Annotated in this window: 53 protein-coding genes and 1 pseudogene; 12 read left to right on the top strand and 42 right to left on the bottom strand. The window is 34.8% G+C overall.

Annotation, left to right across the window (positions count from 1 at the left end):
• Positions 1-480: 480 nt before the first annotated feature.
• The gene (locus AC1VAQ_RS11660) at positions 481-1,836 is read right to left on the bottom strand and encodes a putrescine aminotransferase (RefSeq protein ID WP_479903940.1); all 1,356 of its coding nucleotides are present in this window, start codon (positions 1,834-1,836) and stop codon (positions 481-483) included.
• A 444-nt stretch (positions 1,837-2,280) separates the two neighbouring features.
• On the opposite strand from AC1VAQ_RS11660, the gene AC1VAQ_RS11655 reads away from it, so the two are divergent.
• On the top strand, positions 2,281-3,036 hold the full coding sequence (locus AC1VAQ_RS11655) for a response regulator transcription factor (RefSeq protein ID WP_302600157.1): 756 nt from the start codon (positions 2,281-2,283) through the stop codon (positions 3,034-3,036).
• Positions 3,037-3,171: 135 nt separating this feature from the next.
• On the opposite strand, the gene AC1VAQ_RS11650 is transcribed toward AC1VAQ_RS11655, so the two are convergent.
• The 6 genes from AC1VAQ_RS11650 to AC1VAQ_RS11625 form a co-directional block, all read right to left on the bottom strand.
• A complete protein-coding gene (locus AC1VAQ_RS11650) occupies positions 3,172-4,650 on the bottom strand; it encodes an aldehyde dehydrogenase family protein (RefSeq protein ID WP_302600156.1) in 1,479 nt (492 codons plus the stop codon).
• A gap of 68 nt (positions 4,651-4,718) precedes the next feature.
• A complete protein-coding gene (locus AC1VAQ_RS11645; protein WP_302600155.1) occupies positions 4,719-5,525 on the bottom strand; it encodes an ABC transporter permease in 807 nt (268 codons plus the stop codon).
• Between the two features lie 12 nt (positions 5,526-5,537).
• Complete coding sequence (locus AC1VAQ_RS11640; protein ID WP_302600154.1) at positions 5,538-6,392, bottom strand: ABC transporter permease; 855 nt, start codon at positions 6,390-6,392, stop codon at positions 5,538-5,540.
• Between the two features lie 12 nt (positions 6,393-6,404).
• Positions 6,405-7,538, bottom strand: a complete 1,134-nt coding sequence (locus AC1VAQ_RS11635) for an ABC transporter ATP-binding protein (protein WP_302600153.1) — start codon at positions 7,536-7,538, stop codon at positions 6,405-6,407.
• A gap of 64 nt (positions 7,539-7,602) precedes the next feature.
• Positions 7,603-8,661 (bottom strand): ABC transporter substrate-binding protein, encoded by a 1,059-nt coding sequence (locus tag AC1VAQ_RS11630; RefSeq protein ID WP_303244168.1) that lies wholly within the window; start codon positions 8,659-8,661, stop codon positions 7,603-7,605.
• Positions 8,662-8,761: 100 nt separating this feature from the next.
• The gene (locus AC1VAQ_RS11625; RefSeq protein WP_302598146.1) at positions 8,762-9,109 is read right to left on the bottom strand and encodes a P-II family nitrogen regulator; all 348 of its coding nucleotides are present in this window, start codon (positions 9,107-9,109) and stop codon (positions 8,762-8,764) included.
• Positions 9,110-9,675: 566 nt separating this feature from the next.
• Here AC1VAQ_RS11625 and AC1VAQ_RS11620 point away from each other — a divergent pair.
• The 4 genes from AC1VAQ_RS11620 (at position 9,676) to AC1VAQ_RS11605 (ending at position 12,545) form a co-directional block, all read left to right on the top strand.
• A complete protein-coding gene (locus AC1VAQ_RS11620; RefSeq protein ID WP_479903939.1) occupies positions 9,676-10,350 on the top strand; it encodes a DUF969 domain-containing protein in 675 nt (224 codons plus the stop codon).
• Positions 10,350-11,267 carry a DUF979 domain-containing protein gene (locus AC1VAQ_RS11615; RefSeq protein ID WP_302598144.1) on the top strand — a complete coding sequence of 306 codons (918 nt, stop codon included), beginning with the start codon at positions 10,350-10,352 and terminating at the stop codon, positions 11,265-11,267. The genes AC1VAQ_RS11620 and AC1VAQ_RS11615 overlap by 1 nt, the downstream gene beginning before the upstream one ends.
• Positions 11,268-11,404: 137 nt before the next feature.
• Positions 11,405-12,046, top strand: a complete 642-nt coding sequence (gene pcp / locus AC1VAQ_RS11610; protein ID WP_302598143.1) for a pyroglutamyl-peptidase I — start codon at positions 11,405-11,407, stop codon at positions 12,044-12,046.
• An 82-nt stretch (positions 12,047-12,128) separates the two neighbouring features.
• Complete coding sequence (locus AC1VAQ_RS11605; RefSeq protein ID WP_302598142.1) at positions 12,129-12,545, top strand: gamma-glutamylcyclotransferase family protein; 417 nt, start codon at positions 12,129-12,131, stop codon at positions 12,543-12,545.
• A gap of 159 nt (positions 12,546-12,704) precedes the next feature.
• Here AC1VAQ_RS11605 and AC1VAQ_RS11600 read toward each other — a convergent pair whose 3' ends face one another.
• From AC1VAQ_RS11600 to asd, 18 genes are all read right to left on the bottom strand, one after another.
• Positions 12,705-14,477, bottom strand: a complete 1,773-nt coding sequence (locus tag AC1VAQ_RS11600) for a 1-deoxy-D-xylulose-5-phosphate synthase (RefSeq protein ID WP_303244167.1) — start codon at positions 14,475-14,477, stop codon at positions 12,705-12,707.
• 270 nt (positions 14,478-14,747) lie between these two features.
• Positions 14,748-15,581: a carbon-nitrogen hydrolase family protein gene (locus AC1VAQ_RS11595; protein WP_303244166.1), complete on the bottom strand. Its 834-nt coding sequence runs from the start codon at positions 15,579-15,581 to the stop codon at positions 14,748-14,750.
• 21 nt (positions 15,582-15,602) lie between these two features.
• Positions 15,603-16,235 carry an HAD family hydrolase gene (locus AC1VAQ_RS11590; RefSeq protein ID WP_479903938.1) on the bottom strand — a complete coding sequence of 211 codons (633 nt, stop codon included), beginning with the start codon at positions 16,233-16,235 and terminating at the stop codon, positions 15,603-15,605.
• A gap of 71 nt (positions 16,236-16,306) precedes the next feature.
• Positions 16,307-16,711, bottom strand: coding sequence for a hypothetical protein (locus AC1VAQ_RS11585; protein WP_302598139.1), 405 nt, complete (start codon positions 16,709-16,711; stop codon positions 16,307-16,309).
• Positions 16,712-16,906: 195 nt separating this feature from the next.
• Positions 16,907-17,389: an NUDIX hydrolase gene (locus AC1VAQ_RS11580; protein WP_302598138.1), complete on the bottom strand. Its 483-nt coding sequence runs from the start codon at positions 17,387-17,389 to the stop codon at positions 16,907-16,909.
• Between the two features lie 216 nt (positions 17,390-17,605).
• Entirely contained in the window at positions 17,606-18,139 is a 534-nt protein-coding gene (locus AC1VAQ_RS11575) for a GNAT family N-acetyltransferase (protein WP_303244164.1), read from the bottom strand.
• Between the two features lie 37 nt (positions 18,140-18,176).
• Positions 18,177-18,398, bottom strand: coding sequence for a hypothetical protein (locus tag AC1VAQ_RS11570; RefSeq protein ID WP_302598136.1), 222 nt, complete (start codon positions 18,396-18,398; stop codon positions 18,177-18,179).
• Positions 18,389-18,529: a hypothetical protein gene (locus tag AC1VAQ_RS11565; protein ID WP_479903937.1), complete on the bottom strand. Its 141-nt coding sequence runs from the start codon at positions 18,527-18,529 to the stop codon at positions 18,389-18,391. The genes AC1VAQ_RS11570 and AC1VAQ_RS11565 overlap by 10 nt, the downstream gene beginning before the upstream one ends.
• A gap of 47 nt (positions 18,530-18,576) precedes the next feature.
• Positions 18,577-19,002 carry a GNAT family N-acetyltransferase gene (locus AC1VAQ_RS11560; protein ID WP_479903942.1) on the bottom strand — a complete coding sequence of 142 codons (426 nt, stop codon included), beginning with the start codon at positions 19,000-19,002 and terminating at the stop codon, positions 18,577-18,579.
• Positions 18,989-19,144 (bottom strand): hypothetical protein, encoded by a 156-nt coding sequence (locus AC1VAQ_RS11555; protein ID WP_302598134.1) that lies wholly within the window; start codon positions 19,142-19,144, stop codon positions 18,989-18,991. The genes AC1VAQ_RS11560 and AC1VAQ_RS11555 overlap by 14 nt, the downstream gene beginning before the upstream one ends.
• 233 nt (positions 19,145-19,377) lie before the next feature.
• Positions 19,378-20,151: a class I SAM-dependent methyltransferase gene (locus AC1VAQ_RS11550; RefSeq protein ID WP_479903936.1), complete on the bottom strand. Its 774-nt coding sequence runs from the start codon at positions 20,149-20,151 to the stop codon at positions 19,378-19,380.
• Positions 20,152-20,301: 150 nt separating this feature from the next.
• Positions 20,302-20,748: a hypothetical protein gene (locus AC1VAQ_RS11545; protein ID WP_302598132.1), complete on the bottom strand. Its 447-nt coding sequence runs from the start codon at positions 20,746-20,748 to the stop codon at positions 20,302-20,304.
• 65 nt (positions 20,749-20,813) lie between these two features.
• Positions 20,814-20,984 carry a hypothetical protein gene (locus AC1VAQ_RS11540; protein WP_479903935.1) on the bottom strand — a complete coding sequence of 57 codons (171 nt, stop codon included), beginning with the start codon at positions 20,982-20,984 and terminating at the stop codon, positions 20,814-20,816.
• A 69-nt stretch (positions 20,985-21,053) separates the two neighbouring features.
• The gene (locus tag AC1VAQ_RS11535; protein WP_302598130.1) at positions 21,054-21,188 is read right to left on the bottom strand and encodes a hypothetical protein; all 135 of its coding nucleotides are present in this window, start codon (positions 21,186-21,188) and stop codon (positions 21,054-21,056) included.
• Positions 21,189-21,209: 21 nt separating this feature from the next.
• On the bottom strand, positions 21,210-21,587 hold the full coding sequence (locus AC1VAQ_RS11530) for a cytidine deaminase family protein (RefSeq protein WP_302598129.1): 378 nt from the start codon (positions 21,585-21,587) through the stop codon (positions 21,210-21,212).
• Between the two features lie 200 nt (positions 21,588-21,787).
• Positions 21,788-22,228, bottom strand: coding sequence for a GNAT family N-acetyltransferase (locus AC1VAQ_RS11525; RefSeq protein ID WP_479903934.1), 441 nt, complete (start codon positions 22,226-22,228; stop codon positions 21,788-21,790).
• A 66-nt stretch (positions 22,229-22,294) separates the two neighbouring features.
• Positions 22,295-22,900: an HAD family hydrolase gene (locus tag AC1VAQ_RS11520; protein WP_302598127.1), complete on the bottom strand. Its 606-nt coding sequence runs from the start codon at positions 22,898-22,900 to the stop codon at positions 22,295-22,297.
• A gap of 207 nt (positions 22,901-23,107) precedes the next feature.
• Positions 23,108-24,205, bottom strand: a complete 1,098-nt coding sequence (gene asd, locus AC1VAQ_RS11515; protein WP_479903933.1) for an aspartate-semialdehyde dehydrogenase — start codon at positions 24,203-24,205, stop codon at positions 23,108-23,110.
• 120 nt (positions 24,206-24,325) lie between these two features.
• On the opposite strand from asd, the gene AC1VAQ_RS11510 reads away from it, so the two are divergent.
• On the top strand, positions 24,326-25,219 hold the full coding sequence (locus tag AC1VAQ_RS11510) for a LysR family transcriptional regulator (protein WP_479903932.1): 894 nt from the start codon (positions 24,326-24,328) through the stop codon (positions 25,217-25,219).
• Here the strand turns inward: AC1VAQ_RS11510 and AC1VAQ_RS11505 are convergent.
• The gene (locus AC1VAQ_RS11505) at positions 25,206-28,790 is read right to left on the bottom strand and encodes a glycoside hydrolase family 2 TIM barrel-domain containing protein (protein ID WP_479903931.1); all 3,585 of its coding nucleotides are present in this window, start codon (positions 28,788-28,790) and stop codon (positions 25,206-25,208) included. The genes AC1VAQ_RS11510 and AC1VAQ_RS11505 overlap by 14 nt on opposite strands.
• Positions 28,791-28,999: 209 nt before the next feature.
• Here AC1VAQ_RS11505 and AC1VAQ_RS11500 point away from each other — a divergent pair, with 209 nt between their 5' ends.
• Both AC1VAQ_RS11500 and AC1VAQ_RS11495 read left to right on the top strand, forming a co-directional pair.
• On the top strand, positions 29,000-29,395 hold the full coding sequence (locus AC1VAQ_RS11500) for a hypothetical protein (protein ID WP_479903930.1): 396 nt from the start codon (positions 29,000-29,002) through the stop codon (positions 29,393-29,395).
• Between the two features lie 175 nt (positions 29,396-29,570).
• Complete coding sequence (locus AC1VAQ_RS11495) at positions 29,571-30,800, top strand: IS256 family transposase (RefSeq protein ID WP_479903929.1); 1,230 nt, start codon at positions 29,571-29,573, stop codon at positions 30,798-30,800.
• A gap of 307 nt (positions 30,801-31,107) precedes the next feature.
• On the opposite strand, the gene AC1VAQ_RS11490 is transcribed toward AC1VAQ_RS11495, so the two are convergent.
• From AC1VAQ_RS11490 to AC1VAQ_RS11470, 5 genes are all read right to left on the bottom strand, one after another.
• Positions 31,108-31,377 (bottom strand): RNA polymerase sigma factor, encoded by a 270-nt coding sequence (locus AC1VAQ_RS11490; RefSeq protein WP_479903928.1) that lies wholly within the window; start codon positions 31,375-31,377, stop codon positions 31,108-31,110.
• A gap of 340 nt (positions 31,378-31,717) precedes the next feature.
• On the bottom strand, positions 31,718-32,245 hold the full coding sequence (locus AC1VAQ_RS11485; RefSeq protein ID WP_479903927.1) for a hypothetical protein: 528 nt from the start codon (positions 32,243-32,245) through the stop codon (positions 31,718-31,720).
• Complete coding sequence (locus AC1VAQ_RS11480) at positions 32,245-32,604, bottom strand: hypothetical protein (protein ID WP_479903926.1); 360 nt, start codon at positions 32,602-32,604, stop codon at positions 32,245-32,247. The genes AC1VAQ_RS11485 and AC1VAQ_RS11480 overlap by 1 nt, the downstream gene beginning before the upstream one ends.
• Before the next feature lie 24 nt (positions 32,605-32,628).
• Positions 32,629-33,681 carry a hypothetical protein gene (locus tag AC1VAQ_RS11475; RefSeq protein WP_479903925.1) on the bottom strand — a complete coding sequence of 351 codons (1,053 nt, stop codon included), beginning with the start codon at positions 33,679-33,681 and terminating at the stop codon, positions 32,629-32,631.
• Between the two features lie 93 nt (positions 33,682-33,774).
• Positions 33,775-34,341 (bottom strand): recombinase family protein, encoded by a 567-nt coding sequence (locus tag AC1VAQ_RS11470; RefSeq protein WP_479903924.1) that lies wholly within the window; start codon positions 34,339-34,341, stop codon positions 33,775-33,777.
• A 461-nt stretch (positions 34,342-34,802) separates the two neighbouring features.
• Between AC1VAQ_RS11470 and AC1VAQ_RS11465 the strand changes: the two genes are divergently transcribed.
• From AC1VAQ_RS11465 to AC1VAQ_RS11450, 4 genes and pseudogenes are all read left to right on the top strand, one after another.
• Positions 34,803-35,309, top strand: coding sequence for a hypothetical protein (locus AC1VAQ_RS11465; protein WP_479903923.1), 507 nt, complete (start codon positions 34,803-34,805; stop codon positions 35,307-35,309).
• Between the two features lie 5 nt (positions 35,310-35,314).
• The gene (locus tag AC1VAQ_RS11460; RefSeq protein WP_479903922.1) at positions 35,315-36,244 is read left to right on the top strand and encodes a hypothetical protein; all 930 of its coding nucleotides are present in this window, start codon (positions 35,315-35,317) and stop codon (positions 36,242-36,244) included.
• 187 nt (positions 36,245-36,431) lie between these two features.
• Positions 36,432-36,638: pseudogene (locus tag AC1VAQ_RS11455) on the top strand (transposase); the annotation flags it as partial.
• A gap of 668 nt (positions 36,639-37,306) precedes the next feature.
• On the top strand, positions 37,307-37,765 hold the full coding sequence (locus AC1VAQ_RS11450; protein ID WP_479903921.1) for a hypothetical protein: 459 nt from the start codon (positions 37,307-37,309) through the stop codon (positions 37,763-37,765).
• An 84-nt stretch (positions 37,766-37,849) separates the two neighbouring features.
• On the opposite strand, the gene AC1VAQ_RS11445 is transcribed toward AC1VAQ_RS11450, so the two are convergent.
• The 11 genes from AC1VAQ_RS11445 to AC1VAQ_RS11395 form a co-directional block, all read right to left on the bottom strand.
• Entirely contained in the window at positions 37,850-39,379 is a 1,530-nt protein-coding gene (locus tag AC1VAQ_RS11445) for a mannitol dehydrogenase family protein (RefSeq protein WP_479903941.1), read from the bottom strand.
• A gap of 121 nt (positions 39,380-39,500) precedes the next feature.
• Entirely contained in the window at positions 39,501-40,571 is a 1,071-nt protein-coding gene (gene uxuA / locus AC1VAQ_RS11440; RefSeq protein WP_479903920.1) for a mannonate dehydratase, read from the bottom strand.
• A 118-nt stretch (positions 40,572-40,689) separates the two neighbouring features.
• A complete protein-coding gene (locus AC1VAQ_RS11435; protein WP_479903919.1) occupies positions 40,690-42,708 on the bottom strand; it encodes a sialate O-acetylesterase in 2,019 nt (672 codons plus the stop codon).
• Positions 42,709-42,780: 72 nt separating this feature from the next.
• On the bottom strand, positions 42,781-43,902 hold the full coding sequence (locus AC1VAQ_RS11430; RefSeq protein WP_303244068.1) for a family 8 glycosyl hydrolase: 1,122 nt from the start codon (positions 43,900-43,902) through the stop codon (positions 42,781-42,783).
• A gap of 54 nt (positions 43,903-43,956) precedes the next feature.
• Complete coding sequence (locus AC1VAQ_RS11425; protein ID WP_479903918.1) at positions 43,957-45,507, bottom strand: glycoside hydrolase family 43 protein; 1,551 nt, start codon at positions 45,505-45,507, stop codon at positions 43,957-43,959.
• A gap of 102 nt (positions 45,508-45,609) precedes the next feature.
• Complete coding sequence (locus AC1VAQ_RS11420) at positions 45,610-47,769, bottom strand: glycoside hydrolase family 3 C-terminal domain-containing protein (protein ID WP_479903917.1); 2,160 nt, start codon at positions 47,767-47,769, stop codon at positions 45,610-45,612.
• 122 nt (positions 47,770-47,891) lie between these two features.
• Positions 47,892-48,788, bottom strand: coding sequence for a carbohydrate ABC transporter permease (locus AC1VAQ_RS11415; RefSeq protein WP_302598110.1), 897 nt, complete (start codon positions 48,786-48,788; stop codon positions 47,892-47,894).
• 12 nt (positions 48,789-48,800) lie between these two features.
• Positions 48,801-49,787 (bottom strand): ABC transporter permease, encoded by a 987-nt coding sequence (locus tag AC1VAQ_RS11410; RefSeq protein WP_330697567.1) that lies wholly within the window; start codon positions 49,785-49,787, stop codon positions 48,801-48,803.
• Between the two features lie 112 nt (positions 49,788-49,899).
• The gene (locus AC1VAQ_RS11405; protein WP_302599162.1) at positions 49,900-51,606 is read right to left on the bottom strand and encodes a type 2 periplasmic-binding domain-containing protein; all 1,707 of its coding nucleotides are present in this window, start codon (positions 51,604-51,606) and stop codon (positions 49,900-49,902) included.
• 366 nt (positions 51,607-51,972) lie between these two features.
• On the bottom strand, positions 51,973-53,565 hold the full coding sequence (locus AC1VAQ_RS11400) for a response regulator transcription factor (protein WP_303244066.1): 1,593 nt from the start codon (positions 53,563-53,565) through the stop codon (positions 51,973-51,975).
• 24 nt (positions 53,566-53,589) lie between these two features.
• On the bottom strand, positions 53,590-55,350 hold the full coding sequence (locus AC1VAQ_RS11395) for a sensor histidine kinase (protein ID WP_302599164.1): 1,761 nt from the start codon (positions 55,348-55,350) through the stop codon (positions 53,590-53,592).
• Between the last annotated feature and the right edge of the window lie 344 nt (positions 55,351-55,694).

Genomic DNA, 55,694 nt, shown 5'->3' with positions numbered 1-55,694 from the left:
GAGAAACCTATTTACGTACATGTATATTTCAAGGTTTTAGTTGGTTTCTCTATATATAGATTTTACATTTATAAAACTTAGTTATTCATAGTTTTTAGAATGTGAAATCATGGGGAGAAACTAATTTACTTACATGTATATTTTAAGTTTTTAGCTAGCGTCTCTATATCTTATATATTTTATATTGATATCATGCTCACTTTCTTCTATTTCATTCACTGTATTTCTTCTTTAAGAGAAACCTATTTACCTACATGTATATTTCAAGGTTTTAGTTTGTTTCTCTATAAGCCTTAAAAATCGTAAATATTAAACGGCATTATCTATTTACTTTAATTTATGAAATCAACTTTTAAGAGAGTGTTACAAAACTAGTCAAATAGTTTTGTAACACTCCCTTTGTATTTTCAAAGTAACTTATTAACTTTTCTTTTTCTATCACTTAAGTTTCTATTACTTAAGTAGACTTTTACACTTCTTTTATAAATCAAATTCCTTTTTTGTATCACTCAGCGCCTCGTCCATACGGCTAATTACTTGATCGATATCTTCTTTTGTAATAACTGCTGCAGGCTCAAAGCGAATACATTTTGCGTTAACTAATGTTCCTGCTGTCATGACTCTTCTTGCAAAAAGACCTTTAGCCACTGAGTAACCTACTTCACATTTAACAAATTCTACTGCTAACATTAATCCTACACCTCTTACATCCTCAATAAGTGTTGGATATTTTTCAGCAAGTTTTTGTAAGCCTGCTTTTAAGTAATCCCCTTTTTCTTTGCATTGTCCTGGGATATCATTTTCAAGCATATATTTAATGGTTGCAATAGCTGCTGAACAACAAACCGGGTTACCACCAAAGGTAGGAGAACCTAATAGCCATGGATTATCAATAAGTTCCTGTGTCCACATTGGTGGTGTACAGATAATTCCTGTAATCGGCATAATACCACCTCCAAACGCTTTTCCAAAAGTCATAATGTCTGGTGTGACACCTTCTGCTTCACATCGCCACATTGTCCCTGTGCGACCCATGCCACATTGAATTTCATCAAAGATAAGGGCTACACCATATTCATCGCAAATTGCACGTACTTCTTTTAAATACCCTTCTGGTGGTACGATAACTCCAGCTTCACCTTGAATAGGCTCTAAGATTACAGCCGCTACCTTTTCGCCAACTGCTATCAAATTACGAATTGCCTTCCTCATATCTTCTGCATTGCCATATTCTACATGTTGAACTTGTTGAACCATTGGTGTATAAGGTGTACGATATGTGCTTTTTCCTCCCATAGAGATTGCACCCATTGATTTGCCATGAAATGCACCTACTGTTGAGATATACCATCTTCCACCTGTTGCAATTCTAGCAAGTTTTAATGCCATTTCTACTGCTTCTGCACCACCATTTGTAAAGAAACAGTGTCTTAAATCACCTGGCGTAATATCTGCCACTGCTTTTGCTAAGTAGCCACGGAGTGGATCTAATAATTCCTGTGAATGAAGAGCCTGATGGTCTAGCTGTGCTTTAACAGTATCTAATATTTCTTCATTTCTATGGCCACAAGTATAAATACCGAATCCACCTAAACAGTCAATGAATTTCTCTCCATATAACCCTTCACAATAGCTTCCCTCATCCGTCCATTCTACAACGGCTGCATTAGTAGAAACTGATTTTCTATATTTAAGCCAACCTGGACTTACATATTCATCAAAATATTCTACTGTTTGTTGTGTGATTATTTCTTTATCTGTATCTGATAATGTATCACTTTTAATATAACCGATTACTTTCTCTAACTCTGATATAACGTTTTCCTTATTTGACATATAACTCATCCTTTCTAAAATACAAAAAGGCGCATCTCTTTTTAATGAGATACGCCTTTGTATACTTAATCATTTATTTGTTTAATTTGTTATCTTTATTATAGAAGTTTTAAATGCCGCTTACAATTACCTAAGCAGAGTGTTCTTTCACCTCTTTAGGAGTATTTCTACTCCTTTTAAAGTAGAATGTGCCATGAAAATATGTTAAAATTCTAATTAAATAGAATATACCCAAAACTACTCAAGACTTATAGAGAAACCAGTCATAACTCTAAATGATATATCTCATAAGTAGGTCTTTCACACAGCTATAACATAATGATTAACTCAATTTTATAAATGTGAAATCTATATATACTAATTTTAATCTATATATACTAGCTTTAATCTATATATACTAGCTTTAATCTATATATACTAACTTTAAATAGAAGGAGCACTGTCATGCAAAAAAATGAATTTCTTCTTATTAATAATATAATTTATCAAATACACAGCCAAAATGACTTTTATGTTATGAAAACTAACTTTCTTTCATTACTCTCACATCTTATTCCTAATACATATGCCAGTATCCTTATGGCTAACCTTGAAGAATCAAATAACCTACTTTGTGATCCCCTTTGTGTCCCTACATCTTTCACAGATGTAGAGAAACTTTATCTTGGTTTGGAGGAAGATGATAGTACCCGCTGGATGATGCTTTCAAAACAAAGTATGATTGTAAGAGAAAGTGACTTAATCCCTGAGTCAATCCGCGTAGAAACAAATATTTATAAAAAATGCTATGCCCCTTTTGGCCTTCATTACTCTCTTCAGCTTCATCTCGTTTATAAAGATACTTTTTTAGGTGTTATTAGCCTTTATCGTACGAAAGAACAAGGGGATTTTTCGGATGATGAAATGTTTCTCCTTAATGCCTTTGAACCGCATCTTAGCCTACGCTTTTATAATGAACTCTTTAAAGATACAAAAAGCGAAAATACCACCTCTCAAAATATATTAGACCTTATTCAGCAGTATCATTTAACACCTAGAGAAAGTGAAGTACTTGAGCTTGTTTTCAATGAACTTGATAATACTCAAATTGCGGCGCAGTTATGTATTAGTCATTTCACTTTAAAGAAACACATTCAAAATTTATACAATAAATTAGGTGTCTCCTCTCGTTGGGACTTATTAAAATTTCGTAAAAACTAAAAAAGGTAATGCCACGAAATTTATTTCAGGGCATCACCTTTATTTTTTAACTTATTTAACTTGCTTATTTGTTTACTTACTTGTTTACTTATTTGTTTACTTATTTGTTTACTTATTTAACTTACTTACTTGCTTTTAGTGTTCATACCAACCTACAGTGCCCGGTGTGAGATTTATATTGATTTGTTTAACTTCTTGATATTCTTCTAAACCATGTATTCCTAATTCACGGCCTATGCCACTCATTTTATAGCCACCCCAAGGGGCTTCATTGAATGTTGGATTGTAACAGTTAATCCAGGTAATACCGGCACGGATTTCTTTGATGACGCGCATAGCTCTAGTGACATCTGAAGTGAAAACCGCACCTGCCAAACCATAATCCGTATCATTTGCCATAGCAATAGCTTGTTCTTCTGTCTCAAAGGTTTGAATAGTTACAACAGGGCCAAATATTTCTTCGCGAACAATTTTCATATCTGGTGTGCAGTTATCAAAGACTGTCGGTTTGATAAAGTAACCATTTTTGCATTCTCCTTCTATATAACGCTCACCACCACACCTTAAGGTTGCGCCTTCGTCTAGGCCGCTTTGAATATAGGCAAGTACTCTATTCATGTGATCTTCTGTGATCACTGGACCTAAGTCAGGATTTTCAAGAGGATTGCCAATAGTCATTGCGTTCGCACGTTCTACAAGGCGATTTACAAATGCTTCTTTAATAGAAGCTTCTATAATAATGCGAGAACCAGCTGAACATACTTCACCTTGGTTAAAGAATATCCCAATCATTGCCCATTCTACTGCTCCTTCTAAATCTGCATCTGCAAAAATGACATTAGGTGATTTACCCCCTAATTCCAAACCTATTTTTTTAACATTTGTAGCAGCTGCTTTCATAAGGCTTTGGCCTACTTTTGTGCTACCAGTGAAAGTAATCATATCTACATCTTTATTGCATCCCATTTCACTTCCCACTTCTGCATCGCCTTGTACAAGATTAACGCAGCCCTTTGGAAGTCCTACCTCTTCAAAAATCTCAAATAATTTAATAGTAGAAAGGGGGGCTTTGGGACTTGGTTTAAAGACAATACTATTACCTGCTGCCAGAGCTGGTGCCAGTTTCCAAACAGACATTAAAAATGGATAGTTCCAGGGTGTAATCTGTGCACATACGCCTACTGGTTCATGTACCGTGTATGAATGCATGCTCCCAAAGTTGCCATTTACATCATACACGCCGCCATAAGGCGCTTTAATAAGTCCTGCATAATAACGGAAAGTATGAATTCCATCGTCTATATCACCTTCCGCTTCACGAAGCGGTTTGCCATTATCTATACAATCTAGTCTGGCGAGTTCATCTTTATATTTCTCAATCGTATCTGCAATTGCTAATAACACATCTCCTCTAGCTTGTGAGTCCATATCTCGCCACTTACGTGTCACATAAAAAGATTCTTTAGCAGCTGCAATCGCTGCTTTTGTATCCGCCACACTACTTTCCGAAACGTAGGCAATAATCTCCCCTGTTGCTGGATTAATTACATTAATTACTTTGCCTGATGTCCCCTCTACCCATTCACCATTGATATAATTTTTCTTAATCTCCATTTTTTCATCCTCCAATCCACATTTTTAATTTCCTGCCTTACTTTTCCTATCTTATTTCATGCTACCGTCTAAACTTCTAATGCCTTAAGTCTTTTAACTTGCCTACTTGTATTAATGCAAATTACAACAATGGTTACAAACATAATAATCGTAGAAAGCGCATTAACTTCTGGTGTTACCCCTGTCTTAACCATAGACATAATCTTAATCGGAAAAGTTGTGCTATCTGGGCCACAGGTAAAGAAACTAATAACTACATCATCAATTGATAAGGCAAAAGCTAATGTCGCACCTGAAACTACTCCAGGCATTAAGATTGGCAAAGTAATTGTAAAAAATGTCTTTAGTCTGCTAGCACCTAAGTCCATAGCGGCTTCTTCTAAAGAATGATCAAGCCCTGCAAGTCTTGCTCTAACCGTTATAACTACAAACGGAATACTAAATGTAATATGTGCTAATGTAATACTCAATAAGCCTAATGGCACATTTAATATAGAAAAAACAGAAAGCAATGAAACACCTAAGATAATCTCTGGAATAACAATCGGAATATAAAGCAACTTATCAATGATTGCCTTTCCCTTGAAATCATATTTATAAAGCCCAATTGCACCCAATGTACCTATTACTGTAGAAACAATAGTACTAGAAACTGCAATAATCAATGTATTCCACAAAGATTCCATAAGGGGTGTATTCTGAAAGAAAGTACCATACCAACTTAAAGTAAATCCTTCCCAAACGATATTCATCTTTGAGGTGTTAAAAGAAAAGATGATTACCATTAATATAGGAATATATAAAAATGCAAATACTAGACCGATATAAAAATTTTTTAAGCCATTTCCTATTTTTTTCTTAGTTTGTCTTTTCATCTTCACCCCTCCTTATACACCCAGTTCATCCATATCGCCACCGGATTTTTGATAAAGCCATACCATAACCAATGTAATTAAAACTAAGAATATGGCAAGTGCTGCACCCATTGGCCAGTTTCTAGCTGTAATAAATTCATTTTTAATAATGTTTCCTACGAGTTGTGTTTTACTACCCCCTAATAAATCAGTGACATAATATAAACCTAATGCGGGAATAAATACTAAAATAGACCCTGCAAAAATTCCTGGCATCGTTAGTGGTAATGTCACCTTCATAAAAGTCGTAACTGGTTTTGCACCTAAATCACTACTTGCTTCCAAATAAGATCTGTTGAGCTTATCAATAGAGCTATATAAAGGTAAAATCATAAAAGGCAACAAAATATAAATAAGACCAATGATTGCACCGACTTCGTTATAAACTAATTGAAGCGGTTCTTTAATAATGCCTAAATTTATTAGGAAACTATTGATAATTCCATTCTTCCTTAATAAGTTAGTCCAGCTAAATAAGCGAATCAAAGAAGGAACTAGGAAAGGTACTGTCACCATTGCCATAAATACCGTCTTCTTAATTGTTGTTTTTTGAGCTATGAAATACGTAAAGGGATAGGCAATAAGGACGCAAATCACTGTGACCACTGCTGCTATAATGAACGATTCCCCAAATACCTTCATGTATAATGGATTAAATACCCCTTTATAATTCTCTAAAGTGAAACTTAATGTGACACCGCCATAAGTCCCCTTTTCTAAAAAACTAATTCCAAAAACATATATAAAAGGAATGGCTACTAAAAGAATCATCCATAATGAAACAGGTAATGTCATAATCAGCTTTTCTAAGCTTTTTTTCTTCTTCATAGAAATCCCTCCTTACATATTTGGAATAATAACATTGTTAGAAAAGTCAGGGTGTTCAATGGCATTAAAGATTGTTTGACTCTTAGACTTAATAACAACTGCATCTTCTAAATCCCAATATAAAAATACTTGACTGCCTACTTCTGGCACAAATTCCTTAGGTCTTGTATTCATCTTTAACTCAAAGCCTTCCTGCAACGTAATAATTGTTTTATTAACATTTCCAATATAAATATGCTCTTTGACCTCTCCCACTAACGTAAAACCATCTACTGGTGTACGTGAAATCTTGAGATTTTCTGGTCTTACTGATACAAATATAATCTCATCTTTTTTAAAGTCCCCACCGCTTACAATGGCATTTCCATTTTCTAATACGACAGTTGCCACCTCAGGTTTACTGCTACCAATCATGCCATAGAAAATATTAGATTCTCCAATGAAATCTGCTACAAACTTAGAAGCAGGTTGCTCATAAATTTCCTTAGGCGTCCCAATTTGCTCTAAATCACCTTTTGACATAATCGCAATGCGATCGCTCATGGTCAGAGCCTCTTCTTGGTCATGTGTAACATAAACAAAGGTAATTCCTAATTTCTTTTGTAAACGCTTTAACTCAAATTGCATTTGCTTTCTCAGCTTAAGGTCTAATGCTCCTAACGGTTCATCTAGCAATAGCACTTTAGGCCTATTAATTAAAGCTCTAGCAATAGCTACCCTTTGTTTTTGTCCACCAGATAACTGGTCCGGCTTTCTATTTTCATATCCTGTAAGCTGTACAAGGTCTAACATATGAAGAACACGTTCTTTAATTTCTGCCTTTGGTACCTTTTTGATTTTTAGACCATAGGCGATATTCTCGAAAATCGTCATATGTGGAAACAAAGCATAGCTTTGAAAAACTGTATTTACTTCCCTATCATAAGGTTCTGCATTTTGTACCTCTACACCTTCCACAAAAATATTACCTGATGTAGGAATTTCAAAACCTGCTATCATTCTGAGCGTTGTCGTCTTCCCACATCCTGAAGGGCCTAGTAAAGTAAGAAACTCTCCTTTTTGAATATCTAAATTTAAACATTTAACAACTTCATTATCCCCATAGGTTTTATTTACATTTTCTATTTTTACAATGGTCTCACCCATATATCATTCCTCCTTAAGTTCTCACTTCTAGAACTATACCTTCTTATAACTACCTTATTTCTTTCTACCCTTTGAACTTAGTCCATAAGTCTACAATTTTGCTTAGGTCATCACCTAAATCTGTAGTTGCTTTGCCTTTTACAATTTCTTCTTCAGGCATATTTTTCACATTATTGCTAAGGTAAGCTTCATCAAGATAGGCTTTCGCCCCTTCATTTGGCGTTACATATGGGAAGGCCTTTGCAATTTCTGCACCTACCTCAGCATCACAAAGGTAATTAATGAAGGTTTCTACATCATCTGGATTTTTTGCGTCCTTTGTTTTCATCATCATATCTGTTTCAAAATAGGTACCTTCCTCTGGGTAAATTCCTACAATAGATGGATTTTCATCCATTGCTAGGGCACATTCACCACCATAAATCAAACCAATTGCACATTCTTCATTTAACATTAATGTCTTAGGGCTATCCCCATTGAAAGCATGAATATTAGGCTTTAGTGCATTTAAGTATTCTTCTGCCGCAGCTAATGCTTCATCACTCGTATCATTAGGGTAATAACCTTTCGCTAAAAGTGCTATAGAAACCACTGTTCTTGAATCTTCAATAACAACCATGGAATCCTCATATTTAGAATCCAATAAATCCTCATAACTCTTAATATCATCTTGAACAAGATCTTTATTAACAGCTATAACGACTGTAGTATATAAATAAGGAATAGAATATTTGTTATCTGGGTCATTTAGTGTGCTTGTAAAAATAGGATTGATATTACTGTAGTTAGGAATCTTTGAATAATCCAGCTCTGCTAATAAGCCTTGTGAAGATAAAATGGCCGTATTAACACTTGTTCCAATAATCATGTCATAAGTACCCTTCGCACTGGATTGTACTTTAGCTAACATCTCATCTGATGCTGAGTAGGTCGTTACATTGACTTTAATACCTGTTTCTTTTTCAAAACCGTTTAATACTTCTTGTGGCAAATACTCCGACCAGCAGATAAGGTTGATTTCACGCTTGGGTGTACTGTTTCCACAACCATATAATCCCAAAGAAGATATACTTACTAAAAGCATACTTCCTATTACTTTTCTTAATTTTGTTCTATTTAACATAATGTTTCCCTCCTCTTTGCACTTAACATAATTCTTCTATCTAGGTAAAAAGAGACATAGACGATCTGATCTATGCCCCTTTGCATAATTTGTAACTTTTCTATAAAGCCTTCTTACCTCTCTCACCAGTACGAAGCCTCATGGCATCATCGATGCTACGAACAAAGATTTTACCATCACCAACATTGCCAGTACTTACTTTGTCTTTAATTGCCAACATAATGCTATCTACATCTTTGTCATCTACAACTGCTTCTACCTTAATTTTAGGAATAAGATTGATGCTTGTTTTAAAACCTTTGATTTCATTTACGATTTCAGTAGCGCCTCTTTGATTACCACATCCCATAACGCTAGAAATCGTCATTCCTTTACCATGCATGGTGTCTAAGACTTCTTTCACAAGTTCTAATTTTTCTGGTCTTATAATGATAATAAGTTCTTTCATAGTTTCAACTCCCCTTTATTGATTAATCACTGATTCACTTTCAATTCGTAACATTAACTTTGTAAAAATAACTTTGTAAAAATAACAAAAAGGGGCACATTGCCTTAGCAATGTGCCCCTTTGCACTTTTAATGATTAATCATATTTTATATCCTAGTTTATGCTTTTTCAAGTAGTCAATATAATACTATTTTAAGTAGCTCCTACTCCTTTTGAAGTAGCTTTTTGCATAACTATACATATTTTTCACTTATATACTTTAGACCTGAAATAATAAAATTCTAAATAACTGTAATTTTCTCCCTTATGACTTGCAATTTCTGCTCCTTCTAATTTCAATGTTTTCGTAATTTTTCTTGATATATATGTCTTTAAATACTAAAACTCGTCATTTCATTTTTTCTTTATGCAACTTTTATTTTATTAAACAGCATTCTAATTTCTATTATATATAACTTATTTCGACGTCTGGTTATGGTAATTTAAAACATTTTATGCATTTTTATAGATTTTTTTCCTTTTTTTATGTATAATGTAATTACTTAACATAAAAAAGGAGGTATTCCATGCAACTCATTGGTATTTTAGTCATCGTCGTTGGGTTTATCTTAAAATTAGATACTATCGCAGTTGTCCTTTCAGCGGGCGTTATCACTGGTTTACTTGGCGGCATGAGTATCGTAGATATTTTAGACACACTTGGTAGTACATTTACCACTCAGCGTTCAATGGCATTATTCCTACTCATCTTGCCGATTATCGGTCTTTGTGAAAGATATGGTCTTAAAGAACGTGCAACATATTTAATTCAAAAAATCAAAGGTATGTCTGCTGGACGTATCGCAACATTATACTTATTCATTCGTGAGATTGCTATTGCAGCTGGGGTGAAACTTGGACAGGCCGAATTCGTAAGACCACTTATTGAGCCAATGGCACAAGGGGCGGCTGTCAGTCAATATGGTGAAGTAGATGAAGAAACAGAAGAAGAAATTAAAGCTATGGCTGCTGCGGCAGATAACTTTGGTAACTTCTTTGCTCAAAATATTTTCGTAGCCAACTCGGGGGTACTTCTCATCGTAGGAACTTTAGAAGAACTTGGTTATAGTGTAGATGCATTAGGTGTCGTTAAGACTTCTATTCCTATTGCTATCGTAGCACTTATTTTCGGATATATTCAAAATAGACAAATCGACAAAAAAATTGCTAAGCGTTATGCTCAGAAAGGAGGTACTAAATAATGAGTAATCAAGCTTTACTTGAAATCTTCTATGTGTGCGTTGGTTTATTAATGTATTTAGTAGCCTTCAACATTATCAAAGATGCAAACAGCCCAGCACGTATTGGGACAACACTTTTCTGGGGAATTCTAGGAACTATCTTCACATTTGGTAGTTTATTACCTGGTACAATTGTAGGTGTTTTACTTGTCGTAATCGGTGTTTTAACAGCTACTAAACAAGTTAAAATGGGTAAAGTAAATAGCCCAGAAGCTAGTTTTTCATTAGAAAAAGCTAAATCATTAGGAAACAAGGTATTTATCCCTTCTATTACTATTGCTATTTTAGTTATTTGTATTGCTAAATTCACAAGCTATAGCGGAACAGTAGCAATCGGTATTGCTGCTTTCATTACAATCATTCTTACACTGCTTATCACAAAAGCTGATGGTAAAACTGTAGCTAATGATAGTAACCGTATGCTTCAGGCTGTAGGTGTAACCGCTATCTTACCTCAGCTTTTAGCTGCGCTTGGTTCACTCTTCACAGCTGCTGGCGTAGGTGATGTCATTGCAAATAATATTTCTGCCTTCATTCCAGAAGGAAACATCTTAATCGGTGTAATTGCTTACTGTGTAGGTATGGCACTCTTCACTATGATTATGGGTAATGCCTTTGCTGCTTTCTCTGTTATTACTGTAGGGATTGGGGTACCATTCGTATTTATGCAAGGTGGAGATATCGTTGTTTGTTCAGCACTAGCACTTACAGCTGGTTATTGCGGAACACTTCTTACACCTATGGCAGCTAACTTCAATATGCTCCCAGTAGCATTACTTAATATTAAAAATAAAAATGCAGTTATCAAACATCAAGCATATGTAGCGATTCCATTATTAATCGTTCACATTATCCTTATGTATATTTTAGGATTTTAATTTTTATCTGCACATTTAAATCACTACAAAATGAGGCTGTTATACTTAATTGTTAACAGCCCTTTTGCTTAAATTCATTTAGACAACATAAATGAACGAAATTAACATATTCTATGAATATAAAGGAGACTATTTAAATGAAAGTTTTAATTACAGGTTTTGACCCATTTGGTGGTGAAAGTATTAATCCAGCTTTAGAAGCTGTTATGGCACTTCCAAATTATATCGGTGAGACAGAAGTTATCAAATTAGAAATCCCAACTGTATTTGGCAAAAGCCTTGCTAAAATCCGTGAGGCTGTAGCAATTCATAAACCAGATGTTATCATCAGTGTTGGACAAGCTGGCGGACGTTTCGGCATTACACCTGAACGCGTGGCTATCAATGTAGATGATGCACGCATTAAAGATAACGAAGGCAACGAACCAGTGGATGTAGCTGTAGCTACTGATGGGCCTGCTGCTTACTTTAGCAACTTACCTATTAAAGCCATGACACAAGCAATGGTTAAAGCTGGTATTCCAGCATCTGTTTCAAATACAGCAGGTACTTTCGTATGCAACCACGTAATGTATGGTGTCCTTCATATGATTCATACTGAATTCCCTGAAATGCGTGGCGGATTCATTCACGTACCTTATGTACCAGCACAAGTAACATCTAAACCAAATCAACCTTCAATGTCAGCTGCAGATATTACAAGAGGACTTGCTCTTTGTATCGAAGCTGCTGCCACACACAAAGAAGACATTCACATTGCAGCAGGTGCTATCTGCTAATTCACTCTGACTGCGAAGTTAAACTAAATGCACTTGGCATTTAGCTTGATTACTCAACTTTAACTCAGAAAGAAGATTTATCATGGAAAAAATATTTGTATATGGTTCTCTACGTCAAGACTTCTGGAATCATGACAAAGTCTTTAAACATCGTATGCGTGGTCCTATTATAGAAGGCAAACTAGAAGGTTACGCTTTATACCACTTACCTGCTGGTTATCCTGCTATCGTCACTGGCGCCGATACTGTTTATGGTGAAATTTGTACCTTATCTCATACTAAGCATCTGAAAAGCATTGATTTATTAGAAGGATATACCGGTAATCCTAGTATTGACCTCTATACCCGAGAAAAAAGACCTATCATCTTAAAAGATGGCAGTGTTGAAATGTGTTGGGTATATTTATATCTTAATGAGGATTATGTACGCAGTAAGGGGCGTTATATTCCTCATGGAGACTGGAAAAAATTTATGATGAAGTCATCCAAACAGCGCTAATACTGTGGATGATTTCAATCAAAAAATATATTCTCTAAGCAGAGCTTCAGAAGTTACAACTTCTTTGCCTTAAACTTTTATATCTGTATTATAAAAAGGGTTGCTATGAAATTCTTAATTTCATGGCAACCCTTTCTGTTCTCTAAAAATATTTCTTTATTACCCTCTAATATCTGAAAGTACTTTTTGTATATCCTCAATAATGAGTTCTTCCGTTAAATGATATCTCGCATATAACTCGGCTACTGATACGCTGTCTGTAAATTCTTTAGTTGCACCGAAGTTTAAGACTCTCATATCTGTACTACCATAGAATCTTGAAATCTTTTCACCAAATCCGCCATCAAGGATACCGTCTTCTAATGTGATAACAAGTTTATGATTTTCTTGTAAGCTTGTTAATAAATCTTCATCTAGACCTGTGATAAATCTTGGGTTGATGAGTGTGGCATTGATACCTACTTCTTTTAACTTTTCCTTTACTTTCTTTCCTAAATGATAGAAAGTACCAAGACCAATAATGGCAACTTCACTACCTTCTTCTACTTTTTCATATTTATTTAAATCGCTAAAATCAGCTAGAACATTAACACCTGTTGCTATAACTTCCATATTCGGTACACGAATTGCTACAGGATGTGCCATTTGTTCAATCCCCCATTCCATCATGGCAAGGTATTCTTCTTTAGTCGTTGGTGCTAAATAAACCATGTTTGGAATATTAGAGATTAATGGAATATCAAATAAACCTAAATGTGTTACATCTTGACTACTAATACCGCCCCAATTTACAAGGATTAATGCTGGATTATTGTTAATAGCAAGGTCTTGTGAAATCTGGTCATAAGTTCTTTGGATAAATGTACTTAAGAAAGATACAACTGGTTTGCCACCTCTTTTTGCAATTCCTGAAGCAAGTGCGATAGCATGTTCTTCTGCAATTCCTACATCTACATATTGTTTTTCAAGTTCATGTCTTACTTTATTAACCCCTGTTATGCTTGGTGTAGCTGCATTGATTGCTACTACGCTTGGATCTTTTTTAGCCTTTTCTAATAGGAAATCTTCTGTTATCCCAAGATAATCTTCTCCTGCTGGGGATTCAAATAAAGGCTTTTTAGTCTCTAAATCAAATGGCATTACCCAGTGGAAGTCTTCTTTATTTACTTCAGCATCCTCATATCCTTTTCCCTTGATTGTATGCATATGCACAACTACTGGATGATCTGTATCTTTAACTTTTTCAAAGGTTTCTATTAACGCATCTACATTATGACCATCTTTTACAAAATGGTATTCAAAACCTAAGGCTTTAAAGAAGTTATCTTCTGCTTTTCCTTCTGTTTCACGAAGCTTAGCTAAGTTTTGGTATAAGCCACCATGATTTTCTGCAATAGACATATCATTGTCATTCACTAATATAATGATATTGCTTTTTAATGCTGCTGCATTATTTAAGCCTTCATAAGCTTCCCCACCACTTAAAGAACCATCACCAATAATCGCTACTATATTTTCATGCGCACCTTGAACATCTCTTCCTTTAGCAAGCCCACAAGCTAAACTGATTGATGTAGATGTATGACCTATTTTAAAGAAATCATGTTCACTTTCTTCTGGTGTTGTATAACCTGATACCGTTCCAAATTTTTCAGGATTGATAAAAGCTTCTTTTCTTCCTGTCAATATTTTGTGTGCATAAGATTGATGTGAAACATCATAGACAAATTTATCTACTGGAGAATTAAATACATAATGAAGTGCAATAGTAGCCTCTACCATTCCTAAGTTTGGTCCAAAATGCCCCCCTGTGGCACTCACCTTTTTAATGAGTACTTCCCTTACTTCATCTGCTAATACTCTGATTTCATCTCTTGATAACGTTTTTAAATCTTGTGGTACATTGACTTTATTAAGTATTGAATATGACATTGCTCTTCTCCTTTTATGAATCATACTAAAGAAAGTTAAACTTTCCTATTGGCTAACAATATAGAGAAACCCACTAAAAGCTTAAAATACACATTTAGGTAAATAGGTTTCTCTTAATGATTTCACATGACTCAAAACTATGAATAACTAAATTTTATAAATGTGAAATCTATAATAACTCTATAAATAAATTTCCCTGCTTTGTTATTATGTTTAAAGTATAATTCTTGGAGTTAACTCTAAGTCAAGGGGTTTTTAACTTTTATAAGCTTAAGATCTAATAAATGGCTCTTTTACTTCCTCATTTAATAATTCTCCATAGGCTTTAACCTTACGAAAAGTATTTCCCATCATCTCATGTGCTCTATAATAACGTAAGGCTTGCATATCAAATTCCGCAAAGAATAATCCTTCTGTCAATTCATCCGCTAATAAAAGCGTGTTATCCACACATTTTCCCTGTTCATCCCAACAAATTGGAGAAAAGGCACAAGAACAACCTGCATTAATCCCATTTGGATTCGCCATTACAACGCCTACCATATTTTCATATGCACGCGTTGAAAGTGCCTGTATTCTCGGCGCCATTGATTCACAGTCATTAGGCACTAATATAATTTCTGCACCCTTCATCATAAGAATCCTTGCACTCTCAGGATATTCTCTATCATAACAAATCATAATGCCCAACTTTATGCCATGGAAATCACATACTTTAAATTCGTTTCCACTCTCTAGGCAAGCTTCATCTGCAAAATCACAAGTATGCACTTTAGAATATTTCATGATAATCTTTCCATCCTTATCAATCACAAAAGCTGTATTGCGCGGCTTATCTTTACCTTTAGTCAATGCTGTAGCTACTACCCCTACACCATAACTTTTTACAGCATCACATATAGTTTGTAAATAAGGGCTTTCATCACTTAATGCTTCTTCATTACTAATCGGCAATTCATAACCTGTAATGAAACACTCTGGAAGCAATAAAATATCTGCATGCTGCTGTGCTGACTGCTGAATATATGAAACGATTGCCATAACATTTCTTTCAAAATCATATGGTGTTGAATGACTTTGTAAAACTGCAATCTTAAAGTTCACCTTTGTACCTCCTTTCTTGCTCTATAAAATGTGCCCTATTAGCTCTTCTAAGTCAGAAAACTTCTCTACAGTATATGTCTTTCTATCCACACTTCCAAATCCATAATCAGCTAAAATAAATGGAATTCCTGCTAAATCAGCCGCATCTAAGTCCCCTTGTGTATCTCCCATATATACTGCTTGTTCTAAATTATTTCTTTCCATAACGAGTTTGATATTCTCACCTTTGCATTTACCCGTTCTGCCTGCCATTTCATAGTCCTCAAAATAACTAGACATATGATGATATTCTAAAAATGCTTGTACATAGCTATCTTGCGAATTGCTTACTATATATAATCCATACTTGTCTTTTAATCTGCCTAAAACTTCTTCCAAATAAGGGTATAAAATCCCCCCATGTTTTAATAAGTATACTTGCTCCTCATCACAGCATTCATCTAAAATAGCAGCTCTTTTCTCTTCCGCCATATCAGGAAACATTAAAGCTGCAATCTGAGGCATTGTCTTTCCCATAAAGCCTTGTATTTCTTTCAGCGAAATCTGCTTCTTTAATTCCGGATGCTTAGCTAGTGCTCTATTCCAAGCCTCGACCACCTGTTTTGATGAATCCCATAGTGTGCCATCTAAATCAAATATTATACCTTTTTTCATACATATACTCCTCTTTTACCTTTTATACATTTTTAGTATTTTCTTAAACCCTTTTCCATAATATATTATATTTAATCCTTTCGACTACTTCTTCTACAGAAATACACTCTCCATATCATAAATATAATTAATGATATTTCTAAAAAAGCCATTATTAAACAAACCGGATAGAACCATGCTTCATTTATTAAAGCTGAAATAAATGCTATAAGTAGCATCATTTCATTAATAATAGATATAAGCTTAATGCTGCTTCTAGGGTGTTGTGTACTATACTTTATTAAATAAATAATTGTAAACACAATCTGAACGGGTATTAACTCAATAATAAAGAAAAAAGCACCCATCGTTAACGGTTCATACCAGGGAAGAATTTCTATGGTAGATGAAAATGCCAGAAAACTTCCCAATAAAATAAGTAGCTGCGCACACCCTAAAACTATACTGAAGATACCTTTTGCCTTTGTTCTTAACATTCAATTTTCTCCTTATTATTTAAAATCAACTATTTTTATTAATATATATCTTTAAAGCCTTAATACTTAACATACATAACCTAATAATAACAACAGCTACTATTATTAAAATAACCGTATTAATTCCTTGGATTGCTAAATCTACAAGTAATATAGTTTATTGCATGAGCTAATTGGCTGTCATCCAATCCACTATCACCTTTCATCCGTTATAATATGAACAATTTCCTTCTGTGGATTATGCAGATACTCCTTCAAAAAAGATGGAAATGTTTTATACCTGTCCAAATCTTTAATCGGAATCCAATACATTTCTTCTTTCACCCCAAAGGTATAACTGTTGCTATGCAGTTGCTGTGTCCCTCTAGGTTTCATTAGATAATATAACGCGATTTCATGACAATGCAATCCATCTAAAGTTCCTCCCACGCCATCAAAGAAGTTCTCATGAATGACAGCCAATCTCTCTACCTCATAATTAACGCCTGTTTCTTCAAACACTTCTCGCCGAACGGCATCTTCAGCTTTTTCATTCATATGTACGCCACCGCCAATAGAATAGTAATAATCCTCATGCTCATTCCCAGCAAAAAGCACACAATCATTCTCAACTATAATTGCACCAGCACGATATCTAAACCAATTATTTTCTTGCTTAAATCCACAGTCAACTGACACATCCCCATCTCCCTAAATTTATAATTCTAATTTCATATAGCGAAAACAACTAAAAACTTGAAATATATATGTAGGTAAATTAGTTTCTCCCAATGATTTCACATTGCTAAAGATTATGAATAACTAAATTTTATAAATGTGAAATCTATATATTTACCTTGGGACACACTACGCCCTAATAAGACCTTAAAGCTTTACATATGCGCCATATTCAATTCAATCTAGATTGATACTATCATTTTTTTCCAAGCATGCATAAATATATGTATCCCAATAAATCGGTCTTCCTTGTGCATCATTATGAAATGATACATTCTTCTTTAAATGAGCTTCTCGTTCCATCCCAATCTTCTCCATCGTCTTCCATGAGGCAATGTTATCTGGGCAAGTTTCTGCATAGATTCTATGAACACCTTGAGTAAAATAATAATCTACAACTGCTTTAGCGGCTTCACTGCCATATCCTTTTCTCTGATACTTTTCGTTAAGCACATACCCTAATTCTCTACTATTGAAATCCCTTTTGCCAATATAAATATTGCCTATTACCTTGTGATTGGACTTTAGCTCAATAGCCAAAAATTCGTCACTTTTAGAGCGAAACTCTATTTCCTGCCTGCTTTTTTCTGCTGTAAAATCAGGATAAGCTTCAAAATTTGCATTCACTCTTTGCAGCATATATTCGCATAAATCTGCTTCATCTTCTAATTTAAAATTTCTTATCATTAAATGCTTCGTTTCTATCTCCATATCTATTGCCCCCAAGTTTTTATCTTTTTATTCTAAATCAGCTATTCTTTTTAATATATATCCTCAGTGCCTTAATCCCTAACATACATAGCCAAATAATAAAAATAACAGCCACTATTAAAAGAGCCGTATTAATAAGCTGAATCACTAAATCTAAAATCAACTGATTATCAAAACCTATTACCTGTCCTGCACTTTCTGTTGCTGGTACCTTTGTAACATATGTTGATACTGTATTTGTTATCTCATTTAATTCCATCCATACTCTCCTATTTTTTTGTTTATTTTCACACTATATCCGTCCAAAACAAATGCTCTTAAGCAAATATCCTCTTTCATTGCATCAGGTTTTAACTCCTGCTCGCACAAAACTGCTCCTAGCCAAATCATACTCCCAAACTCAGGTGTTATCAGCAAAGAATGTCTGCCGATTTTTCTTAAGTATCTATCCTTGTTAACTGAACTAAAGATAGATTACGATAATTTAAATCTTCTCTTACGGTAAATCCTCTATGTTCCCAAAATTCATTGCCTATCTCATTCTTTTTAAAAGCCACTAAAGCTACTTTGGCGATTCCTTCTTCTCTCATGGCTGCCATAGCATGATCTACTAAAGCTTTGCCAATCCCCTTATTTCTTTCTGATACCGCAACTGCTGTATGACTTATATAGCCTCGTCTGCCATCATGCCCACTTAAAATTGCCCCTACAATCCTGTCTTGATCTAAAGCAACAAAACAAGTCGTCGGATTTCGTTTCAAGTACTTTTGGATTCCCTCTTTGGAATCATCAACATCATTTAAGCCCATTCCTGGCGTATTAAGCCATAAGTTATACACTGCCTCATAATCATCTATGGTCATGTTTCTTATGTTCACCCTTATCCCACCTTAATTCATCTGCTTTTTTCTGTCGTACCTTTTTATTTATTATTGAAAAGGGAATGCTTTCTTTCGTTTTTAACATCCTATCAAATACGATATGCTCTTTTTTCTTTTTTCCCATTCTCATCACCTCAATTCAAAATACTGATATCCTTCACTACTTGAATATGAGCCAAATTTCCATCTGCCTTTCCTCTCCGCTTAACGCTATAAATTTTAATCTCTTCTTCCAATATGGGAGGGATTTTTAGCATTAAATAAATGGTGCCTAACTTGTCTTCTGGGCGATCATGATTCATATATGCCCAGCTTAATCAAATTTATACTCGCTTATATCTAGATTATTTCTATATCCTAAAGCTTTCTTGCTAACTGTAAATCCATCGTATAATATACGGTAATAATTCCGCCGCTTTTATTGATTGCATGATGTATTGCATTAAAAAGTTTTTCTCTATTGGGCTGCTCAACTGCCATATGATCTGGATAGGTTCTTAATAATTCCATATACTCATCTGCTGTAAAATCTTTTGTGAAATGATATAGTTTGTACTGCGTATCAACAAAGCCATATTTCTTTGCAATCTCACTTAATCTTCTTGCATCCTCTCCACAATATTCTCTAGGTTCACTTTCGCAGTGCATATACTCCTTATAAAGTGCTTGTATTTCTGATGTAAGTGCTTTTCGCTGCTTATCTGAACCGGCGTGGTAAGCAAATCTGGCAAATGCCCCACCACTTTTTAGTAATTCATAAACTCTTTTGTAACCATATTCTTCCGGCACCCAATGAAATGCTGTCGCTGCATATATAAGGTCAAAAGAACCAGCAGGACATACATAGTCCTGTAGCGCCACATTATATAAAGAAAAATGAGGGTATGCTTGAAATTGCTCTCTTGAAAGATTTGCCAGGTGTTCTCCTGGTTCAATTGCAACTAAATGACAGTTTGTCTCAAGTACTGGCAGCGTCGCTTTTCCTGTCCCAATGCCAATTTCAAGTACCTTGCTACCAGAATGGATTTGTTTATACTTGAATAAATCATTATATAATTCTTTTCCGTACACAAGACGACTTCTATCATAATCCATTGCTGCATTATCAAAGGTTCTTTCAAAATCAACCATCTATTATCCTCCTACCAACTTAAAGTTATTTAGGGAACTATGTACTTCAATATCCATACCTTGCTTTATACCCATTTGCTGCAAACCTATCACAATATCTTCCTTATTTAATCCACTCATCATAACTTTCTCGTTCTCCCTAGCTTACTTTTATTCAATCACTACACGAAAACGGCACTTTTCAGCTCCTGATAATACAGTTTCTATTGTCTGCACTTCTATTTTCTTATCAGGCATCAATTCCTGCAAAACATAAAGGATACTTTGACGCGAACACTCGCAATGAACTGGTAAGTGTGCAAAGCCCGCATCAACCATGTAGCAAAGGCATCTTGGATACCCTATTTCATAAACATGCCCCTTTTCTATAACTTTTCCAAAGAAGTATTCTGAGTTACCATACCTTTCATACTGTAAATCCAAATCGCCATGACATTCTTCAAATTGTCTTTTCTGCTCTTTTAAAACAAAGCCCTTTGCACAATTAATCCCACAAGGTTTATACAGTTTTTCTTGTGTTTCAATAGGTAAGTCCTTAATGCTTTCTTCCATAACGCGATAATACTCTTTTACACTTTTTAAAGTCTCCTTATCCATAAACTCTAATCTCCCTTATCATGTGAAATATAATCTTACTTCTTTCCTTCAATCACTAAAGCTTTCTATATAAAGAGGCACCATCTAACGCCAAATTTATCAATAAAGTCTGTACATAAGGGACTAAAATCACAAGGCCCTAATAGCATTAAAATCTTACTGCCTTCTTGAAGCATCTTATATGCATGTCTTACTTTATCTTCTTCACCTTCTACATAATGTAAGCAAAACTGCATAGTATTTCCCGTCACGCTTTGCCCCTCATCTGTTTCAGCTACTGATAAAATATGCGCCTCAATATCATCTTACTTAGTAATCATTTGTCCCCTATGATTAACAAATTGCAGTTTTTCTGACTCTAGCTTATCTAATTCCTCGCAATCATGATTAATCATGGCCCCTCTTAGTCTTTCTTCATATACCTTAACGTTATTTGCCATAATGATTCCCCCTTGATTAAACTAGTCCTTCCAAATATGAGGCAGTAACTCTTTCAGTCTTACAACCTCATTATGTAATTGAACTTCTGTATTTAGATTCTCATGATTGATCTGATACATGAATTCTCTGCATCTTCCGCAAGGTGCCACTACGCCTTCCCCATCACATACAGATACAATCTTTTCAATCCTACTTTCTCCTGCTGTAATCATCGCAGCTATGGCTGCATGTTCTGCACAAAATCCCATGGAACTAGATGTATCAATGCATACGCCTTTATAGACATTTCCTTTATCCGTTATTAATGCTGCTGCCACAGAACCCGCATACGAACCCTCCGCTAAAGTTCTAGGATTTAAAGTTTGTGTTGCAATTTTTATTAACTCAATAAATTCCATGCGCTTCCTCCTGTACCACCTAAAATATTAAATATCTCTCTTATTAAACTGAGATTGAATAACTGTCCTTGCATATTTTTCTAATATCAACTTACTTCATTCCTGGCAAATAATTAACTTTACATATTCCATTGTTTGCTTTGCAATATTTTGTACATCTAAATACTCCACCACTTCGCCGCTATTAAAGCCTACACCCTCTACATATCCAGCCATTGAATAAAAGCCGTTTTATCAGTACAGTTATATCCAGCTTTCTTATAAAAATCTAATGTTTTCTGCTGCTTGGACCCTGTAAGCAACATCATTTTATAGCAATTATTTTCTTCTGCTATTTGTTTTGCAGCATTCAGGCACCCTGTTGCATAACCATTTCCTCTGTAATCCCTGTGTGTCACAACGTTTTCAATAAATGCATAGGTACGTATATTTCTAGTTAGATTCGGAATAACTACACATACACATGATGAAACAATCTTCCCATCAACTACATTTACCAACAAATGATGATTTTTATCCTTTATGATTTCATGCCATGTGTCTAATAAATAATTAGACGTTTCTGGAACTGATTCTTCATGTAAATACAAGTATAATTCTAATATTTCTTTTAAGTCATTCTGGTTTGCTTCTCGTACCATGCTCCTTCACCCCAATAATTTAAGCTTATTCTAATTTTGATGATCTCCTAATAGCTTAAGCTTATTCTAAATTTGACGATATCCTAACAACCTATCTGTAAGCTGATTAAAATCAGTGACCGTATCACCTTCAAATTGAACATGCCTGCTATTAAATAAAACGGTATGCATTCCCATTTTGCCCGCTGCTTCCAAATTTCCCTCTCTATCATCGATATATAAACACTCTTCTGCCTTACAGCCCAATTGTTCTATTGTCAACTGAAAGATGCGCTTATCTGGCTTTTCAATTTTTAAATCACCACTAATGCTAATCACATCAAAGTATTTATTAATATCAAATTTTTCTCGGAGATATTTACTCCATCTACTGGAATCATTTGAGATAATCGCCATCTTGTAGTGTTTGCTTACAGTGGCTGCAAAATCAAGAAAGCTCTCATTGAGCTCTATGGTATCTAAATAATCCTTTTCAATTTGCTCCAGATCCCCTTCAAATCCAAGACTTTTCCAAACTTCTAAAGATGTTATTTCTCCTGCATCAGCTTTAAACCAAGGTGTGTATATTTCTTCAGGCTTTAAATCAGGAAACGTCTGCTGAACATATGGCACAAAGTCATCACCCGTCTGCTTTACGATTACACCATACATATCTAATACTATAGCTTTCATAACACAATCCCCCTCTTGAAAATCCCATATTTATTTTTTCATAGCTTTATAGTATCCCAATTAAAAATCTGTTGCTCCAATCATTACACTCAGTATAACATATTCCGAATATTTTCAAAATAACATAACCACCCTAGCATTTTAATTTTGCTAGAGTGGCTATTCAAAAACTTAATCTCTTTAAAATTGATTTTAATTAAATTTTTCTTATTCAAGCTCAAGTCTTGGCACCAGATACCCTGCTGCTGCTAAATATTCGGCTGATAATACACCGCCGCCTGCAGCCCCTCTTAATGTATTATGTGACAAACACACAAACTTATAGTCAAATAGCGTATCTGCTCTTAATCTGCCAATCGTAATGCTCATCCCATGTCCAAACTCTCTATCTAATTTAGTTTGTGGCCTGTTTGCCTCTTCCATATAATATAGAAACTTCTCAGGTGCACTTGGTAAATCTTTTGCTATTGAATTCACTTTATAATGATTAATGGCGTCTAAAATTTCCTCTTTAGAAGGCTTTTTCTTGAAACTTACATACACTGCTGCTAAATGACCATCCGAAACGGGAACTCTAATGCACTGCGTTGTGATTAGTGGCGCCTTGGCATTCACTATCTTTCCTTCTGCCACATGTCCCCAGATTTTAAGGGGTTCCTGTTCACTTTTTTCTTCTTCTCCTGGAATAGAAGGTATTACATTATCTACGATTTCAGGACATTCTTTAAAGGATTTTCCTGAGCCTGATATTGCCTGATACGTACAAGCTAAAATCTTCTCTGGCTCAAAGTTCATCAAAGCTGAAATAGGCGGCACATAACTTTGAATCGAGCAATTTGGCTTCACAACGATGAATCCTCTCTTTGTTCCAAGGCGCTTCCTTTGTGCTTCAATCACTTCTATATGATTACCATTAATTTCAGGAATCAGCATAGGCACATCATTTTCATATCGGTTAGCCGAGTTATTTGAGATGACTGGAATCTCAGCTTTTGCATAAGCTTCTTCTAAGGCTTTCGTCTTAGATTTTTCTAAAGAAATAGCACAAAATACAAAATCCACTTGCTTACTTATAAACGCTACATCTTCCCCATCTTCTACAATCATCTTCTTATATTTTTCTGGAATAGGAACTGTCATTTTCCACCTATCTTTAACTGCTTTCTCATAACTTTGTCCTGCTGACTTCTTGCTGGCTGCTAAAACTTTTACTTCAAACCAAGGATGATTTTCTAAGAGTAAAAGAAAGCGTTGTCCAACCATACCTGTTGCCCCAATCACACCCACTTGGAATTTTCTTTTCATACCATTACCCCCTTAAAAATAATTGAATTTTCTTTTTTATTAGCATATGCTAAAACTAAGTATTAGTAAAATTGATAATATAGATAGCTTCATTCAATTATTTTGATAGGAGGTTTTGAAATGGATCTAAAGCAACTTACTACTTTCCTTACAATCAGTAAATTGCAAAGCTTTACTAAGGCTGCTGAAGAACTGAATTATGCCCAGTCTTCTATTACCACGCAGATTAAATTGTTAGAAGAAGAGTTGGGAGTGAAACTCTTTGAGCGCATGGGCAAAAATATTTTCTTAACGCATGAAGGTAAAAAACTTATCCCTTATGCTAGACAAATGTTACGCCTTTCAACCGATATCAAAAATAATATCAGTGAAGATACTACCCCTAAAGGACTTCTTACTATTGGGGTTGCTGAATCTCTCTGTGTCATTCGCCTACCTGAAATTATTAAAGAATATCGTCAGCTTTATCCGGAGGTAGAAATTTCATTGAAGTTTGGAAGCTGTGCTGACTTCAGACATTTTTTAAATGACAACCTTATAGATGTGGCATTTTCATTAGGGGCAAAAATAGAAAGCAGTGAATTCATTTCTGAAATTGAATCTGATGAACCTATGGTGCTCCTAGCCTATCCAGGGCATCCTTTATTACAAAAAGAAAAGATTCTCCCTCAAGATTTAGAAGGAGAATCCCTTATATTAACAGAAATCGGCTGTAGTTATCGTGCTGCCTTCGAACGTATTTTAAAAGATGCAGGTGTTACCCCTCATATCACACTAGAGTCAGGCAGTATTCATGCCATCAAACTCTTTACTATGAGTGGACTTGGGTTATGCCTGCTACCCAAAATTGCCGTTACAGATGAACTTGCCAGTGGCAAACTCCTCCCCCTAAACTGGTACGGCCCAGATTTTGAGATTATCTCCCAGGTCCTTTATCACAAAAGCAAATGGGTTTCCCCAGCTTTGCATGCCTTTATTGAACTTTGCAAAAAGCAGCTTCTTATTCAAATTTAAACCATTTGAAATTAAAATTACTGCCTGGCAAGAATACAAATGAAATATTCTGTAGACCTGTCATCTTCTTAATTTCATAAGTTCTAATGGCCTCACCTTCACTATATAAGAACTCCAACAATTGCTTTTCTTCTTCCTCTCCATTATTAGAACGGAGATGAATTGAGTTTTTATCAATTGGAGACTCCCCGCAAATCGTAAGCTTACTTACGCCTTTTTCTCCAAAGTCCATATTTTCAAAGGCAATAGTTACATTATTTCCAATCTCTCTTATCTCATCTTGGGTTACATTAAACTGATCGCCATAAATATGGTCACATTCATTAGCCCCCAGCTGCTCAAGGGCACGATTATACTTTTTAAATGAGAAGCCCTTGATATGCACTTTATCCTTAAGTACGAAACAAATGCTGCTAATCCCACGGATGCGTTTATTTAACTTATATGTTTCCTCTTGATAAACATTCCAGATAGAAGGCTTTTGATAAACAACCTGTGCAACCTTTTCACTGCTTTCTTCTCCTGGCATGCCCTCCCAAATTTCAATATCATAGGCTTTACTATCTAATGCAAAAATAGGGAGTGTTATTTCATCACTGCCATAGGCCCCAAAATCAATATTATGGAACCCTACTTCTGTCTGACCATCTCTTGCTGTCGCCACACCTTTTTCATTGCCACTCGTTACTTCACCTTTTGCAAAGTCATAGACACCCCCACTAATAAAGTCATACGGATCAAGATAGGCCTGACCTAATCCAGTAACTGTGAAGTCTAATTGAGAAATAAGGTGTACCTTCTCACAGCCATTTTTTGATAAACATCTGACTCTAAAGCTGCCATCACCTAAGGCTTTAAGTTTTGCTTTATGTCCTGCTTCAGGTTCTATTTGACTCCCTGCTGCCATATCATCCTCTACTTCTAATATTGCTAAATTAGATGGGATGCCGCTGTCATCTACCACTTGCCAGATTATATCCCTATAAGTTGCATAATCCGGATAAAGCTTAGCAGTGATTTCTACTTCTTGCAGATTTTCATTTAACTTATTGCCACTCGGACTTATAATCTCAATTTTTCTTACTGGAACTTCTTCTAAATTATTTATGGCCTCTACTTCTGTCGTCTCTACCACTTCTCTTTTTCCTGCTACTTGTTGTATTTCTTCTTGGGCTTCTCCTGCTACTAATTCCTGTGACTCATTTTGCAGTACCACCTGTTGTATGACTTGCAATTTAAGTTTTGTACTTGGCATATGTAACGCGCTAACTGTAACTTCTATATGCTCTCCTTGATAATTTTTATCTGCTGCAACGATTGCTAAAAGTTTGCCTGAGAATAAACGTCTACTGTTGCCTTTATAGGAATCCCAGTCTGTACTGTCCCCATTATCAAGGCCCATAAGTTTACCGCCGTTACTTACTGCCACTTGTACGCGGTTATTGGCATTTTCTACTGGATTACCATTTTCATCTACCATGCTGATTTCTATAAAGACTAAATCTTTACTGTCATTTAACAGCTGCATTTTATTAGGCTGCATTACAATACTTGCCGCTTCTCCAAAGGATTTCCTACATTCCCTTGCAATAATACGGCCTTCCTCATCATATGCTACCGCTTCTAGCACGCCTTCTTTGTAGGGAATCTGCCAATGGCCTAAAAGCTGTTTGCCCTTTTGATGGTCAATATCAAAAGTACCTTGACTCTCTCCATTAAAGAATAACGCAACCCTTGCTGCATTAGAACATACACGAATATCTATTAATTGCCCTTCATTAAAGTCCCAATAAGGGAAAACATGAACCATAGGTGCCTCTTTATAATCCGTCCATTCAGCCTGATAAATATAATAAGAATCTTTAGGGAAACCAGCAGTATCAATCTGCCCAAAGTAAGAGTTCTTTGTATGATAAGGTGTAGGCTCTCCTATATAATCAAATCCTGTCCAAATAAACTGACCACAAGAATACGCTGTATCTCTTTCATGAATAATACAAAATTCTGGAGAGGGTGCACCCCAGCTTGTTGTTGAATTACCTAATGCAGAGCACTGCTCATCATCATCTGAAAGTATAGCTTTGTTAAATGGGAAATGATAAATCCCACGGCTTTGTACAACGGAGGCTGTTTCACTGCCATAAATAATCCAATCCGGATATTTTTCACGATGTGCATCATAATATTTTTCCCCATAATTGTAGCCTGCCATTTTAACAATATCCGCACACTTCTGTGCATTTTCCCAAGGCATATAGTTCGAACCTATAGTCACAGGGGCATGATGCTTCGGATCATGTTTTCTTACTTCTTCTAAAAGGAACTTTGTGACAACCTGTCCCCTTTCACTCTCATGGGTATCATAAATCTCATTTCCAATGCTCCACATAATGACACTTGGATGATTACGGTCACGGCGAATCCAGCTTGCTACATCTTTTTTATACCAATCATTAAAGAATCTAGCATAATCATAGGTTGTCTTTGAACGCTCCCACATATCAAAGGCCTCTGCCACCACTAAAATCCCCATTTCATCTGCCAACATCATGACATTTTCAGCTGGCATATTATGTGAGGTTCTAAGAGCATTTACACCCATAGCCATTAAGGTCTCAAACTTCCTACGCATAGCTGACTCATAATACGCTGCACCTAAAGCGCCTAAATCATGATGCTCACACACGCCATTTAATTTCACATGTTTATGATTTAAATAAAAGCCGCTATCCGTCTTAAATGTAATCGTCCTAAAACCAAATTGAACATTTTCTTCTTGAAGGACTTCTTCGTTACACATTAAAGCTGCCTTTAAAATATAACACTGTGGATTTCCAATATCCCATAGATTAGGTGCACTTACATAAAAAGTACTTTGCACGTTTACCACGCCTTCTGCTGGCAAAACCTTCATTGCAGCCGAACTGCTTTCAACCTGCCCTGCTGCTGCATTGCCTTTTGCCGCTAAGAGGCTAACTTCCTCACCTGAATTTTTATGTATAAGACGATAACATAAGGTCACTTCTTTTTTGCAGACTACCTCTGTATCTATTTCTACCTTCCATACTCCCCCTAATTCAGCTTCATCTTCTGGCGTAGCTGTAATATAAATGCCATCTGAAACCAAATGACTCTCTTCTACTTCCTTAAACCATACATCTCTATAAATTCCTGCCCCACTATACCATCTGCTATTAGGACTTTCATGCCTTACACTGACCTTAATCTCATTTTCTCCATCTTTAAGTGCAGCTGTTAAATCCACTTCAAAGGCAGAGTAGCCATACTTCCACTCCCCTACCTTTATATCATTGACATAGATTGTGCTATCCATATAAACACCATCAAAACGAAGTAAATAAATAGCTCCTTCCTTCTTTTTCAAACTAAAAACTTTTTTATACCAACCTGTGCTATTTTCATATAAATTATGTGTGTCCTCTATAAGCCAATCATGAGGTATGCTGACTGGTTTGAAACACGCTTGCCTGCCATTGATTTCTTGTAAACTCGTATCTAAAGGTTGTTTTGTAAACATCCAGCCTTCATTAAATAACATTCTACTTTTCATCTTTGCCCCCAAAAATTTATAAATTTTAATAAATAGCCTTTTTAACAGTTTAGCATATTAATTGATTATTTTTTATAGATTCCAAATATATTTATCTAATTTTTTATAAATTGTTTATATACCAAATTTTCATTTTCTCTAATATAATAAAATCAATGTTTATTGCCATTTTCTACACTTACTACTACTTATAAGGAGATTATCATTTAATGAAAATTCAGTTCCGCCAATATGCAAAAAAACTGCCACTAATAGGTATTCTACTTGTTGTCCTACTACTTATCTTTGGGTATAACAAACAACTAAACGGCCCCCATTTCTTTGAAAATATTATAAGTGATGGAAAATACACCTTTTATATTTCACCTACGCAAACCGCCTATCATACTTTTAGTGTCTCTAAGTTTCTTGTAAATGCAAATTATGAAGTTTATAATGTTAAAACTAATGAGTTAATTAATGAAGGATGCGTCGGTTTTAGATCTGAAGGATATTATCCATTTATTGAAATGGATTTAAAGAAAGGCAACATTTATAAGGTGACTCTAGATTTAGGAGATGAAAGACAATTTGGACTAGCTTACATTGATTTATACTTAGATTAATCTTAATTTCTATAACTAAAAACCACTCATCTGAGCGGAAGATCTGTTGTAAATTAAACTTTTGCATTTTATAAAGCTATTTAGGTGTTTCTTGGAGTGTGTGAAGAAAAGTCTGTAAATTTAAATTCTAGTACAGCTTTCTATGATAAAATAAATTCATAGAAGGCTGTTTTTTATGGGACGAAGGAAAAGAGAAAATTTAAGTGAAGGTAAAAAGAATATTATTAAGGGATTGATTAATGAGTATAACATTCAAAGTGCTCAAGATATTCAAGATGCACTTAAAGATTTACTGGGTGGTACGATTAAGGAAATGATGGAAACGGAAATGGATCATCATCTAGGCTATGAAGCTCATCAACGTTCTAATAATACCAACTCACGTAACGGCTATAAGCCTAAGGCTGTTAGAAGTCATTATGGTGAAGTACAACTTGAAGTACCTCAAGATCGTGAAAGTTCATTTGAACCACAGATTGTTCACAAGAGACAAAAGGATATTTCACAAATAGACGAAAAAATTATCGCTATGTATGCTAAAGGTCTTACAACCAGACAAATTTCAGAGCAAATTGAAGACATTTATGGCTTTGAAGTAAGTGAGGGCTTTGTATCTGATGTAACAGATAAGCTATTACCTGAGATTGAAGACTGGCAGCATCGTGCACTTGCATCTGTTTATCCTATTGTATTTATTGATGCTGTTCATTTCTCTGTTAAAGAGAATCATGTCATTCGTAAACTAGCAGCTTATGTTATTCTTGGTGTTACAATGGATGGGCATAAAGAGGTGCTTAGCATTCAGGTAGGCCAAAATGAAAGTAGTAAGTACTGGTTAGGTGTGCTTAATGAACTCAAAAATAGAGGTGTTAATGATATTTTAGTATTATGTGCGGATGGTCTTTCAGGCATAAAGGAATCCATTAACGTAGCTTTTCCAAACACTGAATACCAACGTTGCATTGTACATCAGGTTAGAAATACCTTAAAGTACGTTTCTGAGAAGGATAAGAAAGCTTTTGCAGCAGACTTAAAGAAAATCTATCATGCAGTAAGTGAGGAACAAGGCTATGCAGTGATGCAAGAAATAGCTGAAAAATGGCATGAACAGTATCCCTATGCCATGAAGAGTTGGGAAACGAACTGGGATGTTATTAGCCCCATCTTTAAGTTTTCTGCGGACGTAAGAAAGGTCATCTATACAACAAATGCTATAGAGAGCCTTAATAGTACCTACAGAAAACTTAATCGCCAGAGAAGCGTATTTCCAAGTGATACAGCCCTGCTCAAAGCACTGTATTTAGCGACCTTTGAGGCAACTAAGAAATGGTCTATGCCACTTCGAAACTGGGGTAAAGTATACGGTGAGCTGAGTATTATGTTCGAAGGTAGGCTACCATTGTAGTAGCCTTTCGAAAAAAGCATATCAAGGGTAAAATAAACACCCTCATACGAGGGTGCCCTTGACATGCTTATTTTCTACAGGCTATAGTATAGCCACGGCAGAAATGGTCAAGTATGCCATTTCTACCCTTATTCAATTATCATAGAAAGTATTTACAGAGATTTTTTCATAGGCCCGTTTCTTGCAGCACTGCCTTTACATAATTTACCTTAACCTTAACTTATAGTCTAGCTCCAATAAATTCGCTCTGACTTTCTTATCACGTACCCATACAATCTGCAAGGATGTTACAAATTGCTTATGGGGATTACCTTCTATTTTTATATAGCCCCTTCCTGCCATACACAATAAGCAATGTTTTGAGATAATGTGGTTCTAAAAAATTGTGTCGTGCCACCCGCCAAACATATGCTGAAATATTATCAATTTCATTTATAAGTAGCATGCGATATAACTTCAAAACTGTTTCCTGTACCAAATCCTCTGCATCTTGTAAATTTCCCGTCTTCTTAAGCATAAAGCCATAGATCTTCTTCAGATATTCACTTACTATTTGTTCTACTTGTTTTTTACCCATATTCTCCTCTATAAAGTGCTTTACACTTTAATAGACACTAAAGTTAAAAAAAGGTTGGGTTATATTTTATAATATTTCATTTTCTAGCTTTATTATATACTATAAATCAAAAGCACCCCATTGCAAGCTACTGATATTCAGTAATTTACAATGAGGTGCTTTATTTTAATGTTAAGGTACTGGAGTCAGAGTCCAGAGCCTTACCGCTTCAGTTACTTGGTGCTTGTACACCTTGAAATTATTAATTTGTCCGATCATATGCACTAGATTATTATATAATCTAGCTACTGGACTTAGTATAGCATTTTCTATTTTTATTTACAACCCTATGTAAACCTCTTTACTGTCCTATAATTGGTTTTATCTTTTCATATAAATCATTAGCTTGAGTTACTATTGCTGTTGCTGTTGCTATATTAGATGGCATATTACTTATAAACACCTTAATTCCTGCTAATGCCTTTTTTAATTTAGTTTTAACCTTTCCAGAGTCTCCAGAAGTATTATTAATTTGTTCCTGAATAGTATCTATATCATCTACTACACTTTCTTTGTCTTCTTGACTAAAATCACCACTGTTAATTAGGTTTCTAAGATTCTCTAACACTGTATTAATGTCTTCTTTACTACCTTGAGTTGTATAATTAGTAGATACAATGCTTCCTGCTGCCATATTAGCTGTTCCACTATTATTAGCTATATTTTGAGACATACTAATTCCCATTTTTTCTGATTCCATCATAATATCTCCTCCTGCAATTGTAATAAATATATTATTACCGCTTGATTTTTGAATTAACTTATTTAATTCAACAAGTGATAGCATATCATTATTACTTGCAGTATCTAATGTTCTTCTATTAGACACTACTTTTTTTTTACACACCTCTTATATTCTTCATCTATACGAAATATAGGATATAAATTATTATACGTAACTTCTATCCTTTCTCCACATATTTCACAAGTTAACTCCTTACCTATTATTGCTTTACACTCTTCAACTGTTGTTAAAGTATTAAGATCCTCTAAACATTTTACTTCATACTGTAAATGTATTCTTCCCCCTTGATTGCTTAATGTCATCAGTTGTGCCCATACAATATCTATAGGAATATTTAATTTTCTACTAATAGTTTGTGGATAAAATGCCTTTATTCTATCTTTCTTTGCCATCTCTCTTATATACTCTTCTATTTCAACTGCATTAGTATTGAACCCTGACATAAGCCTTCCTCCTTTTCATTAAATTTATAAAACTTTATCTCTAATATAAGAAATAACTTCCTCCGTAACAGATGTTCTAAAAACTATATTTTTTGTATTTAACCCTAATTGCATAGTATAAAGTGCCCCATTAGGTTCTATTGAAAATCTAATATAACTACTATCTTCAATTAAATGATCTTTTAATACTGTATATAATGATTGTTCACTCATATCTACTATACTGTCATTTCTTAGTTTTACGCCCATATTATCAATTCCAGCTAAAAGTATAGAAACTAAAGATAATCCTTCTATATCAAGTGATATAGTCTGTAATCTCTCTAATAACTTATTACCATCATTGTCATTAAAATATTCATCAATTGAATTTATTATTTTTACCATAGCAATTCCATCATCCTGCGTCAATTCTATCACTTCAGATGGCATAGCCTTATAGTGTAGGTAAAATCCATTATATAAACTATTTTTAAATTCATTTACATCATTATGATAGTTAGATAACAATTCAACTTCTTTCAGTTCTTTTAAACCAACCTTTTCACTAAGAATCTGTTCAATTCTTTTACACTGGTTGTTCTTAGCTCTAATTTCTACCCAACATTCATCTATATTAATATTTACCACTACATCTCTAATAAATAATTCTTTTCTTGATTCTAACCCATTATTAATCCTTTTATACCCATCTTGTATAAATATCTTTATAATATATTGTGTTCCTTCTTTAATTATGCTAACTATGTTATCTATATTATCTTGTTGTCCTCTTTGATTAATATTTGCATTGAATCCTATATCTACTGATTCTAATTTTTCTTTTAACACTTCTTTTGAAAATTCATCATTATATTCGTATTTAAACCATTTTACAGTACATTGACCTGCCAAAAGCTTTTTTGAAATAATCTCATCAACTTCTGGATTTTGCTCCAATGTATTCATATTATCATAAAGATACTTATATATATCTTCTTCATCTTCTAAATTTAAATCTAGGTGTTCTTGTATCATTACTATATCTTCATTAGTTAAACTTAAGAAATTTGCTTGTGTATATAGTTGTTTTAGCATAAACTTCTCCTTACATATTGTAAAGTACATAACACTATATTAATTCATTTTTATAATATTGTAAATATTTATTATATTTAAAATTAATACAACTTACCTATTCCTTCTATTCTCTCTAATTAACGTGCTTTTACTAATCTTTGTCATTTTTTCAACTTCTGCATAACTATTCTCTTTTAATAATTGCAACGCATGTGCTAATTGTTCTTGTGTAAATTTCTTAGGTCTCCCCTCTTTAAATCCACTCTTTGTCTTAGCAATAGCTTTACCTTCCTGTGTTCGCTCAACAATCATATCTCTTTCAAATTCTGCAAATGCAAAAAATATATTTCTAATAAGCTTAGAAGCAGGAGTATTATCCATTACACCAATATTCAAAATGTGTACTCGTATCCCTTTTTCAATTAACTTTGTTACTAGCTCACTCCCCTGTGTCATGCTTCTTGCAATTCTATCAAGTTTAGTTACGATCAATGTATCTCCTTCTGAAAGCTTTTCTAATAACTTATCTAGTTCTGGTCTATCCATCTTTGTTCCTGTAAAACTATCAGAACAAATCTCTACTGCTCCTGCTTCTCTTAACTGTTGTTCTTGGCTCTCTAAACTATTTCCATCCTTAGCTTGTCCTTTTGTACTTACTCTTGCATATCCATAAATCATATATTTTTCTCCTATACTTTTGATACTATGTATTGACACCGTTAATGTATTGATTATACGTTTCAACAAAATAAGTGTCAATACTCTTAAGTTTTGACACTGCATTTATAAAATGAATCCTACAGTAAGTTTACTTGAAAATTCTATTTTAGCGTATCTTTGTTTTTACTCTTAACTACTCTAGAAGTATGTTTTCTCATGAATAAATTCGTTCCACATTATCTCGCAAAGCAATGTATTGGGAAACTTTAAATATCTAAGCCACCTATTTGAACGAAAGATTGCAATTTTTATTTTTTTCAATATATTGACTATTTTCTAAAAATATTGCATAATAGATTTTGGATTAGTGTAAGAAAAAACAAATAATTAGGAGGTTTTTTATGAATAAAAACATTTTAAAAAGTATTATCGGATGTGCAATATTAACAATATCTAGCGTAGGAACTTTTGCATCTCAAATGCCACAAACTGATACTTCAGGTGTTAGTCCTATAGAGATCTATAAATCACAACAATTAAAACGTTTAAAAGATGATGACTACAAAATAATTCCTGGCGGGAAAGGGACATTATATTCCAACTCATGGAGATCTACATCACCTACATCATCTGGTAACATCTATAAATGGGATTACCAAGTATCTGCTGTTTATGAAGGAGACCGTGCAGTTGAATGGATCAGAACCACATGGCAAGGCAGTGCATCATTAAGAAATTCAGCAAGTATTTCACTAGGTATCAGTGATAGTGAAGTATCAGTTGGAGCTTCATCATCTTGGCAAACTGCAAATACTGTATCTAAATACTGGGAAAACACAAAAGGTCAAAAAATAGCTGACTATGGTTCTAACATGATTGTTACTCCAAGCAAAGATTACAGAACTGGTACAATTTCAATCGCAAATACAGCTAAAGTAAAACTTGTGGATGATGCTAAAACATATGAAATAACATCTGGAGTTTAATATAATTGTTTAAAAAAGTCATATTTACAACTCTACTAGTCTTAACATGCTTAACCGGATGTGCTTTCAATACCCCAGCAACACCTAACACCGAAACAACAGCTTGGAATCTTGACAATGGGGAACTGCTTGCTTATGACCACTTCTCACAAAAGTTTGTCAAGTATAATGCAATTAAAAACACAGGTTTACCAATTGAGCCTTATACTGGAACTGGCATAATTCAATATGCATTTAACACTCCCAGTTCATACTATACATCTGGGGATAGTTACAATAATCACTTCAGCATATTAGAATATAATGAAGGAAATATAACTGAAGTCTATAAGCTAGAGGACGAAGTGAATTCCGCAATTTTTCCCTTAGCTACAGATGAATTGAATTATTTCTTCATAAAAGCCAACTATGCTGATGTAAATAAAACAGAGTCTGTAATAGTGAAATATTCCGACAACCAGCTATATGAATACACACATACTAATGGTGCAATTCTCTCTGGTGCCTTAATAGACAATATCTTGTATTACATATCATATAATTATGCTACGAGTACTTATACACTCTATGCATTAAACATATCTGATTATAATAATAAACCTAACATTATTAAAACAGGTCTTGTTTCAAGCCAAATCGTGGTACTTAATGGACAAGTATACTGCACTAATAATGACACTATATACTCAGATACTGATGAGTTTGAAAAGAAGTCTATAAATTTATCAGATCCTGTTAGCAATACATTAATCCAGATAAATGCTTCAGCTGATTTAAGCCAACTACAATTAACTATTACTGATGGCAAAAGCAAAGAAATTCTAGCATCTGTTGACAATATAATTGGTATAGATTTAAAAAAATCACTATTAACAATATATACTCAGGGGGCAATAAAAGTCATTGATCTGCAACAATTAAAGAATAAGAACTAATACTTAAAAAAATAAAATAAGCACTAAATAAAGTATAAAAATGATACATGCTTTAGCGTAACAAAACCCCTAGTTTTGCTAGGGGTAGGTAAGGGAACTTTAGTATATAAACCCTTCTATTATAATGGAATGTATATTTGACGACCGCATTACTACTATAATAGGAGGGTTTTTGATGAAAAACTAAATAAAGACAACAGCTCATTCTGCGTATAGATGTGAATATCATATAGTATTTCCTCTAAGTCATAGGCGGAAAGTTATATACAACGAATTAAAAGCAGATATTGGTCAGATATTGCGAAAGTTATGTGGATAACGTATAGAAGCTGAGGCATGTCCAGATTATATACACATGCTTGTGAGTATTTCACCATATTTAAATCCCAAAAGCGTGGTCTAACTCCATCTCCTTTAGAAGGTATACGCTTTTAGCCTTCGTGTTCACTGGCAATACTATTGCTAGAGGTGATAGTATTGATAAATATAATAAAAGATAAAATGAACTAATATAACTTTAAATGAAGGTATGGATAATCTAATTTGTCTATGCCTTCATTTAAAGTTATATGTGCGGGGGTATTTATAAAGTTATTTTCAATAGAAAACAATAGAAATTTTTAATAGCTATATGTCCTGCTATTATTTAGTTTAATCATAGATTAGTTGCTTACTAATTAAGATTCACTTGTTGTACCAATAATAACTGCTTCAGTTTATTTGACACTTTTTGGACCTTTATAGATCTTATGCATTGAAGATTATATCAATTTTAGATGTCTTACTTAATAAGTGTTTTATTAGACACTTATTATTTTAATACTATAAAGTCATGATGTCAAAGTGTTAATGTTCTTTTAAGGTGATTCACCTGAATAAGTATACTTTTGTAAGCTGTTTAAGCATATAAGATGTGAGCATTTTGCTTCTATATTTTTCACGTTCATAACTCTTAAGTTTTGAACTGATGACATTAATTTTTTTACACTAAGTACTTATTCGACATTATTCATTCTTATTTAAGTGTATAATTTTCTTAGATATTGAAAGGAGGAAGTATTAATGAGATTAATGATTAATCGTATGCTTAATAATGATAATGTATTTTTTCTAAGGATACAGGTACAAAGTGCTGATTTAAGAATTTTTGATTCAAAATACAGCATTTGGGATGAAGATAACAATATTTTAAGTGATAATTTCATCAAAATATCTGATCTTCCAAATGACTTGAATGAAATGATAACTATTAGAGAAGATGTCTTTTCAGATGGACATGGAAACACCAAAATAGATGCTATCTGTATCTCTCTAGATTCACTTAACCCACAAGATTTTATTGACGCTGAAATATTTATAGAAAAAATCAAGCAAGTTATTTCAAAGAACTACCATACATATAATCTAAAAAATCTATACACAACTAAAACTTTGCTTGATGCTGAACTTAGTCCCGATGAAGAATATCTTCTAGACAAAGATTTTTACTTTAAGAGAAAAATAACAGCAGTACCTAATTAAATCCATAATAAATGCAAAAAGGCACAGATAATCTGTGCCCCTCTTATTATTAACCAGATCGAATATGTCATCCCCCATTCTTTGTTACTCACAATATCTTTTCAATACTTCTGCTACTGCTCCTATACCGCCATTGAGTGCTTTAAAGTATTCTTCTACTCTCTCACCCAATCCTACTTCATATAAATTCATGCCAAATAGAGCTTTATTAGATAATATCTGCTCTAGTTTTTCATGGATCCCTTCATTGCTGCCTAGCTCAACTACTTTCATGATTTCTTGCATTTCGGTTGCTAGCGGATCTGGGCCTACTTCATAAACCTTGCCTGTGTCATCTATTCCTATAAGATATCTGCACCATCCTGCAAAAACTAATGGAATATATTTAAGTGTTTTAAGTTGCTCTGGCTTATCCTTTGCATAGCTTTTTAATGTTTCACCAAAACGGATTGGCAGCTTCTGTGAAGTATCTGCAATGATGCGCCATGGGCTGTCTGGAATAAATGGATTAGGCAGCCTATCATTGATAACTTCATCAATAAACATTTTAGGCTCTATAATCTTAGGATTTACTACGACTGGCAAGCCTTCTTCATACCCAATTTTTTTGATTAAATTTAGGAGATGAGGATTACGCATTTCTTCGTAAATACGTTCATAACCTAGTAAGCAGCCAAATATTGCAAGCGCTGTATGTAATGGATTAAGGCAAGTGCCCACTTTCATCTTCTCTACCTTATTCACTGTTTCTCTATCTGTAAATTGTACCCCCACCGCTTCTAAAGCGGGTCTGCCATTAGGGAATGTATCTTCTATGACAAGATATTGTTTTTCCTCTGCATTCACAAATGGCGCAATCCATGTGTTTTTATCTGTCTTAATAATCGTCATATTGGCCATGCCATCTTGTGCTAATAACTCACTTACTTCCTTATTAGGTTGAGGTGTAATCTTATCAATCATTGACCAAGGAAAAGCCACTTTATTTTCTAAGTAATCTATAAATCCTGTGTCCAACTTACCTTGTTGAATCCATTTTGTAGCAAAAGCTTTAATCGCATCATAAAGCTTCTCTCCATTTTTTGAACAGTTATCTAAACTTACTAATGCAATAGGATAAGCTCCCCTTTGATAACGTAAATAGCATAAATAAGTGAGTTGTCCCATTAAGGTCTCACTTAAAGCTGGTGCCTTCTCAAAATCCTTCTCATTTTCTGATACCCTATAACCCTTTTCTGTAATTGTAAAACTAACCATTTGTAAAGAAGGTGCTGCAAAATATTGTTTCAGCTTAGCGTCCATTCCCTTTAAAGATTCCACAACACTTCCTACCACTTTCTTCTCCAAGTCTCCATTAGCCTTTAATGTCACATCAATGCTTAAATTCTCAAAGGGTGCATAAACTTTATCGATAATTTCTGTGTCATAAGTCTCACATACAATAATGCCTTTATTCTCTAAACCTCTTTCTAATAACTCATCCTGAAGTACAGCTGGAAATCCCCTAAAAATATTCCCAGCCCCAAAGTGTATCCAAATAGGTGCCTCCAAAGTTCTCTCCCTTACAGCCGCCCAGTCATACCCATACACCTTATATCCCTTTGCTTCCAACATCACTTTATGCTCTTCAATATCCCTGCTCCTCAATTCCACTTTCCATCCTCCTCCTCATTTACACCCTCACCTTATTCAAACTCTTCCTCTCATATTTTTAATGCCTATCTACGCTTATCTTTCAGTTTTCACTGCTCTTCTCGATTGCTTCCCAAAGCCCATTCAAATATGTAGCCCCTAGTGCTCTATCATATAAACCATAACCAGGCATTGCAACTTCTCCCCAAATCATACGTCCATGATCTGGTCTAATAGGCCCCTCAAAGCCTATTTCATATAGGGCCTTCATGATCTCATACATATCCATAGACCCATCTCTTGATAAATGAGCGGCTTCTTCAAACTTGCCTTCTGATTCATATTTTAAATTTCTTACATGTGCAAAATGAATACGTCCTTTTAATTTTCTAATGATACCAGACAAATCACTTTTAGGATTAGAACCTAATGAACCTGTGCATAATGTAATCCCATTGCAAGGGCTGTCTACCTCATTTAAAAATCTTAAAATCTGTGCTTCATTAGTGACAATGCGAGGTAAATTAAATACGGGCCATGCTGGATCATCCGGATGAATTGCCATTTTAATATCATACTTTTCACAAGTTGGCATAATGGCTTTTAAGAAATAAATGAAGTTATTAAACAGTCTCTCCTCATCCACCTCTTTATACATTTCAAAGAGTGCCTTAATATGTGCCATACGTTCTGGTTCCCAGCCAGGAAGAATGAAACCATTCGATTTGCTATCTAAGGCTTCAAACATATTTTCTGGATTAATTTGATCAATTACTTTTTGGTCATAGGCTAAAACAGTAGAACCATCTGGTCTTACCTTCGCTAAATCTGTACGCGTCCAGTCAAAAACAGGCATGAAATTATAACACACCATATGAATATCTTCCTCGCCTAATGCTTCTAACGACTTAATATAATTTTCAATATAACAGTCTCGCTCACTGCTTCCCACTTTAATAGCATCATGGATATTCACACTTTCTATCCCGCATAATTTGAGACCTGTCCCCTCTATTTCTGCTTTTAATGCTTTGACACGCTCCCTCTCCCATGCCTCTCCTGCTGGCATATCATAAAGCGTAGAAATTACCCCATTTACACCAGGAATTTGTCTGATTTGTTTTAATGTTACACTGTCAAATTGACTGCCATACCATCTTAAAGTCATTTCCATCTGCTTTTCCCCATTTCTCTTTATTTTATAAAATCTTTATTTTATAGACTCTTTATTTTATAAGACTTTTATTTTATATCATTCTTTTGTTTTTATAAGACCTTTTTATGTCTATTGCCTAGGAAATCTTTATTGCAAAAGGTGCCGCAGGTAACCCTTCCAAACTATATAAATTGGCACCGACTGGATTATCTGCCCAAGCATACCTTATCTCTATTGGCTTTTTCATTTGATTATGCCAAACAATCACCTCATTATTTCTAAGTGCTGCCTGTGCCTTATAGAAATGAACCCCATCCTCTGAAATTATAAACTGATTAAGTCTCTTGCCTTTTACCATCAATCCGCCGCCTACATGTCTGAAGGTTATCACCACTTTGCCATCTTCTACGCTTGCCTTTTCCGCCAATGGACTGCTATACGCAATGTCCTCGTCATAAGCAATAGCCCTTGCCGCCCTTGCCAACCTTTGACCTATATCCTTCTTATTTAAAGGATGTAAATCATTCCATTCCCCAGTATCTAATGCAACTACCATGGCTGTATGAGGTATTTCTAATGTTTCAAGCTGTGCCTGTCTTAGCATAGCCCAACCACCATTAATATCCGCTTCTCTTATAAGTTCAAAATCTTGTGCATTACCTAAGTCTTGGGGACAAGTAACTTCTTCCCCCTCCTTATCCTCTTCTTGTTGCCAGTTTCTCGCGTCATAATAGTCTTCGCTTACTGTTGCAAATCCTGGAAGCTGTACATACAAAAAAGGAAGTTCTGGCCTTTGCCATAGCCTACGCCAATCTTTAATTAATCCTTCAAATAAGGCTTTATAGTCTTCAGGCTTATGGGTATTTGATTCCCCTTGATACCATATAACACCTTTTAATCCCATATCTTTAAGTGGATAAAGCATACCCTTATATAAACTTGTAGGCTCATATTGTAAAAAGGTTTGTGGCATAAGTGCCTCCATCTTTGCACCTATTTTGTACTGCCATGCACCTGCTAAATCAATGAATTCTCCATCTACTTCTAACCCACATCGTTTACCTGGTGTAAGCCCCACTTCCTTTCGTTCAAAACCAACACGTACCACAATGCTATTTTTTCCTTTTTTTAATACCCCTTCCGACACGCTATAAATCCTAGGTGGATATCTATATGGTGTAGTCCCCACTTGTATGCCATTAATATACGCTATATCATTGTCCACAATCGTACCAAGTAAAAGCCTTCCTGCCTTTCCTGCCATAGACTCTGGCACTTCAATTTCCTTTCTAAACCATATAAAACCGCCCTCTGATAACTCTGGATCAACTAAAAAGTTAGGCATCTGATAAGTCTTCCAATCCCTTACCTCATAAGCCGTATCATACCAACTGATGCTGCCATCCTCTTCTGCTAATCCTAAGTCTAATTCATTGGCCCTATCGTACCATTGGCTTATCCTAGCCGCATCTTCTTCAAGCACTCTTTTGACACACACATCCTCTTTATACTTCGCCATCTGCTCCAAGTATACAGGGAATTCTTCCAATGCCTCTTCACTCATCCAAGTCTGAACAAGTGTCCCCCCAATAGCGCAGTGAATAAGCCCAATGGGTACACTATACTTTTCAAAAAGCGCCTTTGCAAAGAAATAGCCTACTGCATTGAAATCCTGTACATTCCTTTGGTCTAAAGTTTGCCATTTGCCTTCTTCAAAGTCTTCAATAGGCGTATTAAACTCATATTTCATAGGCACATGGAACATTCTAATCATAGGGTTTTCATAGCTTAAAACTTCTTCCTTGTATCGTTCCATTACCCGATTTACAGGGAGTTCCATATTAGATTGTCCCCCGCAAAGCCATAAGTCCCCCACTAAAATATCTTTAAGAACAATCTTACTATCCCCTTTATGATCAGCCTCAAATATCATTTCATAAGGTCCACCTGCTTCTTGTGGTGGTATGTTAATCTCCCATTTCCCCTTTGCATCCCCTATAGCAGAATAGGTACATCCTTGAAAAGTAATACTTACACTTTTGCCTTCCTGTATAAAGCCCCATATCTTAATAGCCTGATTTCTTTGTAGCACCATGCCATCAGATATTAGTTTCGGTAACTTAAACGTCTCATCTACTATGTTTCCTTGTTTCATAGCATACACCTCTCTATAACTTCTCTATTTCTATCATTTATCCATGCACATACCCTAGTTAAATCTTTAATTTTACCAAATACGATAATTACCACTTAAAGCTAAAAATGCAAATAGGTATAAACAGTTATCGTAATATCTTCTTACGCCCTTTCGAAGTGGTGTATTCCAGAACTTCCTTACACATAAGTCACTGTATTTCCCCCTAGCTGCTAATGAGCCCATTGCATTCGTTGCAACAATTGCTACTGGATGCAGGGCAGACTCCTCTATAATCGTTCCATCAATGGTATAAATCTTATATGCATCATCCCTCACATTTTCATTAAAAAAGGTTTGAATCTTATTTGCACATTCACTATTCCATTTAAAAGGCCCAAACCATTCACTATCTAAGCCTAAGTTAGCAATCACACGATACGCATCACTATAATAATTGCCATGCCCTTCCTCAAATCTTGGGACCCCATCATAGGATGTATATTCAGCTGTTAGCCCCGTTATAGGATGTGCTGCCTTTGCTAAAAATGCACGACTTGCCTTAGCGGCTTCTTTCCAAAATCCTCTATCTTCCTCACTTGCCCATAGGGCAAAAAGCTCATAAAAATGGGGTAAATGATAAGATGGGTCTGTAAACTCTACGCCAGGTACAAATTTGATGAGCTTATTTCCTAGATGCCACATAGCATCTCCTATCCCATCTTCTCCTTTATGAATGCACTCATGTAGTATTGCTCTCGCTTCCTTTTCATAAGCAAATATGCCTTCACCCTCCCCCCATCTATGAGATGCAAAAAATAATGCCATAGCAAAATATTCCTCACCATCTGGCGCCGGCCCATTAGAATTTTTTTCTCCCGTAGGAAGTACTGACCATGCAAAATACCCTTTATGCCATCCCGTCTCTAGCCACATATAAGTTTTAACCCACTTCCATAAACGGTCAAACTCAACTTTCATATCCCTCTGTACACACATCATCATGGCATAAGACATTCCTTCAGTACGTACATCATTATTTCCTGTGTCTAGTACATAGGCCATATCTTCCCCGAACTCATGATAAATTTTTTCCTCTTCTGGGCCAAAAAAAAATGTATGATAAATCTCTGATAGTCTCTTTTCTATTTCTTTTTCATCATATCCTAATAACTTAAAATAATTGGTATAGGTTTTATCTTTTTGCAGCATCATATATTCACCCTTTTATCCCTTCTATACACTTTCTATATTTTTTCTATGTTTTTGCTATATCCCGCTATATTCAAACCACTTAAAATCTGCAACATTCTGTGTTATTTCACCATTACTACTTGCATACATGCCTATACAAGTCCCTACAAAACCACCTGCTTTATCCGTACTTAGGGTTGTGGCATCTACATCCCCAGCCAATTTTGTAACCTTTCCTGGTGTACTTCCATAGTAAAAATCAAGATGTTGCCCTCTTGCCACAACCTTCATATAAACTTTTGTCCCCCCAAAAGCTACCCTATTAATTATTTCATCTTCTCCCTCTTCACATCTTGTAAGCTGTAAATACGTCTTCTCTGCTTCCATGACATACTCATATCTAAAGTGGTATCTCTCATTTTGAATCAGTACAAGTCCTGCTGTTTCACCTGCTTTATGAGGTTCAAACATCATCATTGTATTAACATTGAAATCTTTATGCTGCTGCCTACGCCCCACAAAGCTTGGGATGCCTAATTCCTTAATGCACTCTGGTCTAAGTTTTAATCTTAAATATCCTTCTCTTTCCTTTAAACTGCAAAATACTTCTTTAGGCCCCCTTAAAGAAACCCATTTATAATCTAATGTTTCATTCATGAAATGCTGACAGATATCATCCGGTACAATTGCAAATTCAGGCAAGTTAGGTGCCTTGCTTACTTCCTCTACAATTCCTTTGCCTTCATTTACAACAGGCCATCCATCTTCCCAAGTCACTGGCACCAAAAATGTTTCACGGCCTAAGTTATAATAGCCTTCATAAGGCCTACAACCCAATAGCACCATCCACCATTCGCCATTTTGTGTTTCTACTAAATCACCATGTCCTGTATTTGTAATTGGACTATTTTTTCCTAAATGGCGATGTGTCAAAATAGGATTACACAAATTAGCTTCATAAGGTCCTGTAATACACTTACTTCTTGCAATCGTGATAGAATGCTCATGTGCTGTACCGCCTTCTGCAATCATTACATAATAATAACCATCTTTTTTATAAAGATGAGGCCCCTCTGCCCATACAGACTCCTTGAATGCACCTTCCCATAACACATGTGTTTCTCCTACTAATTTCCCTTGCTCAAGATCTAATTCCCTAAGATAAATCACATTATCTCCCCAGTATTTAGAGACCTTTTCATCTTTTCCTACTGTCCCAATATAATAAGCCTTACCATCATCATCAAAAAATAAGCTCGGATCAATACCGCCAGCTTCTTCTAATATAATTGGCTCAGACCATGGCCCTGCTGGATTTGTAGCCGTTACATAAAAATTTCCTATCCCAGACACATTGGTTGTTACCATATAAAAAGTTCCTTCATGATATCTGATAGTTGGGGCATAAATTCCTCCTGACTGAGGTGAACCTCCTAGTGGCAGTTGACTTTCTCTCTCTAAGACATGCCCTATCTGCTCCCAATGTACTAAATCCTTGCTATGGAAGATAGGCACTCCAGGATAATAGCTAAAGCTAGAATTCACAAGGTAATAATCATCACCTACTCTGCATATAGAAGGGTCTGGATAAAATCCAGGTAAAATTGGATTATGAAATGTTCTCATAGATTTTCTCCTTTATTTATCTTTAAATATTTATCTTTAAATTCTCTTATGTGATATTTTAGGAGTAGCAAAGTTTTTCTTTACTACTCCTAAAATACATTCTTATTTCATTAACTCAATTTCTCTCGTAATATGTGCTTTTCCTGTAAGCTTCTGACTTCTTTCATCTGGGGCAGATGTCCCGATGAAAAGTTTAAATTTATCACTATCAATGAAACGTCTACCTTTTTCATCTACTACAGTAAAGGCGCTTTCTTTTATCTCTAAAATAACCGTCTTACTTTCGCCGCCTTTTAAATACACAGATTTGAAGCTGCATAAACTAAAGTTCGGTACTGCATAGCTAGATGCCATATCCTTAATATAAATTTGAATCGTTTCATATCCATCACAGTGCCCATTATTTGCAAGCGCTACTTTTACTTCATACTTCATTTCTTCTACTTGGTTTGTAACCTTATCTGCTACGTCTTCCCTTTTTGTCACAGTTGTAACCTTCGTAATCTCAGCATCCTTGACACTTATATCTGCATAGCTTAAACCATAACCAAAGGGATATAAGGCTTCATTTTCCATATAACGATAAGTACGTCCCTTCATTGCATAGTCCGTAAAATCTGGTAATTCTTCTGTTGTTTTATAGAAAGTAACAGGTAACTTACCACTTGGTGAGTATTCTCCAAATAACAACTGTGCTAAAGCCTTGCCGCCTTCTGCACCTGGATACCATGTTTCAAAAATACCGTTGCAATGTTCCTCTGCATAATTGATGGCCATAGCACTTCCTGTACTTAGAACTAATATAGTTGGTTTCCCTACCGCTACAACTTTTTCAAGTAAATGCTGCTGTTTGCCAATTAAATTTAAACTTACTTTATCTCCACCTGCAAAAGCATTTCCTGTATCCCCTTGTTCTCCCTCAATGGTTGAATCAAGCCCTAAGCATAACACTACCACATCACTTTGTTCGGCAACGATTAAAGCTTCTGCTAAACGGTCATCTTCCCAAGACAAGCTAGACATAGCATTCTTAAATAAATGGCAGCCTTCTGAGTAATATACTCTCACCTTATCACCTACATAATCTTGAATGCCTTCTACAAATGTTGTATATCTAGAAGCTGTTCCATTGTAATTGCCTTCTAAAACTGTACGGCTATTGGCAGTTGGCCCGATTACACCAATGCATTTTAGCTGATTCATATCAAGTGGTAAGATACCATCATTTTTAAGCATGACCATACTTCTTCTAGCTGCCTCAAGGGCTACCTCATGATGTGCCTTGCAATCATTAATTTCATAAGGGATTTCATTGTACTTACAATTTTTATCAAATAAACCAAGCTGCATACGAATAGCTAATAACTTTTCTGCTGCGGCTGTAATTGTCTCCTCTTTTACTAGGCCTTCTTCATAAGCTTCTAGCATATGTAAGTAAGTATTGCCACAGTTCAACTCACAGCCATTATTAATCGCTAAGGCTGCTGATTCAGTTGCTGTATGCGTGACCATATGTTCTGTATGGAAATCACGAATCGCCCAACAATCAGATACGATATAACCCTCAAAGCCCCACTCCTTCTTTAAAATATCTACAAGAAGCGTTTTACTGCCACAAGCAGGTTCCCCGTTTACGCGGTTGTAAGCCCCCATCACGCCTACTACATGTGCTTCTTTGACGGCTGCCTCAAAGGCTGGCAAATATGTTTCATATAAATCTTTCTTTGAAACAATTGCATCAAAGTGATGTCTTTCTTCCTCTGGCCCAGAATGTACTGCAAAATGTTTGGCACACGCTGCTGCTTTTAAATATTCCTCATTTTCATCTCCCTGTAATCCCTTAATGAAGGCAACCCCTAATCTTGAGGTTAAATAAGGATCTTCGCCATAAGTCTCATGACCCCTTCCCCATCTAGGGTCCCTAAAGATATTAATATTAGGTGCCCAGAACGTCATGCCTTTATAAATATCCCGATCTCCCTTCTCGGAAAACTGATTGTATTTCGCACGTCCTTCTACTGCAATAATATCTGCAATTTCACCTAACTTCTCTTCATCAAACATAGCTGCAAGTCCGATAGCTTGTGGAAATATAGTTGCTGTACCCGCCCTTGCTACACCATGCAATGCTTCATTCCACCAATTATAAGTAGGAATTCCTAATCGCTTAATTGCCGGTGCATCATATCTAAGCTGGGATGCCTTCTCAAGTAAATCCATCTGCCCTACTAATGCTCTAGCCTCTGCTTTAAAATCTCTCATCCACTACCTCTCCTTTTCCCCTCTTATTACTCACTTTAATGCTCTATTTTTCTCTTATATTAAGCCAAATCTCTTCTATTATCCATGTACTTTATTATGTATTTTTTGAATTATTTTATATCTTATTCTTTAACCCCACCAATGGTCATTCCTGTTACAAAGTATTTCTGTAAGAATGGATATAAGCATACAATTGGAAGTGCTGTAATTACAGTTGTTGCTGCACGCATTGTAAGCGGTGAAATGGTGTTAGCTGCATTCTTCATTGTCTCTGCATTTCCCCCTTGATTCATAACTGAAGAAAGAAGCTTCATCAATTCATATTGCAGTGTTGTTAAATTAGATGCTGTACGGTTATAAAGCATTGCATCAAACCATGAATTCCATTGACTTACAGCGATAAATAATGCCACTGTCGCAAGTACTGGCTTACACAAAGGTAAAACGATTTTCATGAAAATGGTGAAATGACCTGCTCCATCTACTTGTGCTGATTCTACCAAACTATCTGGAAGACCATTCATAAATGTTCTAATAACAATCATATTAAAGGCACTTACCATACCTGGAAGAATATAGACCCAGAAGCTATTTGTAAGACCCATATTTTTAAATAAAACGAATGTAGGAATAAGCCCGCCACTTACATACATTGTTAACACATAAATAAATGAAACCTGTTTTCTAAAGAGAAATTCCTTACGACTTAAAATATAAGCTAATAAAGAAGTAACAAAAAGTTGTGATACCGTGGCAATAACTGTTCTTAAAACAGAAATCTTAGTCGCCGTCCATAATAACTCTTTACCAAATACCATTTGGTAGTTCTTAAGCGAAAACTTTCTAGGCCAAAAATAAATTCCGCCCCTTAAAGCATCTGTTCCATCATTAAATGAATAAGCAACTGTATTGATAATGGGATATAAAATAGCTACTGTAAATAATCCTAAAATCAACGTATTTACAATAACGAAAATAATATCTGCTGGCTTTTTATTTTTTAATGATTTTGTTTTCATGTACGCTCCCCCTTAGAATAATCTTTCTTCACCCATAGCCTTAGCAATTCTATTGGCTATGAAAATTAATGTCACACTAATAACACTCTTGAAGATACCTGCTGCTGTAGCTAATGAATAATCTGCTAAACTAATACCATATTTAAGAACATAAATATCAATTGTTTGAGAAACACTCTGTACTAAACCATTGGTTAATAAATATTGCATATCAAATCCTGCATTTAAGATATTCCCAATATTAATAATTAAGAGAATGCAGATCGTTGATTTAATCCCTGGTAATGTGACATAACGCATTTTCTTAAAGCGTCCTGCCCCATCAATTTCAGCGGCTTCATAGAGTTCCGGATTGATAGAAGTAATAGCTGCTAAATAAATAATGCTTCCCCAACCAACTTCTTTCCATACATTAGTCACACCAACAATTCCCCAATAATACTTAGGAATAGATAAGAAGTTAATCGGTGCATCAATGATATGAAGTGCTAATAAAACTTGATTTAAAATACCTGTATCCATTGAAAGTACTTGGAATACGAGACCTACTACGATAACCCAAGATAAGAAGTGAGGTAAATATGATATTGTCTGCACAAACTTCTTACCAAAAACGCTTTTTACTTCATTTAATAAAAGTGCAAGACCTATTGAACATACAAAACCTAAAACTAAATTGATAATGCTCATAGCTAACGTATTTCTTAAAACACCCAAGAAAACATCATTCGTAAAAAGTTGTTGGAACTTTGCAAGCCCTACCCACTTTTGCTCAAAGAACCCTTTAGCTGGCTTATAATTTTGAAATGCCATTACCCAGCCAAATAAGGGAAGATAGTTAAAAATAAAAACATAAATCAAGAAAGGAAGCGTTAATAAAATAAGTTCTTTTTGTTTCACGATTTCTTTCCACGTAATCTTTTTAGATACCTCTTTTTCTACATATGCCTTAGGTTTTCTAACCTTCTTTCCTGATATAGCAGCCATCACCTTGCTCATATATTATTCCTCCTTCTAGGTTATTTTCAGATAATAAGGGGGCCTCTTTCTGATACAAGTTATCTGAAATAGAGGTCCCCTTAAACTATGAAATGTATTTTATTTTATCCTTCTATTCGTTGGTAGTTTCGCCTTTTGCTACTGCAACCCTTCTTTGAACTTCTTCTGTTAATGCATTTTCATAAGCTTCTACATCAACACGTTCATTGAATACTTTCATATATTGGTCCCAAGCACTTTCAAAATCACCTGCCATAACTACCTTTGGTAACCACTCATGTTTTACCTCATCCATATTAACTTTAGCAAGGCCATAATCTGTATCTGCTGTCCAAGTATTTGTATATGACCACATTGGATACCAGTCAGAGTTTTCTTGTGATGGATTTAAGAATTCTGTAAAAGTCTTAAGTCCATAAGCATCAAGTACCTTTTTCTTAGCTGCTGTTTGGCTTGCATAATATTCACTAGGTTGTTGTGCTGGTGAACCTGCATTAATACCATCTAAACTCATACCTGAATGGTATGGGAAATAAGTATATTGACATAACTCATTGATTTGGAAGTCTTTATCTAAGGCTTTCTTTCTTTGTTCCTCTGTTCTATAGAATACGCCATCATCACCTACCTCATAGTCAATGCCTTCCATCCCCCACATACGTAAAGTTTGGATTTCTAGTGATAACATATCATCTATCATCTTCATAGCACCCTCAACATCTTTGCAGCTTGTTGTGATACTTAAACCATTTGATACGTCTAAAGCTGGTGCACTATGATATCTTTCAATTGTGCCATCTTTAAGGACTACACCAACTGGTACATATGTACAATCATCAAGACCTTGAGAAATAAGAGATCTTTCTGCATCTTGGAAGTTCCAGAATTGATCAACCATACCACATACACGACCTGTTGAAAGTTTAGCAATGTATTGGTCGTAGTTTATTGTAAATGTTTCTGGGTCAATAATACCTTTTGCATATTCTTCATTTAATTTCTTGAAGTATGCTTTTGCTGTATCTGTTGTATTGTAGTTATGTGCTGTTAATGTTTCTGGATCTACGAAGCAGCATCCATCATTTGGATAACCATCTAAGAATAATGGTGGATTTTCTAAGCAGTAATAACGCCAGTCATCACTTAAGATTTCATAACCTATATTTTCAAGACCATCATCCATTGTTGGATTTGCTTCTATGTAACGCTCGATAAGGTCGAAGTATTCATCTAATGTATTGATTTTTGGATAATTAGCCCATTCTAGTACACGTATTTGAATCCAAAAAGCTTCATCATTGTGATAGGTTTGCATATCTTTTTCATTTACGGTACCAAATTGAGGAATAAGATACACATGTCCATCCTCAGCCCTTATTTTATTCCAGTCACTTTCTGATAAGAAGTTTTTAACATTTGGATAGTTATCCCAATACTCATCAATTGGAATAAGTGCTCCTGCATCTACAAGTAGAGAAGTCCCATCTGACCCTACGATAAAGTCTGTATAGTCGCCACCAGCAACCATTGTTCCTATGCTCTCTTTAGCTGTTTGACCTGTAAGATAAGTCATCTTAGCTTTTGCACCAATGCGTTTTGTAATTTCGTTATACACCCTATTATCTTCAGGTGTTTCTGTTCCTGGCATTGCAATATACATGGAAAACTCTTTAATCTCATCTGTTTGTTCTGCTGAATCTGTACTTTTCGTTTCACTACCACTTGAACTTGTCTGAGTTGCCTGACCACATCCTACTCCTAAAGATGCCACTAAACTCATTGCCCCTAGAAGTGCTATCATAGATTTTACTTTTCTCATATAATCCCCTCACTTTAATTTAATGGTAGACCCCTTATTGCTTATCCCGATGTCTTGTCTTATTTATAATTAAATTCTATCAATTCCAACTCCTTATCTCAACCTAACAAACTATATAAAAAGTATAAAAAACTATACATTTTATATATAGAATCTTCAGCATGTTATATTTTTTTAATCATTTTATACATGAATAGTTTCTTTTACTTTTTAACCTATATATTTTTTATACAATTCCTATACACATAACAAAGAAGTGCGGCGAAACTATTTAATGCGTTTCACAACACTTCCTCGTTATGTTCAAAGTAACTTATTAACTTCTCTTTTCCCTACGTATTCGAAATAGTACTAGACACTTGAGCCCTATTTTAAAAACTGTTTACGGTATTGTAATGGCGTCTTTCCTTTTAAACGTACAAACTTATTAATAAAATAATCAAGGTTATTATATCCTACCGATTCTGCAATATAACATACTTTGTGATTCGTCCTTATGAGTAGCTCACTTGCTTTTTCTAACCGATAGTTATTCAGATAATCTTTAAATGGCACCCCATATTTTTTCCTAAAAAGCTGCCCCAGGTAAGCACTATTGATGTAGTATTTCTCACTTAGATATTTCAAACTTAGGTTCTCCATATAATGCTGCTCAATTTCTCTTTCTACATCCTTAAGCACGCCATGTGAATTGCTCTGTCTAAGCTGTGATAGATAACCTGCAAATTCTTTTACAAATGTCTTGAAATGCTTCGCACTTCCTCTCGCTGCAAATTGTTCAAAGGCACATTCACTAATATAGCGAAGAACCTCCTCCTGATCTACTTCCGCATCCAAGTCCTTTGCTAAATATAAAAACTGACAAAGTAAATAATCAATATTAATATTAATAATCTTAGAGTCTACATTATGCACATCAAAACTGGCATAGATTTTATCAATACACTTATCAATTTCTTCTTCCTTGTTCTCTTCCGTAAGGCGTACCAGTTCATCCATATATTCTTTTTTTATGCCATATGCATTGCTTTTAATAGCAGAGGTTTCTTCATAATAAGTGATATCCCTATCATGCTTATAGTTTTGAAAGGACCTAGCAATAATTGCTGACTTAAAAGAGTTACTTAGTAAACTAATATCCTCTACCATTTCACCTATATAATAATAAAAGTTATAAGGACAATCCTCTTTCATTGTTTCTTGTAGCTTCTTAATATATTCTTTTTCACTAATTCCTTTTTCCCTTGAAAATTGCCTTGAATAAATGAAACCTACACCATATGCTTCATTTCGCTTATCTATATCTAAAAGGACATATTCTCCAAATGGTGCGGTACATTCTTGAAGCTGCTTATGAAATCCACTAATCACTTCGCCCTTTTCTTCCTCAGATAACTTAATAAAATTTTCATCCCCTAAGTCAACTTCTATCATAATATACCTAAGTTCACGATAATACGGTAATTTTTCCTTTACATAGCTTATATCATGCGCGTCATAAATACCTGAACATAATGCATTCAAATGTCTTTCTAATACAATCTTATCCGTATGTAATTTCTTTTCCTGGCGCGCTGCTTCCTTTCGATATTCTTCCTTAAATTCAATAAGCACACGAACCAGTTCCTCCTTTTGTATAGGCTTCAAAATATAATCTGATACATTATACTTAATAGCTTGTTTTGCATACTCAAATTCATAATAGCCACTTAACACGATAACTTTAATATCTTTGTTTTTTCCCCTTCTTATTGCTTCAATAAGCTCAATGCCATTCATATGTGGCATCTTAATATCTGTAATAATTAAATCATATTGATTTTTTTCTAGTAGCTCTAGGGCTTCCTTTCCATCTGCTGCTTCATCTGCAATATTAAATCCATATTCCTTCCAATCTATTAAGATTTTTACCCCCTGACGAATAAATGGCTCATCATCAACAATTAGTACATTAATCATGACTCTTCCCCCTCTATACTTATCTTAGCTTATCTTATCTAATGGCATTTGAAGCATAATGTCTGTGCCTTGACCTAATTCACTATCGATTTGAAACTGTAAATTCCCCTCACAATATAAATTCATTCTTATAAGTGCATTGAGCATCCCTGTACTTTTTGATTCACTTAACTTATTAATATCAAGTGATTCTAAACGCGCTCTTATCTCCTGCAATTCTTGCTCATTCATTCCACAGCCAGAATCACTAATCTCAATATATAAATTTTCCTCATCTTTAGACACAGCCACAAAAACATTTCCACTGCTTGATATTTCCTCAATACCATGGACACATGCATTTTCTACAAATGTTAATATACTTAGCTTAGGAATCCTAAGCTTACTACATTCAGGCATAATATAAGTACCGAAGCTTAGTTTCTCACCAAACCGGTATTTTTGAATGTTAGTATATTGTTTTACAAAAGTCATTTCTTCTTCTACAGAAATATTGTCATCCTTCCAAGATAATGACTTCCTTAAAATAATAGAAAGTTGACCTATAATTTCTGCTGTCTCATTTTCGTTTTTTAAAAGACTTCTCATACGTATACTCTCTAGTGTATTAAACATAAAATGTGGATTAACTTGACTCTGTAGCGCCTTTAATTCCGCATTCTTTCTTGCTAGTTCCAACGCTTGCTTTTCTGCATTTTTCCTAATAATAGTCTCAATAAGGTCCTTAATCTTAGTTACCATTAAGTTGTAGCTCTTAATAAGTGCCCCTATCTCGTCATTGCCGCCACTCTCAGTGATGACTTCAAATTCTTCTCTCTTTACTTTATCTAAGTATTCCTCAATCAGCTTAATCCTTCCAGTAAATGATTTAGATACAATTGAAATAATACAAGTTGGCAATAAGAGATTAATGATAATAAGTAGCCATACCATTCCCCTTGAATCTTGTAGCATTGGCCATACTTCAGCTGCTTCCGGCATAATATAAATAGTCCATTCATCCTCACCTACATTAAAGGTTTCCTTATATGTTAGCGCCTTACTTGGAAGCTCGTCTCTAGACTTAAACGGTTTTAAACTATTTTCACTTGTCTTATTTGAAAATAATATGTATTCATCATTACAAATATAAATTTCTCCATCTACCTTTTCATTAAGGATGTCATTAAATATTCCGTTATATTCTAAATCGATTTTAACAAATCGCTCTCTGCCCTTACTCCCATTATAATTCAACTTGGAAATAAGACTAATTATACGATTCATCCTAGAAGTAAACTTATTTTGCTCACTATAATACGTGACCCATAATGTATCTTGTCCACTTTCTTTAAATTTTTTATACCACTGACTTTCTTTTATATCCTCTACCTTCCAGAAGTTTCCCCCATTTATAATTGTAGGATTATCTGCATAAAGCATAATATTATTAATCCGCTGAGAGTTATAATAATACTTCAGCATATTATTCTGTATGAGCTGCTTATACCTCTCATAATATTCTAGATTTGATTGATGATCCGTACTTAGGAACTTATTGATTGTCTCATCTGTATACAAATTACTAGCTATTGAAGTACATCCAGCCATATCTGCTCTAATATTATACTTAATACGCTCCATCATATTCTCCATAGTAATAGCCTGTCGTTCCAAGGCATCATTTTTAATAGAAAGTACAATAACACTATCTGTCACAAGCATTGGAATGCACACACAAAAGATATATATAATGACTAACTTATGCTTTATCTTACAACTATTCAATATCTCTAATCGCTTCATCCGTTAACCTCTTTTATATTTACTCTTCCTGCTAACTACTTTCCATCCTCCACTTTTTACTATTTTCCACGAGTTACCTAAATCATATCATTATTTTTTATAATTTTCTATAATATTTACATATTTTATAACTATTCTTGCAGTGTTTTTATTTATTTTTATTATAGATTTCATATTTATGTAGATTTCACATTTATAAAATTTAGTTATTCATAGTTTTTGGTCATGTGAAATCATTGGGAGAAACTGATTTACGTACATGTATATTGCAAGTTTTTAGTTGGTTTCTCTCTATAAAAAAGTGGCTCCGCCACGTTCAGCAACTTATAGCCTACTTATCACAC

This window comes from Cellulosilyticum sp. (assembly GCF_982396655.1).
Note: the sequence above shows the minus strand (reverse complement) of the source record. Positions and strands in the feature narration are given on the sequence as shown.

Excerpts from the sequence above, each read along its gene's own strand:
- AC1VAQ_RS11630 (WP_303244168.1), bottom strand. The coding sequence starts at position 8,661 with ATGTTAAATAGAACAAAATTAAGAAAAGTAATAGGAAGTATGCTTTTA.
- AC1VAQ_RS11505 (WP_479903931.1), bottom strand. The coding sequence starts at position 28,790 with ATGAAAAGTAGAATGTTATTTAATGAAGGCTGGATGTTTACAAAACAA.
- AC1VAQ_RS11575 (WP_303244164.1), bottom strand. The coding sequence starts at position 18,139 with ATGGAGATAGAAACGAAGCATTTAATGATAAGAAATTTTAAATTAGAA.
- AC1VAQ_RS11420 (WP_479903917.1), bottom strand. The coding sequence starts at position 47,769 with ATGAGAGATTTTAAAGCAGAGGCTAGAGCATTAGTAGGGCAGATGGAT.
- uxuA (WP_479903920.1), bottom strand. The coding sequence starts at position 40,571 with ATGGAAATGACTTTAAGATGGTATGGCAGTCAATTTGACAGTGTAACA.
- AC1VAQ_RS11615 (WP_302598144.1), top strand. The coding sequence starts at position 10,350 with ATGAGTAATCAAGCTTTACTTGAAATCTTCTATGTGTGCGTTGGTTTA.
- AC1VAQ_RS11600 (WP_303244167.1), bottom strand. The coding sequence starts at position 14,477 with ATGTCATATTCAATACTTAATAAAGTCAATGTACCACAAGATTTAAAA.
- AC1VAQ_RS11530 (WP_302598129.1), bottom strand. The coding sequence starts at position 21,587 with ATGGAATTTATTGAGTTAATAAAAATTGCAACACAAACTTTAAATCCT.
- AC1VAQ_RS11475 (WP_479903925.1), bottom strand. The coding sequence starts at position 33,681 with ATGCTAAAACAACTATATACACAAGCAAATTTCTTAAGTTTAACTAAT.
- AC1VAQ_RS11560 (WP_479903942.1), bottom strand. The coding sequence starts at position 19,002 with ATGACCATAGATGATTATGAGGCAGTGTATAACTTATGGCTTAATACG.
- AC1VAQ_RS11590 (WP_479903938.1), bottom strand. The coding sequence starts at position 16,235 with ATGAAAAAAGGTATAATATTTGATTTAGATGGCACACTATGGGATTCA.
- AC1VAQ_RS11405 (WP_302599162.1), bottom strand. The coding sequence starts at position 51,606 with ATGAGAAAAGTAAAATCTATGATAGCACTTCTAGGGGCAATGAGTTTA.
- AC1VAQ_RS11490 (WP_479903928.1), bottom strand. The coding sequence starts at position 31,377 with ATGGGTAAAAAACAAGTAGAACAAATAGTAAGTGAATATCTGAAGAAG.
- AC1VAQ_RS11570 (WP_302598136.1), bottom strand. The coding sequence starts at position 18,398 with ATGGAATTAAATGAGATAACAAATACAGTATCAACATATGTTACAAAG.
- AC1VAQ_RS11450 (WP_479903921.1), top strand. The coding sequence starts at position 37,307 with ATGAGATTAATGATTAATCGTATGCTTAATAATGATAATGTATTTTTT.
- AC1VAQ_RS11605 (WP_302598142.1), top strand. The coding sequence starts at position 12,129 with ATGGAAAAAATATTTGTATATGGTTCTCTACGTCAAGACTTCTGGAAT.
- AC1VAQ_RS11645 (WP_302600155.1), bottom strand. The coding sequence starts at position 5,525 with ATGAAAAGACAAACTAAGAAAAAAATAGGAAATGGCTTAAAAAATTTT.
- AC1VAQ_RS11500 (WP_479903930.1), top strand. The coding sequence starts at position 29,000 with ATGAAAATTCAGTTCCGCCAATATGCAAAAAAACTGCCACTAATAGGT.
- pcp (WP_302598143.1), top strand. The coding sequence starts at position 11,405 with ATGAAAGTTTTAATTACAGGTTTTGACCCATTTGGTGGTGAAAGTATT.
- AC1VAQ_RS11400 (WP_303244066.1), bottom strand. The coding sequence starts at position 53,565 with ATGATTAATGTACTAATTGTTGATGATGAGCCATTTATTCGTCAGGGG.
- AC1VAQ_RS11410 (WP_330697567.1), bottom strand. The coding sequence starts at position 49,787 with ATGAGCAAGGTGATGGCTGCTATATCAGGAAAGAAGGTTAGAAAACCT.
- AC1VAQ_RS11525 (WP_479903934.1), bottom strand. The coding sequence starts at position 22,228 with ATGGTACGAGAAGCAAACCAGAATGACTTAAAAGAAATATTAGAATTA.
- AC1VAQ_RS11635 (WP_302600153.1), bottom strand. The coding sequence starts at position 7,538 with ATGGGTGAGACCATTGTAAAAATAGAAAATGTAAATAAAACCTATGGG.
- AC1VAQ_RS11480 (WP_479903926.1), bottom strand. The coding sequence starts at position 32,604 with ATGTCAGGGTTCAATACTAATGCAGTTGAAATAGAAGAGTATATAAGA.
- AC1VAQ_RS11620 (WP_479903939.1), top strand. The coding sequence starts at position 9,676 with ATGCAACTCATTGGTATTTTAGTCATCGTCGTTGGGTTTATCTTAAAA.
- AC1VAQ_RS11395 (WP_302599164.1), bottom strand. The coding sequence starts at position 55,350 with ATGAAGCGATTAGAGATATTGAATAGTTGTAAGATAAAGCATAAGTTA.
- AC1VAQ_RS11445 (WP_479903941.1), bottom strand. The coding sequence starts at position 39,379 with ATGTTGGAAGCAAAGGGATATAAGGTGTATGGGTATGACTGGGCGGCT.
- AC1VAQ_RS11540 (WP_479903935.1), bottom strand. The coding sequence starts at position 20,984 with ATGCAGTTTTGCTTACATTATGTAGAAGGTGAAGAAGATAAAGTAAGA.
- AC1VAQ_RS11555 (WP_302598134.1), bottom strand. The coding sequence starts at position 19,144 with ATGGGAAAAAAGAAAAAAGAGCATATCGTATTTGATAGGATGTTAAAA.
- AC1VAQ_RS11565 (WP_479903937.1), bottom strand. The coding sequence starts at position 18,529 with ATGATTTGGCTAGGAGCAGTTTTGTGCGAGCAGGAGTTAAAACCTGAT.
- AC1VAQ_RS11660 (WP_479903940.1), bottom strand. The coding sequence starts at position 1,836 with ATGTCAAATAAGGAAAACGTTATATCAGAGTTAGAGAAAGTAATCGGT.
- AC1VAQ_RS11585 (WP_302598139.1), bottom strand. The coding sequence starts at position 16,711 with ATGTTAAGAACAAAGGCAAAAGGTATCTTCAGTATAGTTTTAGGGTGT.
- AC1VAQ_RS11545 (WP_302598132.1), bottom strand. The coding sequence starts at position 20,748 with ATGGATAAGGAGACTTTAAAAAGTGTAAAAGAGTATTATCGCGTTATG.
- asd (WP_479903933.1), bottom strand. The coding sequence starts at position 24,205 with ATGAAAAGAAAATTCCAAGTGGGTGTGATTGGGGCAACAGGTATGGTT.
- AC1VAQ_RS11470 (WP_479903924.1), bottom strand. The coding sequence starts at position 34,341 with ATGATTTATGGATATGCAAGAGTAAGTACAAAAGGACAAGCTAAGGAT.
- AC1VAQ_RS11535 (WP_302598130.1), bottom strand. The coding sequence starts at position 21,188 with ATGGCAAATAACGTTAAGGTATATGAAGAAAGACTAAGAGGGGCCATG.
- AC1VAQ_RS11640 (WP_302600154.1), bottom strand. The coding sequence starts at position 6,392 with ATGAAGAAGAAAAAAAGCTTAGAAAAGCTGATTATGACATTACCTGTT.
- AC1VAQ_RS11520 (WP_302598127.1), bottom strand. The coding sequence starts at position 22,900 with ATGAAAGCTATAGTATTAGATATGTATGGTGTAATCGTAAAGCAGACG.
- AC1VAQ_RS11430 (WP_303244068.1), bottom strand. The coding sequence starts at position 43,902 with ATGATGCTGCAAAAAGATAAAACCTATACCAATTATTTTAAGTTATTA.
- AC1VAQ_RS11510 (WP_479903932.1), top strand. The coding sequence starts at position 24,326 with ATGGATCTAAAGCAACTTACTACTTTCCTTACAATCAGTAAATTGCAA.
- AC1VAQ_RS11650 (WP_302600156.1), bottom strand. The coding sequence starts at position 4,650 with ATGGAGATTAAGAAAAATTATATCAATGGTGAATGGGTAGAGGGGACA.
- AC1VAQ_RS11435 (WP_479903919.1), bottom strand. The coding sequence starts at position 42,708 with ATGAAACAAGGAAACATAGTAGATGAGACGTTTAAGTTACCGAAACTA.
- AC1VAQ_RS11465 (WP_479903923.1), top strand. The coding sequence starts at position 34,803 with ATGCCACAAACTGATACTTCAGGTGTTAGTCCTATAGAGATCTATAAA.
- AC1VAQ_RS11550 (WP_479903936.1), bottom strand. The coding sequence starts at position 20,151 with ATGGTTGATTTTGAAAGAACCTTTGATAATGCAGCAATGGATTATGAT.
- AC1VAQ_RS11495 (WP_479903929.1), top strand. The coding sequence starts at position 29,571 with ATGGGACGAAGGAAAAGAGAAAATTTAAGTGAAGGTAAAAAGAATATT.
- AC1VAQ_RS11655 (WP_302600157.1), top strand. The coding sequence starts at position 2,281 with ATGCAAAAAAATGAATTTCTTCTTATTAATAATATAATTTATCAAATA.
- AC1VAQ_RS11415 (WP_302598110.1), bottom strand. The coding sequence starts at position 48,788 with ATGAAAACAAAATCATTAAAAAATAAAAAGCCAGCAGATATTATTTTC.
- AC1VAQ_RS11425 (WP_479903918.1), bottom strand. The coding sequence starts at position 45,507 with ATGAGAACATTTCATAATCCAATTTTACCTGGATTTTATCCAGACCCT.
- AC1VAQ_RS11625 (WP_302598146.1), bottom strand. The coding sequence starts at position 9,109 with ATGAAAGAACTTATTATCATTATAAGACCAGAAAAATTAGAACTTGTG.